Annotated in this window: 38 protein-coding genes and 1 pseudogene; 18 read left to right on the top strand and 21 right to left on the bottom strand. The window is 65.1% G+C overall.

The window, feature by feature from the left end; translation table 11 throughout:
* Positions 1 to 230 precede the first annotated feature (230 nt).
* The 11 genes from A3E77_RS06625 to A3E77_RS06575 all read right to left on the bottom strand — a co-directional run bounded on the left by A3E77_RS06625 (position 231) and on the right by A3E77_RS06575 (position 15,022).
* A complete protein-coding gene (locus A3E77_RS06625) occupies positions 231 to 2,216 on the bottom strand; it encodes a serine hydrolase domain-containing protein (protein ID WP_293644306.1) in 1,986 nt (661 codons plus the stop codon).
* Positions 2,213 to 3,496, bottom strand: coding sequence for a metal-dependent hydrolase family protein (locus A3E77_RS06620; protein ID WP_293644304.1), 1,284 nt, complete (start codon positions 3,494 to 3,496; stop codon positions 2,213 to 2,215). The genes A3E77_RS06625 and A3E77_RS06620 overlap by 4 nt, the downstream gene beginning before the upstream one ends.
* 39 nt (positions 3,497 to 3,535) lie before the next feature.
* A complete protein-coding gene (locus tag A3E77_RS06615) occupies positions 3,536 to 4,546 on the bottom strand; it encodes a dipeptide epimerase (RefSeq protein WP_293644302.1) in 1,011 nt (336 codons plus the stop codon).
* A 19-nt stretch (positions 4,547 to 4,565) separates the two neighbouring features.
* Positions 4,566 to 5,996 (bottom strand): serine hydrolase domain-containing protein, encoded by a 1,431-nt coding sequence (locus tag A3E77_RS06610; protein WP_293644300.1) that lies wholly within the window; start codon positions 5,994 to 5,996, stop codon positions 4,566 to 4,568.
* A 3-nt stretch (positions 5,997 to 5,999) separates the two neighbouring features.
* Entirely contained in the window at positions 6,000 to 7,625 is a 1,626-nt protein-coding gene (locus A3E77_RS06605) for an N-acyl-D-amino-acid deacylase family protein (RefSeq protein WP_293644298.1), read from the bottom strand.
* Positions 7,626 to 7,627: 2 nt separating this feature from the next.
* Positions 7,628 to 8,758, bottom strand: a complete 1,131-nt coding sequence (locus tag A3E77_RS06600) for an alpha/beta fold hydrolase (RefSeq protein ID WP_293644296.1) — start codon at positions 8,756 to 8,758, stop codon at positions 7,628 to 7,630.
* On the bottom strand, positions 8,755 to 9,912 hold the full coding sequence (locus A3E77_RS06595) for a YkvI family membrane protein (RefSeq protein ID WP_293644294.1): 1,158 nt from the start codon (positions 9,910 to 9,912) through the stop codon (positions 8,755 to 8,757). Before A3E77_RS06595 ends, A3E77_RS06600 begins: the two co-directional genes overlap by 4 nt.
* Positions 9,909 to 10,955: a DUF1611 domain-containing protein gene (locus A3E77_RS06590; RefSeq protein WP_293644292.1), complete on the bottom strand. Its 1,047-nt coding sequence runs from the start codon at positions 10,953 to 10,955 to the stop codon at positions 9,909 to 9,911. Before A3E77_RS06590 ends, A3E77_RS06595 begins: the two co-directional genes overlap by 4 nt.
* A 175-nt stretch (positions 10,956 to 11,130) precedes the next feature.
* Positions 11,131 to 12,963 (bottom strand): serine hydrolase domain-containing protein, encoded by a 1,833-nt coding sequence (locus A3E77_RS06585; protein WP_293644290.1) that lies wholly within the window; start codon positions 12,961 to 12,963, stop codon positions 11,131 to 11,133.
* 350 nt (positions 12,964 to 13,313) lie between these two features.
* Positions 13,314 to 14,009 carry a helix-turn-helix domain-containing protein gene (locus tag A3E77_RS06580; RefSeq protein ID WP_293644310.1) on the bottom strand — a complete coding sequence of 232 codons (696 nt, stop codon included), beginning with the start codon at positions 14,007 to 14,009 and terminating at the stop codon, positions 13,314 to 13,316.
* A 95-nt stretch (positions 14,010 to 14,104) separates the two neighbouring features.
* The gene (locus A3E77_RS06575) at positions 14,105 to 15,022 is read right to left on the bottom strand and encodes an SDR family NAD(P)-dependent oxidoreductase (RefSeq protein WP_293644288.1); all 918 of its coding nucleotides are present in this window, start codon (positions 15,020 to 15,022) and stop codon (positions 14,105 to 14,107) included.
* A 171-nt stretch (positions 15,023 to 15,193) separates the two neighbouring features.
* Between A3E77_RS06575 and A3E77_RS06570 the strand changes: the two genes are divergently transcribed.
* The 12 genes from A3E77_RS06570 (at position 15,194) to A3E77_RS06515 (ending at position 27,090) form a co-directional block, all read left to right on the top strand.
* Positions 15,194 to 16,126, top strand: a complete 933-nt coding sequence (locus A3E77_RS06570; protein ID WP_293644286.1) for a lipid kinase — start codon at positions 15,194 to 15,196, stop codon at positions 16,124 to 16,126.
* 191 nt (positions 16,127 to 16,317) lie between these two features.
* Entirely contained in the window at positions 16,318 to 17,337 is a 1,020-nt protein-coding gene (locus A3E77_RS06565) for a VOC family protein (RefSeq protein ID WP_293644284.1), read from the top strand.
* Complete coding sequence (locus A3E77_RS06560) at positions 17,334 to 18,173, top strand: fumarylacetoacetate hydrolase family protein (protein ID WP_293644282.1); 840 nt, start codon at positions 17,334 to 17,336, stop codon at positions 18,171 to 18,173. Before A3E77_RS06565 ends, A3E77_RS06560 begins: the two co-directional genes overlap by 4 nt.
* Positions 18,174 to 18,180: 7 nt before the next feature.
* Complete coding sequence (locus tag A3E77_RS06555) at positions 18,181 to 19,212, top strand: MBL fold metallo-hydrolase (RefSeq protein WP_293644280.1); 1,032 nt, start codon at positions 18,181 to 18,183, stop codon at positions 19,210 to 19,212.
* Positions 19,213 to 19,246: 34 nt separating this feature from the next.
* Complete coding sequence (gene mhpA, locus A3E77_RS06550; protein ID WP_293644278.1) at positions 19,247 to 20,722, top strand: bifunctional 3-(3-hydroxy-phenyl)propionate/3-hydroxycinnamic acid hydroxylase MhpA; 1,476 nt, start codon at positions 19,247 to 19,249, stop codon at positions 20,720 to 20,722.
* A 262-nt stretch (positions 20,723 to 20,984) separates the two neighbouring features.
* Positions 20,985 to 21,581: a TetR/AcrR family transcriptional regulator gene (locus tag A3E77_RS06545; RefSeq protein WP_293644276.1), complete on the top strand. Its 597-nt coding sequence runs from the start codon at positions 20,985 to 20,987 to the stop codon at positions 21,579 to 21,581.
* Complete coding sequence (locus tag A3E77_RS06540; protein ID WP_293644274.1) at positions 21,578 to 23,011, top strand: MATE family efflux transporter; 1,434 nt, start codon at positions 21,578 to 21,580, stop codon at positions 23,009 to 23,011. Before A3E77_RS06545 ends, A3E77_RS06540 begins: the two co-directional genes overlap by 4 nt.
* Positions 22,971 to 23,243, top strand: coding sequence for a pirin family protein (locus A3E77_RS19420; RefSeq protein WP_366652617.1), 273 nt, complete (start codon positions 22,971 to 22,973; stop codon positions 23,241 to 23,243). Before A3E77_RS06540 ends, A3E77_RS19420 begins: the two co-directional genes overlap by 41 nt.
* A gap of 426 nt (positions 23,244 to 23,669) precedes the next feature.
* On the top strand, positions 23,670 to 25,034 hold the full coding sequence (locus A3E77_RS06530; RefSeq protein WP_017502059.1) for a tyrosine-type recombinase/integrase: 1,365 nt from the start codon (positions 23,670 to 23,672) through the stop codon (positions 25,032 to 25,034).
* Positions 25,035 to 25,214: 180 nt separating this feature from the next.
* Positions 25,215 to 26,240, top strand: coding sequence for a cation diffusion facilitator family transporter (locus A3E77_RS06525; protein WP_017502060.1), 1,026 nt, complete (start codon positions 25,215 to 25,217; stop codon positions 26,238 to 26,240).
* Positions 26,241 to 26,302: 62 nt separating this feature from the next.
* Entirely contained in the window at positions 26,303 to 26,665 is a 363-nt protein-coding gene (locus A3E77_RS06520) for a hypothetical protein (protein ID WP_228220262.1), read from the top strand.
* Positions 26,666 to 26,739: 74 nt separating this feature from the next.
* Positions 26,740 to 27,090 (top strand): ArsR/SmtB family transcription factor, encoded by a 351-nt coding sequence (locus tag A3E77_RS06515; protein ID WP_017502062.1) that lies wholly within the window; start codon positions 26,740 to 26,742, stop codon positions 27,088 to 27,090.
* An 83-nt stretch (positions 27,091 to 27,173) separates the two neighbouring features.
* Here A3E77_RS06515 and A3E77_RS06510 read toward each other — a convergent pair whose 3' ends face one another.
* The 3 genes from A3E77_RS06510 to A3E77_RS06500 all read right to left on the bottom strand — a co-directional run bounded on the left by A3E77_RS06510 (position 27,174) and on the right by A3E77_RS06500 (position 30,343).
* On the bottom strand, positions 27,174 to 28,076 hold the full coding sequence (locus A3E77_RS06510; RefSeq protein WP_017502063.1) for a copper resistance protein B: 903 nt from the start codon (positions 28,074 to 28,076) through the stop codon (positions 27,174 to 27,176).
* 119 nt (positions 28,077 to 28,195) lie between these two features.
* On the bottom strand, positions 28,196 to 30,025 hold the full coding sequence (locus A3E77_RS06505) for a copper resistance system multicopper oxidase (protein ID WP_026109362.1): 1,830 nt from the start codon (positions 30,023 to 30,025) through the stop codon (positions 28,196 to 28,198).
* Positions 30,026 to 30,139: 114 nt separating this feature from the next.
* Positions 30,140 to 30,343, bottom strand: a complete 204-nt coding sequence (locus A3E77_RS06500) for a heavy-metal-associated domain-containing protein (RefSeq protein WP_017502065.1) — start codon at positions 30,341 to 30,343, stop codon at positions 30,140 to 30,142.
* Between the two features lie 238 nt (positions 30,344 to 30,581).
* Here A3E77_RS06500 and A3E77_RS06495 point away from each other — a divergent pair, with 238 nt between their 5' ends.
* On the top strand, positions 30,582 to 33,101 hold the full coding sequence (locus A3E77_RS06495) for a heavy metal translocating P-type ATPase (RefSeq protein ID WP_017502066.1): 2,520 nt from the start codon (positions 30,582 to 30,584) through the stop codon (positions 33,099 to 33,101).
* The gene (cueR, locus tag A3E77_RS06490; RefSeq protein ID WP_017502067.1) at positions 33,098 to 33,541 is read left to right on the top strand and encodes a Cu(I)-responsive transcriptional regulator; all 444 of its coding nucleotides are present in this window, start codon (positions 33,098 to 33,100) and stop codon (positions 33,539 to 33,541) included. Before A3E77_RS06495 ends, cueR begins: the two co-directional genes overlap by 4 nt.
* A 194-nt stretch (positions 33,542 to 33,735) precedes the next feature.
* Here cueR and A3E77_RS06485 read toward each other — a convergent pair whose 3' ends face one another.
* The 3 genes from A3E77_RS06485 to A3E77_RS06475 are packed head-to-tail and all read right to left on the bottom strand — an operon-like array spanning position 33,736 to position 39,464.
* On the bottom strand, positions 33,736 to 35,139 hold the full coding sequence (locus tag A3E77_RS06485) for an efflux transporter outer membrane subunit (protein ID WP_017502068.1): 1,404 nt from the start codon (positions 35,137 to 35,139) through the stop codon (positions 33,736 to 33,738).
* Complete coding sequence (locus A3E77_RS06480) at positions 35,126 to 36,289, bottom strand: efflux RND transporter periplasmic adaptor subunit (RefSeq protein WP_017502069.1); 1,164 nt, start codon at positions 36,287 to 36,289, stop codon at positions 35,126 to 35,128. The genes A3E77_RS06485 and A3E77_RS06480 overlap by 14 nt, the downstream gene beginning before the upstream one ends.
* Positions 36,282 to 39,464 carry an efflux RND transporter permease subunit gene (locus A3E77_RS06475; RefSeq protein ID WP_017502070.1) on the bottom strand — a complete coding sequence of 1,061 codons (3,183 nt, stop codon included), beginning with the start codon at positions 39,462 to 39,464 and terminating at the stop codon, positions 36,282 to 36,284. The genes A3E77_RS06480 and A3E77_RS06475 overlap by 8 nt, the downstream gene beginning before the upstream one ends.
* A 402-nt stretch (positions 39,465 to 39,866) precedes the next feature.
* On the opposite strand from A3E77_RS06475, the pseudogene A3E77_RS06470 reads away from it, so the two are divergent.
* The 4 genes and pseudogenes from A3E77_RS06470 to A3E77_RS06455 form a co-directional block, all read left to right on the top strand.
* Positions 39,867 to 40,061: pseudogene (locus A3E77_RS06470) on the top strand (P-type conjugative transfer ATPase TrbB); the annotation flags it as partial.
* A gap of 170 nt (positions 40,062 to 40,231) precedes the next feature.
* Positions 40,232 to 41,413, top strand: coding sequence for an efflux RND transporter periplasmic adaptor subunit (locus A3E77_RS06465; RefSeq protein WP_293644270.1), 1,182 nt, complete (start codon positions 40,232 to 40,234; stop codon positions 41,411 to 41,413).
* A complete protein-coding gene (locus tag A3E77_RS06460; protein WP_017502073.1) occupies positions 41,410 to 42,351 on the top strand; it encodes a LysR family transcriptional regulator in 942 nt (313 codons plus the stop codon). Before A3E77_RS06465 ends, A3E77_RS06460 begins: the two co-directional genes overlap by 4 nt.
* Before the next feature lie 2 nt (positions 42,352 to 42,353).
* Entirely contained in the window at positions 42,354 to 42,662 is a 309-nt protein-coding gene (locus tag A3E77_RS06455) for a hypothetical protein (protein WP_017502074.1), read from the top strand.
* A 17-nt stretch (positions 42,663 to 42,679) separates the two neighbouring features.
* Here A3E77_RS06455 and A3E77_RS06450 read toward each other — a convergent pair whose 3' ends face one another.
* The 4 genes from A3E77_RS06450 to trbF form a co-directional block, all read right to left on the bottom strand.
* Positions 42,680 to 42,901 (bottom strand): DUF2274 domain-containing protein, encoded by a 222-nt coding sequence (locus A3E77_RS06450; protein WP_017502075.1) that lies wholly within the window; start codon positions 42,899 to 42,901, stop codon positions 42,680 to 42,682.
* Positions 42,898 to 44,118: a TraB/TrbI/VirB10 family type IV secretion system protein gene (locus A3E77_RS06445; RefSeq protein ID WP_017502076.1), complete on the bottom strand. Its 1,221-nt coding sequence runs from the start codon at positions 44,116 to 44,118 to the stop codon at positions 42,898 to 42,900. The genes A3E77_RS06450 and A3E77_RS06445 overlap by 4 nt, the downstream gene beginning before the upstream one ends.
* On the bottom strand, positions 44,115 to 45,122 hold the full coding sequence (gene trbG, locus A3E77_RS06440) for a P-type conjugative transfer protein TrbG (RefSeq protein WP_017502077.1): 1,008 nt from the start codon (positions 45,120 to 45,122) through the stop codon (positions 44,115 to 44,117). The genes A3E77_RS06445 and trbG overlap by 4 nt, the downstream gene beginning before the upstream one ends.
* Positions 45,119 to 45,567: conjugal transfer protein TrbF (gene trbF / locus A3E77_RS06435; protein WP_293644268.1), on the bottom strand; the 449-nt coding region annotated here is incomplete at its 5' end. The genes trbG and trbF, both read right to left, overlap by 4 nt.

Genomic DNA, 45,567 nt, shown 5'->3' with positions numbered 1-45,567 from the left:
TTCGCTCGACACGAAAGGGTTAGGATAGGCCGGACCGTCCGTTATCGGTCGACCCCGGCCACCTGCCCGGAAACCCGCTGCGGGCGAGCTGGTCGGGCACCGCGTCGTCACGCTGGCGCGCGCGCGCCCTAGGCCGGGGAACAGCGACTTGGCGGAAGGGGGCAAGCGGCAATGCGAAAGGGCGGCAAGCCGCCACTTTCCGGCCGAAACCCCGATTGCCAGATGCTATATCAGTAATTCACCGTCATCGCGATCAAGCCGAATGTCCACGCGACATATAGCGGCATGATCGTCGCAAGCAGCAGGAGCGATGCCCAGAGGATGCGAAACCAGCCGCGCTTTTCGCGGGTCGCGATCCGCAGGTTCCACGTCGCGAGCGCGGCGCTTCCGACCAGGATGACCAGTCCGCCGATCTGGAGGAACCACAGCCAGGGATCATAGGACGGCAGCGCCTTCAGCGTCGATATGCTGACAATCCAGGCGATGACCAGTGCGAGCACCAACCCGGCGGCGACGCGGACGCCGCGATAGACACGCAGCGCCCGGGGCTGAAGCATCAGCGGCGCCTGAAAGCGACGGCGGATGAGCGCCGCGACGGGCCACTGGAGGACGGTGATCAACAGGATGCCCAGGCTGCCATACATCGCGGGCATGATCCACGCGGCCGATTTCGACACCGGCGCCCGGTCGAAAACCATGAACGGCGAGAGGCCGTCGATGCTCCAGCGCACGACCCGCCCGTCGACGACCTGCGCAGCGAGGCGACCGTGACCATTGGCATTGTGCCACACGAACGGCGATGTCTCGACCCAATTTGCCGGCTTGCCGTTCAGGTCGCGCGCGGCGGGGACGATGAGTTCGCCCTTGGGACCGACGCTGATCTTGACCTGCCCGAGCAACGAGGCGATCGCGTAGAAGTTGGTTTCGGCGCGGCGGCTGTTGAGCCAGTTACCGACGAGCATCTTCGCATGTTCGGCCGACGTCTTCGCATCGACGCGCGTGCTCGGCATTTCGCCACCGGGGAAATAGCGGTCGGCGAAATCCTCGAACAAGGCGCGGCGAACCGGACCGACCGAGCCCTGCTCGCCGGTCGCGTTGAACGACATATAGAGGCCGACATCCTCGTCCAGGAACAGGTGCAGCGCGGTGTGGAACAGCTGCGGGTCACCCAGATGCGCGATCACCTGGCGACCGTTGATGTTGGTTTCAAAGAAACCCAGCTCCATGCGGTTGAGCGGCGGCAGGATGGTCAGCGGCGTGTCGTGCATCATCCGTGCGGTTGCGGGCTTCATCAGCCCGGCGCCTTGATCGAGATGCGCGATCATGAATTTCGCCATGTCGGCGCCGGTCGAGGAGAGGCCGCCAGCGGGCGACGGGCCGACGATTTCAAACTTCGACGGCCCCGCCGAAAGCTGGCGATAGCCCGTCGCCATCCACGGCGCGAAGCGCCCAGGCAGCGGCTGGCGAAAGGTCGATTGCGCCATGCCGAGCGGGCGGAAAATACGCTGTTCGACATAATCGTCGAACGGCATTTTCGTCACGCGTTCGACAATATAACCCGCAAGCGCGGTGCCATAGTTGGAATAGGAGGGCGTCGTCCCCGGCGTATAAATGCGGCTCGGAATGCCGCCCTTCACCAGTTCGCCGAGCGGGATCTGGAATTTCCTGTCCTCGAACATGGTCAGCTTGCCATGTTCCTCGAACCCCGCGGTGTGCGTCATCAGCTGACGCATGGTCGCAGGCTTGCCGTCCTTCAGCGGGATTTTGAAATCGAGGTAGGTGTTGACGTCGGCGTCGAGGTCGATCTTGCCCGCCTCGACCTGCTGCATCACCGCGGTCCAGGTGAACAGCTTCGACACCGAACCGGGGCGGAACATGGTGCGCGCGGGATCGACGGGCGTGCGCTTGGCGGCGTCGGCATAGCCGAAGCCGCGCTGCGTCAGCACCTGTCCATCCTTGACCACGACGACGACCGCGCCGGCCAGGTCACCGCGCCGAAGCGCGAAGGGCATGAAGCCGTCGAGCCAGCGATCGACATCCTGTTTCGTCAGCCCCGCCGCCCCCGGCGCGGGCGTAGCGGGCGTCGACGCTGGCGCGGGTGCCGTCGGAACCGATGCGCGGGTCGGCGCCAGCGGTGCCGCCGGCTTCGACGCCGCGGTGCCCAGCATCATGACCAGCGGCAGCAGCGCCAACAGCTTGAACGAGCGCATCGTCATTCTGCCGCCGCCCGCATCACGACGCCGCGCGCCATGACGAAACCCATGGTTTCCAGCGCCCGCACGTCGTTCAGCGGATCGCCCTTCACCGCCACGATGTCGGCCGATTTCCCGGCGGCGATCGTGCCGATTTCGGTTTCGAGCCCGGCATGCGCTGCCGCCCATACCGTCGCGGACTTGATCGTCTCCAGCGGTGTCAGCCCGGCCTTCACCATCAGCGCAAATTCGCGGGCATTGTCGCCATGCGCCGACACCGCGCTGTCCGTTCCGAACGCGATGCGCACCCCGCCTTGGTGGGCACGGCGCAACGCATCGACCATCAGCGGACCGACGGTGCGCGCCTTGGCGCGCACGGCGGCGGGCATCCATGCCGCTTCTTCGGCCTGCCGCGCGACGGTGTCGCCCGCCAGCAGGGTGGGAACCAGGTAACTGCCCTTCGCCTTGAACAGCCGGATCGATTCGGCGTCCAGATACGTGCCATGCTCGACCGAATCGACCCCGGCGCGCAGCGCGGCGTTGACGCCATCGGTGCCATGGGCGTGTGCCGCGACCTTGCGGCCGAGACGGTGCGCAGTGTCGACGATGGCCGTCAGTTCGGCATCGCTCATCTGCTGGCCGAGCCCCGCCGCGGTGTTCGACATCACGCCGCCGGTCGACGCGGTCTTGATGACGTCGGCGCCCTGCTGCACCGCGAGGCGCACCGCGCGCGCGCAATCGTCGGCCCCCGAACACAGCGTGGGCGATCGGAACAGGTCGATGATTTCCTGACGATAGCCATGGACATCGCCGTGCCCGCCATGCGCCGCGACCCCGCCCGCGGCGATGATCCGCGGCCCGGCGACCTTGCCCGCCGCGGTCGCATCGCGCAGCGCGTTGATCGCCTGCGGATCGGACCCCAGATCGACCACGGTCGTGAACCCCGCGCGCACCGTCCTTTTGGCAAAGACGATCCCGTCGAACGCCTGGTCGACCGCCGATTTGGTCACCGCGTCGAGTCGGCTCGTCGGGCTCGATTCAAAGGTCAGGTGGACATGGCTGTCGATGAAGCCCGGCATGACGAACTGGTCGCGAAGATCGACGACCTTGCCGTCACCGACGAAACCGTCGCGAATGGCGGCGATCTTTCCCGCCTCGACGACGATGGTCTTGTTCGTTTCGACGCGGCCGCTGGCGGGATCGGCCAGCAACCGCCCGGCGTGGATATAGGTCGCGGTCGGCTCTTGTGCTGCGACCGGCTGGATCAGCGCCACCAACGCCAGTGCGGCAAACATCGTCTTCATCGCGTCTCTCCCTGTCCCTTGTTGCGTTCAGCGTTGCGTTCAGCCGAGGTCGCGGCCCCAGATCGCCTCGCCGCACCAGGCATTGCCGTCCACATATTCGATCGAGGGTGTCCGGTCGGATGCGAGGAAGATCGGCCCGTCCAGATCGACGATGTCGCATAGCTGGCCCAGCACGAAGGCGGGCGCCATCGAGAGGCTGGAGCCGACCATATTGCCGACCATCACCCCCAGCCCCCGTTCGCGGGCGTGCCGGGCAATCGCCAGCCCTTCGGTCAGCCCGCCGCATTTATCGAGCTTGATGTTCACGACATCGAACCGGCCGACCAGCCCGTCGACATCGGCCAGCGTCAGGGCGCTTTCGTCCGCCGCGATCGGGATTGGACATTGGTATCCGGTGAGGTCGGCCTCGCGGCCGCGCGCCAGCGGCTGTTCGAGCAATTTGACGTCGGCGGCGACCAGCGCCGCCACCAGCGCATCGAGGTCACCGATCGCAAAGCCCTGGTTGGCATCGACGCCGATCCAGCATTCGGGCCGCGCCGCGCGCACCGCCTGGACCCGCGCAATGTCGAGGTCGAGGTCGCCGGTGAGCTTGAGCTTGAGCGCGCGCGCCTGGGCGTAGCCGCGCGCTCCGTCGGCCATCGCATCGGGATCGTCGGCACCAAGCGTGAAGGTGGTGCGGAGCGGGCGAGGTTCGGCAAGACCGGCAAGTTCCCAGACCGGAACACCGCTCTTCCGGGCTTCGAGTTCCCACAGCGCGCAGTCGAGCGCGTTGCGCGCGCCGCCCGCGGGGAGCAGCCCCTGCAACGCCTCTCGCGTGATGCCCGCCTCGATCGCCCCGCGCACGCCTTCGATGGCCGCGGTCATCGCGGGCACATCGTCGCCCAGATAATAGACCCCCGACGCCTCGCCGCGCCCGCTATGAACGCCGTCCGACAGCGTCACGAGCACCACCGGCGTGTCGGTGAAGACATGCCCCGAGATACGGAACGGCTTGGCAAGCGGAAGCGATTCGATCGCGAGGTCGAGCGACAGGGCAGCAGTGGTCGTCATCAGATTATCCTTTGTCGGTTCACGGCGCCGACGCGGTCGGCGCAAGCGCCGCCGCGATCCGCGACAGATGTTTGTTCCAGTCGAATATATGGCCTTCGGGCGTCCAGCCGAGACGGACGATCACGGCGTCCTGCGACGGGATCGCCGCGACGATCTGGAAACTATGCCCGCGCGCCATCACGGTATCGGCGGGCAGGTCGGGATAAAGCTTGCGCCGCTCGCCCGCCGGTTCGGGGTGGTTCAGCCACAGCTGCGCGCCATAGACGGGGCGCGGCGCGGCGGCGGTCGGCGCGACCGCAAAATCGATCCATTCGCGCGACAATAATTGCTTGCCGCCGATCTTGCCCTTGTTGAGATGGAGCAGCCCGTAGCGCGCCCAGTCGCGGGCGGTGGCATAGGCGTAGGAGCTGCCGACCTGCACCCCCGTGTCGTCGGGTTCGATCAGGGCGCTGGTCATGCCGGCGGGCGCGAACAGTCGCTTCTGTGCAAAGCGCGTCATGCCGTCCAGCGTCCCGCCGGTCGCCTGAAACACGATGCGGGAGAGGATGTTTGTCGTCCCCGACGAATAGCTCCAGTTCGTGCCGGGCGCGTCCTTCAGCGGCTTGGCCGCCGCCATCGCCCCCATGTCCCCCGCCTCGAACAGCATCTTGATCGAGTCATTGCCGGGGACATAGCTTTCGCTGAAAGTCAGCCCGCTCGACATCGTCAATAGTTGCCGCAGCGTGATCTTCGCGCGCGGGTCGCCCGCGCCTTGCCATTCGGGCACCGGCGCGGGTTCGTCGAGTTTCAGGACGCCGTCATCGACCAACAGCCCGACGAGGCTTCCCATGATGCTCTTCGACGCGGACCAGCCGAGCATCTCGGTGCCCTGGTCGAACCCCGGTGCATAGCGTTCGGCGACGATCGCTCCGCCCTGCACCACGACGATCGCGCGTGTGTCGGGATAGCCGTCCTTATTCTGTTCGTCGAAGGCGGCGGCTACTGCCTTGTCGAGCGCGGCGCGGTCGATCCTCGCTTCGGCCGCGGCTTGCAATTTGGGCACCGGAGCATCGCCGACCGGCCAGGGCTTCGCGGGGTTCCGGCGCATCGGCTTGAGCCGCTTCGCCTGCGTATCGAGCGTTTTGGTCGAGACATCGCCGGTCAGCAGCGTGCAGCCCGCAACCGGGCGATAGAGCGCGGTGCGCGTCGCGGCACCCGGCGCCGATGCGGTCACGGTGCGCGCCTTGCGGTCGATCGCCAGCGTCACCGCCGTCATGAACGGCGCGAACGCGCGGATATCGTCGCGCAGCACATCGGCCTCGGCGCGCTCCGCGACGTAGATGCTGGCGCACGCAATCTGCGCCGCCACGGCGGTGCCAAGATCGTCGGGTGTCGAAATCGCCGGGGCGGCGGCAAGGGCCGGTGCCGACGCGGCAAGCGCCAGAACGAGGGTGAAAACGGACCGCGCCATAGCTCAGACCCCGCAGCTGTGGCGCAGCACCGCGCCGGCCTTGGCGCCGGTGTGTTTGCCGCCCGCGATGGTGACGACACCGTTGACGATGACCGTCTCGATCCCCGTCGGCGACGCGGTCGGCTTGTCCCAGTTCGCGACATCGTCGAGCTTGTCCAAGTCGAACACCACGATATCGGCGCGCATCCCGTCGCGGATCAGCCCGCGGTCGGTCAGCCCCATGCGCTGTGCGGGCCAGCCGGTCATCTTGCGCACTGCATCCTCGAGCGTCAGGACCGGGCGGCGCTTCACATATTCGGCGATGATACGCGGGAAAGTGCCGTAGGCGCGGGGGTGCGGCAGGCCGAGCGCATCCATCTCGCCCGCTTTTTCGGACGCCGCAGCGTCGCTGCCGATGCTGACCCACGGCTGTTTGATCGCGGTTTCAATGTCCTGCTCGCTCATCATGAAATAGAGCGCGACCGAGCGGTTCGGCAGCCCTTCCAGCAAGATGTCCCACGCCACATCGGCCGGGTCGCGGTTCAGCGCCTTGCCGATTTCGGCCAAGCTCTTGCCATGATAGGGGCGATATTTGTCGCTGAACCCGTTGGCGAGCCGCACATTGGCAAAGCCGCCCGACGCGTGGACGAGGTTCGACCAGCCGGGCATCGAGCCCGCGGCGACCTCCTTCTTCATCCGCTCGCGCACCTTGGGATCGCGAAGCCGTTCGATGCCCTTCTGGACGCCGTCGGCCCACACCCAGCTGGGTGCGATGATTTCGAGCCCGGTGCCGCCCGCGGTGTAGGGATAAAGGTCCGCTGCAACATCGACGCCGCGCGCGCGGGCCGCGTTGATCGTCGCCACCGCCTGCGGCATCAGCTTGCCCCAGCCGGGCGCAAAAGCGGCTTTCAGGTGGAAAATCTCGACCTTCACCCCGCCCTTTTCGCCAATCTCGATCGCTTCCTCGATCGCCTGAACCAGGCCCTCGCTTTCGTCGCGCATATGCGTGGCATAGAAGCCGTCGCACTGCGCCGCGACCTTCGCCAGCGTGACGAGGTCGGACGTCGTCTGGAAACTGCTCGGCGGATAGATCAGCGCGCTGGTGATACCGAACGCGCCATTCTCCATCGCTATCTTCACTTCGCGGCCCATCGCCTCCAGCTGAGCGGGTGTCGGCGATCCGGCGCCGTCGCCCATCACCTTCACGCGCGCCTGCGTCGCCGAATAATAGGTGCCATAGTTGACCGAGATGCCCTGTTTTTCCAGCTGGTTGAAATGCGCCGGAATTTCGGCCGCCTCGGCTGGCGGCCCGCCTTCGCCGGCGATGACCGTCGTCACGCCCATCAGCAGCTTGTTCTCGGCCGCGCCATTCTTGACGAGGACGCGGCCCGACTGGTCCATCATGTCGATGAAGCCCGGCGCGACATATCGTCCCGTCGCGTCGATTTCCTTGGCGCCGCGCCCCGTCACCCGGCCGATCCGCGCGACCCGGCCGTCCTTGACCGCGACGTCGGCGCTGACCCAGGGGTTACCCGCGCCATCGAGCACGCGGCCGCCGCGGACCACAATGTCATATTCCGGCGCCGGCGTGTTCGCAGCGAGCAGCAGCGGCAGCATCGACATGGCACCCAAAAGGATCTTACGCTTCATCATCATTCTCCCTGCCGGCGCGGGGGCGCCGATGATTTTCGGTCGGCGGCAACGTCGCCATTTGCGCTGCCCTTGGCGTCGGTCCGGACCGCGTCGATCACCTCGCGCACCGCGGCAATCACGACGTCGGGGCGATCGACCTGGATATAATGGGTGGCGTCAGGCACGATCTGTTGCCGCCCGCGCGTTGAAAATGCCGCCTGCTCGGCGTGGAGCGTCTTCCATTCCTGCTTGAAGCGCGCGCCCTCTTCGGCTTTCAGGCCCAATCCTTCCAGCTGCTCGGGCTTCATCGGCGCCATCGCGGTCAGCACGATCAGCGGCCGGTTGCCAAAACTCCGAACCGCGCGCGCCTGATCCATCGTGCGGTCGAAACCATCGAGTTCGGAGGCTGAACCGCGGATCGACGTGCTCGCATAGGCCGCCGACTTGACCAGCGCCGCGCCCAGCCGCTTGGTCGCGGCCGGGGTCCGAAGCTGCGGCTTGTCGCCGCGCGCAATGACGAAACGGACGATGCCGGTCCACGCCAGCGCCTTGGCCGTGTGGATCAGCGTCGACGCCCGCTTGGGGTGAACGTCGATGCGCACAACCTTCCCCAACCGTGCGACCTGGTCGGGGTGCGACGGATCGACCATCGCCAGCCCGGCCACCTGGTCGCCATATTTGCCCACATAAGTGCGCGTGTAGGGGCCGCCGATCGAATGGCCGACGAGGACCAGCGGATCGGATATACCGGCGCCCTTCAAAAGCTTGTGCAGATCCTCGGTCACCGCGGCGGCATCCTGCGGCCCATCCTTGGCGTCGCTCCACATGATGCCCGCCCGGTCGTATGCGCAGGTGCGCGTGATGCTGGCAATCTCGTCATGGACCAGCGTCCAGTCGGTCGTACCGCCGGTGCCGAGGCCCGATTCCAGGATGACCGTCGGCGACCCGGTGCCGCGGCAATCAATGTGCATCTTGCGCCCGCCGATATCGACCAGCTTTCCGGGCGGCGGATAGGACGCCGCGGCGTTCTTGCGCCCCAGCGCCTCGTAAATCGAACCCACGACGACGAGCAGGACCAACAGCGCGAGCAGCCCCAGCAAGATACGCTTCATCCAGCGCCGGAACCGCGCCCATCCAGTCACTTTCGTCACGTCGCATTCCCCTGCACGGCGGGTTGTGGCTGTTGTTTCCGGCTGCGAACGAGCCGGTACAGGCCAATCGTCAGCAAGGGCGCGACATAGACGGCAAGGAACACCCACGACAAAAAGCGGTAGCCATTGGCGATCAACGTCACGAGGCCGAAGCGATCGGCCAGGAACATGCAGCCGATCAGCAGGGCCGCCGCGATGCCAGCCCGCGCGCGCTTGCCGAGCGGGGCATGCCCCCGCGACCGGCGCGCGGCATCGACGCGCTCGTTAATCGCATGGACCGACCCCGCCCCGCTTTCGAGCAAAGCGGCAAAGATCATGAACTGGAACAGCAAGTGGAACAGCGGCATGTCGAGTTGCCGCAGCATGAAATCCGACGGCAGCGTCTCGTCCATGATGCCCGGATAGAAAGCGATCATCGCAACGAAGAAGAGGATCGCCGGCGCCATCGCGAGCGGCCCCGCGATCAACCCCGAAACGACCGCGTCGCGCTGGCTGGTCAGGTGACGGATGACGGGCAGGATCACGACCGCGCCGATGACATTATAGCCGGTATAGGTCAGTCCGCCGAGGAGCCAGCCCTCCGAGGGCGCCGGAATGGCGAAGCGCGCCGCAATCTCTTCGCCGAAACTGCCGAGTGCGAGGACCATGAACAGCGCGTAGACGCCGTAAAGCAGGAAGGAGACATATTTGAACAGGCCCTCGACCGACGCATTGCCAAAGGTCACGAACAGCGCGATCGACGCCGCGAGGACGGCGGTGCCCACGAGCGGCGGCCAGCCGAAAATCGACGCACCGATCTCGCCCGCCGCGGCACCGAACACCGCGAGCACCAGCGTCACGAGGAGGACATAGCCGATCTCGAAGAGAATCCAGCCGCGACCAAGCAGTTCTTCAAAAAAGCTTCGATAATCGAACGCCTGCACCGCGCGCGCGAACGCAAAGGTCGTGGCGCAGATAAGACTCCACAACAGCATCGCAAGCAGCATCGCCGCCAGGCCGCCCCACGGCCCGCTGGGCAGGAAAAATTCCGCAAGCTCGCGCCCCGTGGCATAGCCGCCGCCGATGACAACGGCTTTGAACGCGAACCCCGGCAACAGGAAACGCTGGAACCACGAGGAACCAGCGCCATCTGCCGGGGCGGCCGCCACGCTCATGCGAGGCAGCTGTCCACCAGGCGGGCAAAGGCGTCGCCGCCGCGGATCGGGTCGGCGACCGGCAATCCCAACCGGCGGCTTTCTTCGGCCATCAGCGCGTTCGCCTCGGCCTCGCCCATGTGCGAGGTGTTGAACGAAAGGCCGGCGCAGCGGATCGCGGGATTGGTCCGCGACCCGAGCCGCAGGTTGAGCCCGATCGTGTCCTCGATCCCCGGCACCGCATAACCCGGCGTGCCGAGCATTTCCGTGCGGCCCGGCTGGTGGCAGACCACGATGACATCGGGCTGGCTGCCGTGGAGCAGGCCGAGCGATACCGCCGCATAGGCGGGGTGCATCAACGAACCCTGCCCTTCGATCACATCCCAATGGTCCGCGGCCGCATCGGGGCTGAGCACTTCCGCCGCCCCGGCTTCAAAATCGGATACCACCGCATCCATCGGAATCCCGCCGCCCGCGATCATGATCCCGGTCTGCCCGCTCGCGCGAAAATCGACGTCGACCGCGCGTGCCGCAAAGGCGCGCGCCAGCGCCAGCGCGGTATATTTCTTGCCCAGCGCGCAATCGGTGCCGACGGTGAGCAGCCGCTTGCCCGAACGCTTGCGCCCCGTTCCGACCGGCAGGCCGCTGGGAGGGTGGCGTATGTCGATCAGTTGCCGCCCGAGCCGCGTCGCGGTGGCGGCCAGCGCCGGGACGTCCGCCAGGCGGATGTGCATTCCGCTGACGATATCCAGCCCGGCTTCGAGGGCTTCGACCAGCGCGGGAACCCAGCTTTCGGCAATCACGCCGCCGCTGTTGGCGACCCCGATGAGCAGCGCGCGCGCGCCGCGTTCAACCGCTGCTGCGGGCGTCAGCACCGGCAGTCCCGTGCTGACCGTCGCGGTAGGCAGGGCATATTCGCCGACGCATTTTTCCGGCGCCCAGTCGCGCAAGCCATAAGCCGTCTTGGCGAAGCCCGGCTCCGTCGTATCGCCGAGGAACAGCAGATAAGGCTGCGGCAGATGCAAGGCGCCACCAGCGGTGTCGAGGGAGGTTTGGATGTTCACGTCTCTCACCAATAATCGGGGAAGGGCTGACGGCGCGTTGACGGCGCCGGGAACGACCCTTTTCCTGTTGACCTGTTCGGGACATTATTTTCAGATTTTGATAATTGCAATAGAAATGGAGAATTTTCTTTGAAGCGGGCGCAGGCGGCCGCCTTTCCGGACGACCTGCGCGCCATCAAAAGCGGGTGCCGAAGCCGATCAGGTGAAAGCCGACACCGACCCACAGCAAAACGACCGCCGCGATCAGCATGACGATGCCCCAGAATTTGGCGAAACGGCCGCGGGCTTCGGTCCAGACGTGCCGGATATTCCAGACCGCGCTGGCGAACAGGCCCAGAAACGCAACCGGGGTCACGAGCTGGAGCGCGATCAGCACGCCGTCGAGTTCGCCGTTCAAGGACGAGAAATCGCGCACGAGCCGCGAGACGAACAATATCCATCCGGCGACGACCGCCACGGCAAGCGCGGCGAAACCGCGCGTGAGCCGATAGCTTTTGCGTGCCGCGGGTGAGAGGCCGGACGCGACGCCATAACGCCGCCGCACGAGCGCCGCCGCGGGCCAGGCGATCGCGGTCAGCAGCAGCGCGCCGAGGCTGACCAGGAAGGCGGGGGTCAGCCACGCGGTCGACAGATACCAGGGCACCCGGTCGAACGCGACATAGGGCGATCCCGAATCGAGGCTGAACCGGACGACCCGGCCATTGTCGACCTGGGCGGCGAGGCGCATCTTGCCGCCCAGCTCGCGCCAGACGAACGGTTCGATTTCGACCCATTTCCGGGCTTGTCCGCCCAGCCCCGGCGACAGGCTCAGCACGATCCCACCTTCGGCATCAAGGCTGACTTTCACCTGTCCGGCCAGTTCCATCGCTTTCAGGAAGCTCGATTCCAGGCGGCGGGTCTTGTTATAGGTGCCGACCATCAGCCGCGCATGGTCGCGCGCCGTCCGGGCATCGACGCGCCCGTCGCGCAGCGTAAACGGGAAATAGCGGTCGGCGAAGGCGTCGAACAAATGGCTGCGGATCGGCCCCGACACATTCTGCCTGCCCGCCGCGTTCATCGACATATAGATGCCGACCTTCTCTTCGGGGAAAATCCACAGCTGGCTATGAAAGTTCAGGCTGTCGCCCGCGTGCGAGAGCGCCTTGCGGCCGTTGATATTCTGTTCGTAGAAACCGAGCGCCATGCCGTTGAGCGGCGGGATCAGGCGCAGGATCGTGCGATGCATCTGCGCCGCGGTCGCGGGTTTCATCAACGCCCCGCCATCGGCCAGATGCGCGATCATAAAACGCCCCATGTCGGCACCCGAAGCGGTCATTCCGCCCGACGGCGAAAGGCTGCTCAGCTCGAACGGCCCCGGCTTGCCGGACCCCAGCATATAGCCGCTCGCCATCAGCGGCCGCAGCGAGGCGGGAAGCGGCTGGCGAAAGCTCGATCGCGTCATGCCCGCGGGAGTAAAAATGTGCCGCTCGACATAATCGTCGAACGAAAGCCCCGATACGCGCTCGACGATATAGCCGGCCAGCGATGTGCCGAAGTTGGAATAGGCCGGCGTCGTTCCCGGCGCAAAGATGCGATACGGCACCTGGCGCTTCAGCGCCGCTCCCAGCGACGGGACCTTTGCCGGGTCATAGCTGTTGAGCCCGCGCTGCACCTCCTCAAAGCCTGCGGTGTGCGTCATCAGGTTCCGCATCGTAACCGGCTTGCCGTCGAAGGCCGGAATCCGGAAATCGAGATAGGCGTTCACATCGCGGTCGAGATCGATCTTGCCCTGCTCGACGAGCTGCATCACGGCGGTCCAGGTGACCAGTTTCGACACCGATGCCTGTCGAAAGAGCGTCGTTTCGGGATCGACCGGCCGCCGCGTCGCGACATCGGCAAAACCGAAACCGCGCTGCGTCAGCACCGCGCCATCCTTGACCACCACGACCACCGCACCCGCCGCATCGCCGCGCTTCAGCGCATAGAGCATATAGCCGTCGAGCCATGCGTCGAGGTCAGCTTTCTCCAAGCGGGGTATCGCCGGGATTGCGGCCGGACGCGCCAAGGCATCAGCCGTTATCGGACCCCCGCACAGGACGAACAAGACCGCGCCCAGCCATCCCCACAAACTCCGGCCCCGCATTCGCTCCCCCTTTTTCCCGACGGCGGCCATCTGCCGCTTACAAATTTCTCAATTTGAAATATTTTCAATTTTGAGCATAAACATCCTGTTTGGAAATTTGTCAACGGCGCGCACGGCCATCAATCCCACGCCCGGCGGGAACAGGATGCAGCAGCCGAAGCCGCACAGTTTTCGATCGATGAAAAAGATCCCGGCCGCGTCCGGCGGACCGGCCCGTCTGCGGCGCAGGCGCCGGTTCAGTCCGTCAGCTGTTTTTCGCCCTCAATCGGATGGAGCACCGATTTCAGATCGGCGTCGGTCGCCGAACAGACCGACAAAATGCGGCAGGGGCCGTCGCCGACAGCGACATAGCCATGCCCCATCGACGCGTCGAAATAGACCGAATCGCCCTTCTGGAGCAGCGAGGGTGCGTAGATGTCGCTGTGAAACTCGCACTCGCCTTCCAGAACGAGAACATATTCCTCGCCCGAATGGCGCATCAAATCCCCGAAATCCTCGATCGAGCGCACTTTGATGTCGATGATCATCGGGTTGAGAAGCTTGTTGAGAAGGTCCGCCGACGGATAGGTATAATTATAGGTCGCGGTCTGGATCGACGGCCCCTCGCCCGCGGGGGTGATGCTGCGGCGTCCGGTGGCGGTGTGCGTCGCGGCGGGCAAGGCCGTCGCCGCGGCGAAAAGCCGGGTGATGTCGATTTCGAGTCCCTGGCTCAGGCGCAGCAGCTTTTCATAGCTGAGCGACATCTTGCCTGTTTCAATCTTTGACAAAGTTGAAACAGGGATGCGAGTCCGCTCGCTGACGTCCGCGAGAGTCCAGCCCCGTTCGATCCGCAATTCGCGAAGGAATGTCCCCGGATTGCTGTCCACGGCGGTCCGGCGCTCGCCTCCCGGCGAACGTGACTGGCCCGCTGGCGACGCCTCGGTCCTTTCCATCGTTTTTCTCATCTAGCACATATTTGCGCATTTCGCCCGTCGATCAAGCGCCGATGACGTCAATCCGCGCGATCCCGACCCAGAAAGCGCGCGCTTCAGATCGGGTCATAGGGAAAAACATGCGCCGACACCTCGTCTGCGCGCGCAAAATCGGGGCGGAAGGCCGGAATCAACTCGTCGGCGATGGCTTGCGCCGTCCATCCTTCGATTTTTGCCATCGACCGGATCGGCCGCGGCTTGGAAAACAGCAATATCTCGTTTTTGCGCACACTGAAAATCTGGTTGGTCACATCCTTGGCGCGATCGGACGCAAGATAGGCGACGAGCGGCGCGATCTTGTCCGCCGACATTTCCTGGAGGCGCTTGACGCGCTCCTGCTGCTCGGGCGTTTCGGCGGGGATCGACGAGGTCATCCGGCTCCACGCAAAGGGCGCGATGCAGTTGGACCGCACCCCGACGCGCGCCATGTCGAGCGCGATCGATTGCGACAGGGCGACGACGCCCAGCTTGGCCGCCGCATAATTGGCCTGTCCCAGATTGCCGATCAGCCCGCTGGTCGAGGTGAAATGAATGAAGCTGCCCGACTGCTGTTCCCGAAAATAGGGCGTGGCGGCTTTCGACACGTTGAAAACGCCGGTCAGGTTGACCTCGATGACGCTTTTCCAGTCCTCGTAACTCATCTTGTGCCAGATGGTATCGCGCAGGATGCCCGCGTTGTTGACGACCGCGTCGATGCGGCCGAAGCGCGCCACGGCGTCGTCGATGATGCTCGCGGCCTCTTTGGGATCGGCGACATTGCCGAAATTCGCCGTGGCGCGGCCGCCCGCCGCGACGATGTCGTTGGCGGTCGCCTCGGCCGGGGCGGCGTCGCCACCGTCGCCTGCTTGCGCGACGCCGGGGTCGTTGACGATGACCGCCGCACCCTCCGCCGCACAGTGCAGCGCGAGTTCGCGCCCGATGCCGCGACCCGCGCCGGTAATCGCCACCACCTTGCCGTCCAATATCCTCGCCATACGCTCTCCTCTTCCAGGCCGCGCGTAAGGGCACCGCCGCTCCATTTCAACGGCTCCATCGCCGGCCGCCCGTCCGAACCGGCAGCACACCCCTTCCCGGCCAACCGCAAGCGGCGTATAGGCGATCGTCCCTGGGCCTTGCGCCTTCATTCTTCCGGACAGGATCGCCCCATGTCGTGGCCGACGGGTACGCGCGCACTTCTGCTCCACAATGCCAAAGCCCGGCAGGGCGAAAGCGCATTGCAGCCGGTGCGCGACCGGCTCGCAGCCGGCGGGCTGGCGGTCACCGTCGAGCCGTTTGAGAATCTTCCCGAAATCGCCCGCGACATCGCCCGGCTGCACCGCGAGGCCGATCTGATCGTCGTGTGCGGCGGCGACGGCTCGATCTCGTCCGCGGCACCGGCCGTTATCGAAAGCGGCTTGCCGCTCGGTATCATTCCGGCGGGAACCGCCAACGACCTCGCGCGGACCGTTTCGATTCCCCTCGACTTTGCCGCCGCCGCCGATGTGATTGCGGCCGGACACCGGCGGCGGATCGACGTCGGCATGGTCAACGGCCATGCCTTTTTCAACGTCGCGAGCATCGGCCTCAGCAGCGAACTGGCCCAGAAACTGGACCCGGCGATCAAGAAGCGATTTGGCCGCCTGGGTTATACCGTTGCCGCGCTGCGCATATTGGCGGGCGCCAAGCGATTCCGGGCGCGGATTACCGAAAAGGGCCGCAGCACGACGGTCGGAACCTATCAGATCGCGATCGGCAACGGACGCCTGTATGGCGGCGGCAATGTGGTCGAGGAACAGGCCGCGATCGACGACGGCCATCTCGATCTCTACAGCCTCGAAATGCGGAATTTGTGGAAACTTGCGCTGATGCTGCGCGCGTTCCGGTCGGGAACGCACGGCGCCTGGAAAGAGGTTCGCACCGCCAAATGCGTCGCGTTCGACATCGAGACGCGGCGCCCGATGCCGATCAACACCGACGGCGAGATCGTCACCGCGACCCCGGCCCATTTTCGTGTGCTGCCGCGCGCGATAACGGTGCTGGTGCCCGCCGCCGAAGCCGAGATCGAGGCAGCGCGCCCCTTCCCGCTCTATCACCGCTGACCCTGCGCGCGCGATGAGGTCGCGGCGTCGCGGCACCTTGCGCCGCGCGTTCCTGCCCTTGCCGCGCGCCGACTGACAGCGTCCCGCCATCTTTCGGATCGGCCGCGCTGCGCCATCATCCATACTTGACTAATCGGTCAGTTTTGATTTATCTGACCAAATAGTCATAAACAGGCGGGCGGGGGTAGATCATGCCATTGATCAAGGTCGAAGACATGGCGCATGTGCGCTTTGCGGCGCCCGACCTTGCCGCGATGCGCGCATTTCTCGAAGATTTCGGGATGACCGTTTTCGAGGAGGGCGGCCGCCTCTATGGCAAGGGCAGCGATGGTCGCCCCTTCGTCCACGTCACCGAGCGCGGCGACGCGCGGTTTCTGGCGATCGGACTGCGGGCCGAAACGATCGCCGATCTCGACCGGCTGGCGGCGGCGGAAGGCGTGCCGGTCGAAGACCTGGATGCCCCCGGCGGAGGCCGCATCGTGCGGCTGACCGATCCCGACGGTTATAGCGTCGAAATCGTCGCCGGGCAGGCGAAGGGTCGGGCAGCGCCCGTTTTTCCGGATCCGCCGCGCAACACCGCCGCCGCGAAACCCCGCTTTCGCAATAGCGTGCGGCTCGATGCCGCCCCGGCGCATGTCCGCCGTATCGGCCATGCGGTGCTGAGGGTGAGCGATTTTCGCGCATCGGAAGCCTGGTACAAGGATCGTTTCGGTTTCCTGACGTCCGACGAGGTCGAGGCCGCAAAGGATGTGCCGCTCGGCGCCTTCATGCGCTGCGACCGCGGCGACAAGCCCGCCGATCATCACACGCTGTTCCTGGCGCAGTTGCCGGGCGAACCCGGCCTGCTGCACGCCGCGTTCGAGGTCGCCAATTTCGACGATCTGATGCTGGGCCACCAATATTTGAAGGCAAGGAAACGCCAGCCGGCGTGGGGGGTCGGTCGTCACATCATGGGCAGCCAGATCTTCGACTATTGGAAGGACCCGTTCGGCAATGAACTCGAACATTGGACCGACGGCGACCTGTTTACTGCGGACGATCCGCCGCAAAAGCTGCCGATGAGCGCCCTGCTCGCGGTGCAATGGGGCAGCCCGCATCCGATGCTCGCCGGCAAAAGACCGCCGCCGCCCGCCCTGATCGCCTTCATCACCGCCTTGCAATTGCGCCTCAAGCGGCTGTTCCGCCGCCGGGCAAAAGGAATCTCTGCATGAAACTCGCCACTTATACCGCCAATGGGCAAACCCGCACCGGCATCGTCGTCGGGGACCGGGTGATCGATACCGGCATCGATGGCACGATGATCGACCTGATCCGCGACTGGGAGAGGCTGAAACCGGGACTGGAGGCAAAGGCAGCCGCGGGCGGCGGCGTGCCGCTGTCGTCGGTCAAGCTGGAAGCGCCGGTGCAGCGGCCGGGGAAGATCTTCGCCATCGGGCTCAACTACGCCGACCATATTGCCGAATCGCAGATGGCGACGCCCGAACGGCAGGTCTGGTTCACCAAGGCACAGACCAGCGTCAATGGCCCCCATGATCCGATCGAGATCGCCAGGGGCACGATGACCGCCGACTATGAGGTCGAACTTGTCGCCATTATCGGCAAGGGCGGCAAACATATCGCGGCATCGGACGCGCCCGCCGCGATCTTCGGCTATTGCGTGGGCAACGACGTGACCGAACGCATGTGGCAGCACGCGGTGCCGCAATGGTCGCTCGGCAAAAGCTTTGACACGCATGCGCCGATGGGGCCGTGGATCGTCACCGCCGACGAAGTGGGTGACCCCCACGCGCTGGGATTGCGCTGTTTCGTCAATGGCGAAAAGCGGCAGGATTCGGACACCAGCCACCTGGTCTTCGACATCTGGCAACAGGTCGAACATCTGTCGGTCGGCATGACGCTGGAGCCGGGCGACATCCTGTTCACCGGAACGCCGGGGGGCATCGGCGCCGCGATGGACCCGCGTCGGTTCCTGAAGGCAGGCGACGTCGTGCGCTGCGAAATCGACGGCATCGGCGCGATCGAGGCCACCATGGTCGCCGAAGGCTGAGGCGCCGATGGTCCGCAAAACCCTGTACGCGGCGCTGGCGCTCGTCATCGGCCTCGCATTGATCGGCTACCTCGGCCGCGATCGCCTGATCGACGCGTCGATCCGCGGCAAGCTCCAAGAACAGCCCGACATGGCCTTTGTCGCGAACGACGGACGCATCCGCGTGCTGCTATGTGGCACCGGCTCCCCCGAAGTCAGCGCCGCAAAGGCGCAGGCTTGCACGCTGGTGTCGGCGGGCGGGCGGATGTTCCTGTTCGACGTCGGCGATGGCGCGGTGCGGTCGCTCGAACAATCGCATGTTCCGCTGAACAGGCTGGAACGGGTCTTTATCACCCATTTCCATTCGGACCATTTCAACGATCTCGGCACGCTGATCAACGCCGGCTGGATTTGGGGACGAACGACGCCGCTTGAGGTCGAAGGGCCGGTCGGGATGCGCGCCGTGCTCGACGGGTTCGCGCAAAGCTATGCGCTCGACGAAGGCTATCGCAGCGCCAACATGCCGCATCTGGCCGAACGGCGCGGCGTCGCGTTCGGCAAGCCGTTGGAAGTGGCATTTACCGACGGCCAGCGCAGGGTCCGGGTCTATGACAAGGACGGCGTCACCATCGACGCCGCGCTCGTCGCGCACGACCCGGTCGCGCCGGCCCTCGGCTATGTCTTTCGATATCGCGGCAAGAAAATCTTCGTCAGCGGCGATACCGAAGTCAGCCCGGTCAACATGGATGCGATGCGCGGGGCCGACCTCGCCGTCCACGAATCCTATGCCGCGCATATGGTGCGGCGCGCCGTTCCGCAGATGAAGGCGCTGGGGATGCAGTTCGAGGCCGAAGTCGCGACGCGCACCATGCCCTATCACGCCGACAATATCGCGCTCGCGAAGCAGGCACAGGCGGCAGGCGTCAAGCATCTGCTGCTTACCCACCTGATCCCCTATCCCGACAATTTTGTCGTGCGGCGCCTCTATGTCGAGGGGATGGCCGATTACTATAAGGGCAAGCTGACCGTCGGGCAGGACGGGATGGTGATCATCCTGTGACGACCGCGGTGCGATGCGTCGGGGGAAGCGCGCGATGAGCGGGTTCGACTGCGACGTGCTGATCGTCGGCGGCGGCCCGACCGGGGTCACGCTCGCGATCCTGCTGGCAAGGCGCGGGGTGCGCGTTCTCGTCGCCGAGAAGGAGGCGGCCATCTACCCCCTCCCCCGCGCCGCGCACATCGACCATGAAGGCATGCGTATCCTGCAAGAGGCGGGGGCGGCCGACGCGGTGTTTGCGACCAGTCGCCGCGTCGCGCGCTACGACTTCCTGAACGCAAAGGGCGCGGTGCTGCTAAGCTTCGGCAGGTCCGACCAGATCGGCGCCGGCGGGTGGCCGGCCGCCAACATGATCCACCAGCCGTCGGTCGAGGCGGCGCTGCGCCAGTCGCTGGCCGGATTGGACCCCGCGGCGCTGAAGGGCCGGTGGACCCTCCAATCCTTTGCCGAGGACGACGATGGCCTGCGCGCGCAGATCGCGACGCCGGATGGCGAACGCACGGTCCGGACGCGCTATCTCGTCGGCGCCGACGGCGCCCGTTCGCCGGTTCGCGAGGCGTCGGGAATCGCCTTTGAGGATCTGGCGTTCGAGGAACCCTGGCTGGTCGTCGATGTGCTGGTCGACGATCATTCGCGGTTGCCCGCAGCCAATATGCAGATCTGCAACCCCGATCGGCCGACGACCTGCGTTCTGATGGGCGAAGGGCGGCACCGCTGGGAATTCATGATCAAGCCCGGCGAGACCGCCGAACAGGTCAGCGACGATCGCTTCGTCGAAAAGTTGCTCGCGCCCTGGAACGTCACCGGGGCAGTGCGGATCGAACGCAAGGCGGTCTATACCTTCCGTGCCCGCGTCGCCGACCGCTGGCGCAGGGGCCGCATCCTGCTGGCGGGCGACGCCGCGCACCAGACCCCGCCCTTTGCCGGACAAGGGATGTGTTCGGGATTGCGCGACGCCGCCAATCTCGGCTGGAAACTGGCGGCGGTGGTGAAAGGGCAGGCCACCGATGCGCTGCTCGACAGTTACCAGCCCGAACGGGCGCCGCACCTGCGCGCCACGATCCGGATGGCGATCATGATGGGGCGGATGGTCTGCACCACCAGCAAATGGGCCGCCTTCCGACGCGACCTGACCTTCAAACTGGCGCGCCTGCTTCGCAAACTGCCGGAAGGGCCGTCTGCCTATCCGCCGATTTCGACCGGCACGATCCTGACAGGCAGCCCAGCGGCGGGCAGCTATTTCCCGCAGCCGGTGGCCGCCGATGGCGCCCGCCTCGACGACGTGCTCGGCGCCGACCATTGGTTGATTTCGCGTGCCGACCTCGACGCGCCTCGTCTTGCCTCCTTCGCGGCAACCCTGTCCCTCTGGTTCGATAAACATCGCGCAGAAGCGGTGCTCGTCCGGCCCGACCGCTATGTGTTCGGAACGGGATCGCCGCAAATGCTGCGATCGGCGTGGGCCGGTTTCGTCGATAAGGACATCGACAGCAGCCCATTGGCGACGGGAGATTAGTCCGGGCCGCGCGAAAGTGCGCGGCCCGGTGGAAAGCGTTCAATCCATTGTCGTTTTGAAGCTCGGCGGGAATACGCAGGGCCCACATCCAGGTTCCCCAACGCGCATCTTATGTCCACGCGACGAAGGCCTGGCGGTGTCGGCCGGGGGGTTTTCTTCGATCGGCAGGTCATGGGCCATGCACGCGATCGGATGACGCAATTCGGGCGATGCTTGCCCGCGCGGCTGATTATATGATAGTCATCATATAAAGGGGTCAGCGATGCGATATGCCGATAGTCACAAGGCCGGATCAAGAAGCCGCATTCTGAAGGCTGCGGCCCAGCAGCTTCGCGCCAGGGGACTCCACAAGGTGTCGGTTGCGGATGTGATGTCCGACGCTGGACTGACGCACGGCGCCTTTTACGCGCATTTCGGTTCCAAGGATGCGCTGGTTGCGGGAGCGGTGCCGGAGATGTTCGGCGATGCCGGCGACCGCGCCGGCGGAATTGCGGAACTATCGGTGCACGCGGGGGAGGATCTTCGCGCGGCCTTGCGGACTTTCCTGGAAAGCTATCTTTCTGCATCGCATCGCGACAGGCCCGATCGCGGCTGTCCCTTGCCGACCTTGGCGGCCGATATAAGCCGGGCCGACGCGCGCATCCGGGACAATTTCATTGTCGGCCTCAACCGGATGACAGGGCGGATCGCAGACGCATTGTCGCGCCTGCCCCGCACATATCCCGATACCGATGCCAGAATTCTGGTCGCGCAAATCGTCGGCGCCGTCAGCTTGGCACGGGCACTCGGCCCAGGCGCCCCATCCGATGCCATCCTGCGCGATTGCCTCGACGCGAGCATCGAAAGGCTGGGGCTGTGAGCGCCGATGGCGGGGTCATCCACATGGGCAGCGGAGCCGCGCCCGCCGAAGCGGGCATAACCGCTTCTGATCGCGCGCGACCTGCTTCGTCGCCCGACATAAAGGGGGAAATGCTGCTTTCGGGCGCGATACTTCCCACCTTGCTGCGCCTGACCCTGCCGAACCTCATCGCGCTTTGTTCGGCCACGGTCGTTTCCATCGCCGAAACCATTTATGTCGGTTCGCTCGGCGTGGCCGCGCTGGGCGGCATCGCGCTCGCCTTCCCCATCTTCATGTTGATGCAGATGCTTTCCGCCGGAGCGATGGGCGGCACCGTGTCGGGCGCGGTGAGCCGCGCGCTCGGTGCAGGAGACCGCGATCGGGCGCAGGCGCTCGCGCTCTGCTCGCTCGTCATCGCGGCCATATTCGGAATCATATTCACCGCCGCGGTGCTGGCTTTTGGCCCCGCCATATACCGCATTTTGGGCGGATCGGGCGCGGTGCTCGATCAGGCACTCGCCTTCTCCAACGTCGCCGCCTGGGCCATCGTCGGAATCTGGCTGACCAACACCCTCGCGTCCATCGCACGCGGTTCCGGAAACATGGTCGTCCCTGCGGGAACGCTGCTGGCTGCGGGGCTTTGCCAAGTCGTTGTGGGCGGGGTTCTGGGACTGGGCTTGGGACCATTGCCTCGGTTCGGCATCGCGGGCGTGGCCGCGGGCCAGCTCGTGGCGTTCTCCTTCGCCGGCGCTTTCCTCCTGTGGCACCTGAGATCGGGCCAAGCCCGTCTTCCCTTACGCGTCGCAAGCGGACTCTTGTCGATCGAGCGATTCCTCGACATTCTGCGCATCGGCGCGGTTGCGATGCTGTCGCCGCTGCTATCGGTCGCCGCAATCCTGGTCCTCACCGGGCTCGTCGCGCGCTTTGGGCCGCAAGCGCTTGCCGGCTATGGCATTGGGGTACGGCTGGAATTCCTCCTGATCCCGATTGCCTTTTCGGTCGGAGTCGCATCGGTGCCGATGGTCGGGACGGCTATCGGAGCCGCCAACCTTCATCGCGCGCGAAAGATCGCGTGGACCGCGGGCGGCGTGGCGGCGACCGCGCTGGGCCTGCTGGGCATGATCGCCGGCTCCTTCCCCTGGCTCTGGGTCGACTTGTTCACCAGCGTGCCCGTCGTGCGAGACACGGCTTATGCATATTTGCAGATCGCGGCGTTCGGCTTTGCTTTTTTCGGCCTCGGACTTTGCCTCTACTTCGCGTCGCAGGGCGCGGGCCGCGTCGGCGGCGCGATCATCGCCCAAGCGCTGCGCCTGGCCGTCATTATCATCGGCGGCGCGATTCTGGTCGAACGATCGGCTCCTCTATCGGGCGTCTTCGCGCTTTCGGCCGGAGCCATGGTCTTGATGGGCCTTGCAACCGCGCTGTTCGTCCGGCTTAGCCGGTGGGGATGAATGCAGCGGGGCTGCGGGACGAATTGGCGAAGGGTCAATCGCCCGGCTCGACGACCGCAAGGCGATCAAACGCGACCCGAAGCCCGGCTATTGGGTCCAGGTCGTCGGCGGCATCATCGCCCGCAACCGGACCGAAATGCGCGAAGGCGATGGCGCCGCGATCACCCTCGAAAATACGCTTTTCATCGACGCCGACACCGAAGCCGAAATCCGGCTCATCGACTTGCCGTAACGGGCCGTTGCAGACCTTTGGCCGCGCCCGGAATATGGCCGTCGCCCTGGGAACAGGGGGTTTTGCTGGCTTCGATTCGGGCCGCGGGTGGACGAATTGCGCGCGCAACAACATGGCTTCACGAACGCGATGCCTACCCGGCAAAATGCTCGCTTCCGAACCCATATCTGGATTCAAATCAAGTGATTGAAATGCAAGGAGAAATGGCGCACCCGAAGGGATTCGAACCCCTGGCCTCTGCCTTCGGAGCTAGAACCACAACGCTACGACAGGCTTACCAATCCAACGCTAGAGTACGATAACACGCTGTTTATACAGCATTTTATTGATCGTAAGGGTTCTCTGTGCTACGCCAACGACACCCACAGTTTTCGATACGGTGGTGAGATTTTGGTGAGTTTTTGAGCCCGCACTAGCGAGGTACTTATGTCGAAACTTACGAAAACCGTCGTGGACAAGTCCGAACCACGCGACCGTCAATACACCGTTTGGTGCGGCGAGCTGAAGGGCTTTGGCGTCTTCGTCCTGCCCTCCGGCACCCGGACCTACTTCGTCGATTATCGAAACGCCAACAATGTGCGGCGGCGGATGAAGCTGGGCCGGCACGGACAGATCACCGCCGAGCAAGCGCGCACGCTGGCCATTCAAGCCCTGGCCGAAGTCTCCAAGGGGAACGATCCCCTCGAAAACCGGAACAGCGCGCGCAAGGCGATCTCGGTAAAGGAGCTTTGCGAGCTGTATATCGCGGAACTCGAAGCCGGCCGCATCCTCGGCAAGGGCGGGCGGCCGAAGAAGGCCAGCACCAAGATCACCGACCTCGGCCGGATCAACCGCCACATCATCCCACTCCTGGGCAAGAAGCGCGTCACCCACGTCACCAAGGCCGACGTGACGACCATGATGAAGGACATCATGGCGGGCAAGACGCGCGGGATCGAGAAGACGGAGAAACTGCGCGGTAAGTCGATCGTACGGGGCGGCATCGGCGTCGCTAGCCGCACCGTCGGTCTCCTGGGTGGCATCTTCACCTATGCACGGGATGACCTGGGCATCATCGAGGTCAATCCGGCGCATGGCATCCGCAAGCCCAAGGACGCCGTGCGCCAGCGCCGTCTGAACGAGGACGAGTATCGCGCCCTCGGGCGCATCCTTGCCAATGCCGCCGAGGATGAACGCTACACGCGCACCGTGGAGATGATCCGTCAGATCGCCATGTCGGGTTGCCGGCGCAGTGAGGTCATCAAGCTGCGCAAAACGGAACTCGACACCGTGGGGAGTTGCTTCCGGTTCGAGGATACGAAGGAAGGTCAGTCCGTGCGGCCGATGGGCTTGCCGGTGCTGGAGTATTTCGACGAGCGGGACATGAGCGGCGACAGCCCCTATGTGTTTCCCGGCGAGCGGAACCTGGCCAAGCCGTTCGGCAGCTTCCCTCGGCATTGGGAAAAGATCTTCGCCGGGACGGAGCTGGCGGACATCACCGCTCATGTACTGCGCCACAGCTTCGCCAGCCTGGCGAACGACCTTGGTTTCACCGAGATCACCATCGCGGCGCTTCTCGGCCATGCCACCGGCTCTATCACCAGCCGTTATGTGCATACGCTCGATGCAGCCCTCGTCATGGCGGCCGATACGGTGTCCGGCTACATCCATGCGCTGCTCAATGGTGCTGAGCTGACACATACACATTATGCGCTTGATCGGGGCTCGCGTAAGGCTGCGTTGGTTCGGTTTCTGACGCCCCATCAAGACTCAACAGCACAAGCTGAAACGTCACAACGGCTGGCCGCCTGACAATTGCACACGATGGTATGGGATGCAGGCCGCTCCTAGACCGATGCGGCTTTCATCCCCAAAACTGTCTAAAGAACAAGAGGTCGGCCGGGTCATTATCCATCGGCACATAGGCATATTGACATACATTATATGAACACATATTGATGTGTTTAATGTATATGTCATGAAAGCTCGATAATGGCCCACTCGCACGCCGACCATGGTCATGGCCACGATCACGACCACGATCATTCGCACACGCCGACCATCACCAGCGACAATGAGCGCAAGGTGCTGCTGTCGTTCGGCCTGATCTTCACCTTCATGGCGGTCGAGGTCGTGGGCGGTCTGCTTTCAGGGTCGCTGGCGCTGCTGGCGGACGCCGGCCATATGATGACCGACGCGGCGGCGCTGGCGCTCGCCTATGCCGCCTTCCGTTTCGGCCAGCGCGCGGCTGATTCCAAACGCACCTTCGGCTATCTGCGTTTCGAGGTGATCGCCGGCTTCGTCAACGCCGTCACCCTGTTCGCGATCGTCGGCTGGATCGTCTATGAAGCCTGGCAGCGCTTTCAGGAGCCGCAGCCGATCCTTGCCGGCCCGATGTTCGGGGTCGCGATCGCGGGGCTGCTGGTCAATATCCTCGTCTTCTGGATTCTGACGCGCGGCGACAGCGAGCATGTCAACATCAAGGGCGCGGCGCTCCACGTCATGGGCGACCTGCTCGGCTCGGTCGGCGCCGTGGGCGCGGCGATCGTGATCTACCTGACGGGCTGGACGCCGATCGACCCCATCCTGTCGGTGGTCGTCTCCCTGCTGGTACTGCGTAGCGCATGGAAACTGGCGGGCAAGTCGCTGCACATCCTGCTCGAAGGCGCGCCCGACGGCGCGGCGCCGGAGAAGATCGAGCGCCATATTCTGGAGCATGTGCCGGGCGTGGCTGCGGTCGGCCATATCCATGTCTGGTCGATCACGTCGGGCCGCACGCTGGCGACGATGCACGTCCGACCGGCGAACGACACCGAGGCCCGCGTAGTGGTGCGTGCAGTGGAACGCGAGTTGGAGAGCCATTTCGAGATCGAGCACGCCACTGTAGCGGTGGATTGGAACGAGGAAGGCGAGACGTGCAGCCTCGCTCCCGGCAGCAAGCGGGATGAGGGACGCGGACCTGGGCACGACCATCCCAGCCACAGCCACGGCGGCGTGAAACACGCTTGCTCCCACTGATAGGCGGACGTTGGTGCAGCCTATCTGAAATGCTCTGTCAGACTGCCTCCCGGTGCCTGAAGGTGGCTCTTGGCAATGAACGGGAACCAAACGCCCGCAGGAACATCGCTGTTCTCACTGCCGCGCAAGCCTTGGGCGGCGCCAGCCCGCCGATCGTGATGTCGCTCGGCGGGCTGGTCGGTCAGCAACTCTCGCCCGATCCCGCCTGGGTTACCTTCCCCGTCAGCCTGTTCGGACTCGGCCTTCGCGACCACAGCGGCTGTTTCCTTTCTTGCCGGCACGATCTTGCACAGCTCGGGTTGGATGGCGATCAATTGGCTGATTTTCCCGGTAATCGCGACGAGCCTCATTCCGCTGCTGCTCCGGCAAGCCGGTTCCACAAGTGCAAGGGGATGATCGAGGAAAACCGGCAATTGGTTGGCTAGCGGGTGGTCAAGGCTGGCCCTAGAAGGATCATAAATCTACACATCGTCATATATTCACGTATAAGAGGCTCCTGATGTCCGACACCACCAACTCTGACGATCATGGCAATCCTAAGCATTCTCAGGGACTGTCGAGCCACGACGTAACGATCCTGGCCGAAACTTTCCGCTTGCTGGGCGATCCCTCCCGCCTGCGTATTCTGCTCTATTGCCTGCAAACGCCGCGATCGGTGGGCGACATCGCCGAAAGCCTCGATCTGTCGCAAACGCTGGTCAGCCACCATCTGCGCCTCCTGCGCGGCGCGCGCCTCGTCCGTAGCGAGCGACACGGCAAGCAGATATTCTATGAAGTGGCGGATGCCCATGTGAGCACCATGCTCATCGACATGGCCAGCCATATGGATGAGGATCACGACGACGAATGATCGCGCCCAGTAATATTTGTTCACAGAAAGACAGGAGGACCGGCGCACCTCGATCAGGCCCGCCGGTCCGATAACCATATCCCTCAGAACCAGGACCGGATTCCGATCAGGAAATTCCACCCACCTCTGCTTTCAGCGCGGGCGCGGCGAAAATCCGCCGTGTCGCCAAAGGCGCGTTCATATTTCACGCCGATATAGGGCGCGAACTCCGGCACGAACTGGTAGCGCAGACGCAACCCCAACTCGGCGGTGGACAGCCCGGAACCGATGCCCAGCTCGGGAACGTCCTGCGCGGAGAAGTTCAGTTCGGCGGTTGGCTGGAGGATCAGCTTCTGGGTCAGGCGCTGGTCATATTCCGCTTCGATTCGCGCGGTGACGTCACCCTTGTCGGACAGGAACAGCGCACTGTCGATCTCGAACCAGTAAGGGGCAAGGCCCTGAACGCCGATGACAGCGTAGGTGCGGTCCGGTCCGGACCGAAAATCGTGGCGTATGCCGGCCTGGAGGTTCCACCACGGATCGAGCGCGTGGCTCCAGAGCGCCTGCGCCTCGACACTTTCCGGGCTGTCGTCGAAGTGGCTTTCGCCTTCGGTCTTGAGCCAGAGCTTGTCGATATCGCCGCCATACCAGCCCTGCACGTCCCAGGCATAGCCGTCCTTGCCCTTGCCGATCACGGCTTCGAGCTGATCGATCAGGATATTGTGGCTTTTGATATCGCCATGTTCGCGGCGCACGATTTCGCGCGCCGGAGCCATGGCCGCCGCGCCGAATATGGCATCGGCGGCGTGATCGGGGCCGCCCATGGCCGCCGCCGATGGCCCGCGCACCGGCGGGTCGGGAATGCCCGGTTCATGGCCTGCATGGGCCTGGTGCGCTTCCATCGGCGCGGCTGAAGGCATGGCGTGGCCGGCATGAGGATCGGGCGCTGCGGAGGGTTCCGGCGGCATGTCGTGCCCCGCATGGGGATTGCCTTCGGCACCGTCCATACGATGCCCCGCATGGGAATCGGCCGGGTCCTGCTGTGAGGCGCCAGCATGACTCCGGTGATCGTGTTGCGCTCAAGCGGGAGTCGCGACGGCGAGGAGAGCGATGCCCACGAGCCGCATCATGCCGCGTCTCCGTCGAGCGGACGGACGGTGACGACGCGAAACATCCCGGCGTGCATGTGGAGCAGCAGATGGCAGTGAAACGCCCAGTCGCCGGGCGCATCGGCGGTCAGGTCGAAGCTGACCTTGCCGCCCGGCAGCACATTGACGGTGTGCTTGCGCGGATAGCTGCCGGTATGACCGTTCACCAGTTCGAAGAAATGGCCGTGCAGGTGGATGGGATGGGTCATCATCGTGTCGTTGATGAGGGTAACGCGGGCGCGTTCATTGCGCTCGAAGCGGATCGGTTCCACGCCCTCGCTGAACTTCTCGCCATCGAACGACCACATGAACCGTTCCATGTTGCCGGTGAGGTGGACCTCGACCGTGCGCTGCGGCGGGCGCGTGTCGGGATTGGGCGTCAAGGACATCAGATCGCGATAGGTCAGCACCTTATGGCCGACATCTTCGAGGCCCAGCCCCGGATCGCCGGTGCGATCGACCGGCGCCATGGCGATGGCGTCCACGCCCACACCGACCTTGACGCTGTCGGGAACCAAAGACTTGTCACGCATGTTCATGCCGCCCATCGAATGGGAACCGCCATGATCCATGCCGCTGTGATCCATCCCGCCATGGTCTGCTGTCACCGCGTCTGCCCCGGCCGCCATCGCGCCATGGCCCATGGCACTATGGTCCATTCCCGCCATTGATCCGTGGTCCATGCCGCCCATGCCCATGTCCTTCATGGTGAGCGTGGGACGCGGGCGCAGCGGCGGAATCGGCGCCGTCATCCCCATACGGGATGCGAGCGTGGCGCTCGCCATGCCGGAACGATCGATCGATTCCGCCACCAGCGTGAACGCCTTGTCCTCGGCGGGTTCGATGATGGCGTCATAAGTTTCGGCATTGCCGATCTGGAACTCGTCGACCGTTACGGGTCGGACATTCTGGCCATCGGCGCTGACCACCGTCATCGGCAGGCCGGGGATACGGATATTGAAGATCGTCATGGTGGCGGCATTGATGAAGCGCAGCCGCACCCGCTCGCCGGGACGGAACAGGCCGGTCCAGTTCTCCTGCGGGCCATGACCGTTGATGAGATAGGTGTAGGTGACGGCCGTCACGTCGGAAATGTCGGTGGGGTCCATCCGCATCTGCGCCCACATGGCGCGGTCCGATGCCGACATTTCCTCCTCGGGGCCGCCCTTCATCATGCCGAACAATGTCTGTTTCTGGCGATTGAAGTAGCCGCCTTCCGCCTTGAGCTTGGTGATGAGAGCGTGCGGATGCAGGAACGTCCAGTCGCTCAGCACGATCACATGCTCGCGATCATAAGCGATCGGATCGGGCTCGGCGGGATCGATCACGATCGGACCATAATGGCCCTGTTGTTCCTGAAGGCCGCTATGGCTGTGATACCAATAGGTGCCGCTTTGCAGCAACGGAAAGTCATAGACGAAGGTCGAACGCGGCTTGATCCCCGGAAAGCTGAGGCCGGGCACGCCGTCCATCTGGAATGGCACGAGCAGCCCGTGCCAGTGGATCGAGCTGTCCTCGTCGAGCGTGTTCTCGACGTGCAACCGCACATTCTGCCCCTCGCGCAGCCGGATCAGCGGCGCGGGCAATACACCATTCATAGTCACGGCGTGACCGGTCCGCCCGCCTACGGTGAAAGGCGTATTGGCAATCCTGAGGTGAATATCCTCGCCCGAGAGTGTGGGCAGGGTCGGTACAAGCCCGGTCGAGCCGGTTCTGGCCCAGGCGGGAACAAGCCCCGTGATGCCGAGTCCGGCTATGCCGATGGCTCCCGCTCGTAAAAACGACCTGCGCTCAATGAATGGTGTCATGTCTCTATGTCCTGCAGGTGCCCGATTTTCGGAAACGGGAACAAGGGCCGGAAATGCCGGACGGACGACAGCCGTCATCCGCCCGGTCGGACCTGGTGGTATGGCTACGCCTCCCTATGCCACTTCAATAGCGCGCGCGGGATAGCCGTCCTCGGCGAGCGCGACTTCGATAGCTTGCGCGCTAGCCACGGTATCGACCGTGACCTTCTTGTCCGCGATACTCACCTCGACCTTCGCATTGGCGTCGATCGCGGTGATCGCTTGCGCGATGTGCTTGATGCATGAACCGCAGCTCATGTTTTCGACGTGGAATTGCATGGGAAATCTCCATTGTTCCTGACAACGGATCACAAGCTAATCTTTCCCATCGTTGGAGGGTCAAGGCCGTTTTTCGCGGTCGCTATCGGAAAGGAGATCACGGCCCTACCGTTGAGCCATGTGCTTGCGAGGGCGGCTTGCTCTCATCAGGTCAGGATATATTTTGCCCTTGACCTTCCCATCATTGGAACCTGCATCTTGCGACAAATTCCAATCGTGAAGTGTGGAGTATCGAGCCATGATAGCCGCAGAAACCCTGAGAGATTCGGACGAATCCATCGATTCGGCGATCAGCTTGCCGATTGAGGGCATGACCTGCGCGTCCTGTGTGGCCCGCATCGAACGGTCGCTGAGCAAGGTCGAGGGCGTACAGTCCGTCAGCGTCAATCTGGCGACCGAACGCGCCGACATTCGAGCAAACGCCGACATTCGAGCAAACGCCGCCGTCGACCGAAAGGCGCTGGTGCGGGCCGTCGAGGCCGCCGGCTACAGCGTGCCATCTGTCGCCGGCATCGAACTGGCGGTGGAGGGAATGACCTGCGCATCCTGCGTCGGTCGCGTGGAGCGGGCGCTCAAAGCTGTCCCCGGCGTCACCGAGGCGATAGTCAACCTAGCGACCGAACGCGCGAGCGTGCGCGGCGCGGCCGATGTTGAGGCGCTCATCGCAGCGATCGCGGGCGCGGGCTATACAGCGCGCCCAATTGAGGCCAGCGTTTCTGGCGACGAGGAAGCGGCCGAGCGGAAGGACGCCGAGCGCCGGGCGCTGAAGCGCGATCTCACCCTTGCGACCGTACTGGCGCTGCCGGTGTTCCTGCTCGAAATGGGCAGCCACGTCATTCCCGGCGTCCATGGCTTGATCGACCGCACGATCGGCATGCAGGCAAGCTGGTATCTCCAGTTCGTCCTGACGACGCTGGTGCTCGCCTTCCCCGGCATCCGTTTCTACAAGGCGGGCCTGCCCGCGCTGGCGCGGCTGGCGCCGGACATGAACTCGCTGGTTGCCGTCGGCACGCTGGCCGCCTACGGCTATTCGCTGGTCGCGACTTTCGCGCCCGGTCTGCTGCCCGCCGGGACGGTCAACGTCTATTATGAAGCGGCGGCGGTCATCGTTGCGCTGATCCTGTTGGGCCGTTACCTCGAAGCCCGTGCAAAGGGCCGCACCTCCGAAGCGATCAAGCGGCTGGTGGGATTGCAGGCCAAGACCGCCCGCGTGCGCCGCGACAGCGCGGTGTTCGAGGTTTCCATTAGCGAGGTCATCACCGGCGACATTATCGAAGTGCGTCCCGGCGAGCGCATCCCCGTCGATGGCGAAGTGACCGAGGGCGAGAGCTATGTCGACGAGTCGATGATCACCGGCGAACCCATCCCGGTCGCCAAGGCTGAGGGCGCCACGCTGGTCGGCGGCACCGTCAATCAGCAGGGCGCGCTGGCGTTCCGCGCCACCGCCGTTGGCGGCGCGACGATGCTGGCGCAGATCATCCGCATGGTCGAGCAGGCGCAGGGATCGAAGCTGCCGATTCAGGCGCTGGTCGACAAGGTGACGATGTGGTTCGTCCCCGCCGTGTTCGGTGTGGCGGCGCTGACTTTCGCAGCCTGGCTGTGGTTCGGCCCGTCGCCCGCACTGACCTTTGCACTGGTGAATGCGGTCGCCGTGCTCATCATCGCCTGCCCCTGCGCTATGGGGCTGGCGACGCCGACCGCCATCATGGTCGGCACCGGGCGCGGAGCGGAACTGGGTATCTTGTTCCGCAAGGGCGAGGCGCTGCAACTGCTGAAGGACGCCAGGGTTGTCGCGGTCGACAAGACCGGCACGCTGACCGAAGGTCGTCCCGCGCTCACCGACCTGCAAGTGACGGACGGCTTCGACCGGGCGGCGGTGCTGGGTCTGGTCGCCGCTGTCGAGGACAAGTCGGAGCATCCGATCGCCCGCGCAATCGTCGACGCGGCCAAGGCGGAAGGTATTGCGCTGCCCGCGATTACCGACTTCGACTCTATCACCGGCTTCGGTGTCAAGGCGGTGGCGGGTGGCGAGCTGGTCCAGATCGGTGCCGATCGCTACATGCGCGAGCTTGGGCTGGACGTGGCCGCCTTTGCGGAGACAGCACAGCGGTTGGGGCAGGAAGGCAAGTCGCCGCTCTATGCCGCCATTGGCGGGCGGCTTGCCGCGATCATCGCGGTGGCCGATCCGATCAAGGCGACCACGCCGGCAGCCATCGCGGCGCTGCACGCGCTCGGCCTCAAGGTTGCGATGCTGACCGGCGACAACCGCATGACGGCCGAGGCTATCGCCCGCCAGCTCGGTATCGACGAAGTGGTCGCCGAAGTCCTGCCCGAAGGGAAGGTGGAGGCGATAGCCCGGCTCAAGGCCGAGCATGGCCGCGTCGCCTTCGTCGGGGATGGCATCAACGATGCGCCCGCGCTGGCGGCTGCCGATATCGGCCTAGCGGTCGGCACCGGCACGGATATCGCGATCGAGGCGGCCGATGTCGTGCTGATGTCGGGCCATCTGAACGGTGTGGCGACGGCCATCGCCCTGTCGCGCGCGACGATTGGCAATATCCGCCAGAACCTGTTCTGGGCGTTCGCCTACAACACGGCGCTGATCCCGGTCGCGGCAGGCGTGCTCTATCCGAGCCTGGGCATCCTGTTCTCGCCGGTGTTCGCGGCGGGTGCTATGGCGATGTCGAGCATCTTCGTCTTGGGTAATTCGTTGCGCCTGCGCGGTTTTCAGCCACGCGAGACAGGAGGAACGGCATGAACATCGGACAAGCCTCCAAGGCGTCGGGCGTCTCCGCCAAGATGATCCGCTATTACGAGCAGACCGGCCTCATTCCGAAAGCCGATCGCAAGGACTCCGGCTATCGCGATTACTCGCCATCGGATGTTCATATGCTGCGGTTCATCCGGCGGGCGCGTGATCTCGGTTTCTCGGTCGCGGAGATCAACGATCTTCTGAGCCTCTGGCGGGACAAGGCCCGCCAGAGCGCCGATGTGAAGCGGATCGCGCAGGCCCATATCGCCCAGCTTCAGGAGCGGATCGAAAATCTGAACCAGATGGCCGCGACGCTCGGAACGCTGGTGGATTGCTGCGCGGGCGATGATCGGCCTGACTGCCCGATCCTTGCCGATCTGGAGGAACCCGGCGCCGCGCCAGCATCCGTGCCGGCGGCAACGGGCCGCCTTCGGCACCGACCGTAAACGAATCAGATATTCGACACCGCTCCACGATGCGGCGCCGCTCCCGCTAAGCCGTGGTCAACAAGTCCGACAACAAGCGGACGCGTTGATCCCGAGTGGTGCGGTCGCCTTCAGAAAAACGCTGACGCCATAACCTATGGCGACCACCCCGCCGATTTGCAGTAGGTCTCGTCGTGAAGGGCGGCGCTTCTCCGTCATGTGTCGTCCGGGGTCGCGCCTCCCAGCGCCCGGATCAAGGCGATTGCCGTTCGGGCGCGATCATATTCGACCGTGATGCTGGCGCGTTGCGCGGCGAGCGCGGCGGTTTGGGCCGTCGTCACCTCCAGATAGTCGGCCGCGCCGTCGCGATAGCGATCAAGCGCCAGGCTCTCAGCCCGCGCCGCCGCTTGGGCGGCTATGCGCTGCTCGCGATCCTGACCCGTCAAGGCATCCATGCGAGACAGGGCATCCTCCACCTCCCGGAACGCATCCAGCACGGTCTGGCGGTAGCCCGCGGCGAGTTCTTCATAGTCCGTCCGGCTGATGGCCAGCCGCGCTCGCCGTCCGCCACCGTCGAACAGATTGAAGATCGTGGTGATCGGCCCGAGCGCCCAGAAACCAGTATCCGCGCTGACGATCGGCGCCTCGACCGCCTGATACCCCGCGCCGAGCCCGAGGCTGATGCGCGGATAGAAGGCGGCCCGCGCGACGCCGATCCGCGCATTGGCGGCGACCAGGCGGCGCTGCGCCTCGGCGATGTCGGGACGGCGCTGAAGAAGTTCGGAGGGCAGGGACGGCGGCAGGTCAGGCAGCGCAAGGCTTCGTTGCGCGGGATCGATGGCGAAAACAGAGGCGCTCTCGCCAACCAGCGCCGCGATCCGGTTCTCGATCCCCGCGCGCTGCGCCCGTAGCGCCTCCAGACGGGCGCGGGCATCGGCGAGCTGGGCCGTCGATCGGCTACGGTCCACGCCAGAGGCAATGCCGCCTTCGTGGCGGGTGCGGATCAAATCATCGGCGCGCGCATAGGCGGCCACGGTCCTGGTCAGCAGGACCTGCTCGGCATCGACGGCGCGAAGTTGGACATAGAGATCGGCGACCGAAGCCTGAAGGCTGAGCCGCGCCGAGCGCAAGGCGGCCTCCTGCGCTTCGGCATCCGCCGTAGCGGCGCGCACGCTGTTGCGGACCCGGCCCCAAAGGTCCAACTCATAATCGAGACCAACACCGAAGAGGATCTGGTTCGCGATTACGGGCTCGCCAGCTCCGATCGATCGTCCGGCTGAAAGCCGCTCGCGCGAAGCCCCGCCGGTCAGATCGACATTCGGCAACTGGTTGGAGCGGTCGAGCCGTGCCGCCGCCAACGCCCGGTCGTAACGGGCAAGCGCGGCCGCGAGCGTCGGGGTCCGCTCGTCCAGCCGCGCCATCAGCTCGTCGAGCACCGGGTCCGCGAATCCGCGCCACCACTCGCCACGGTCTAGATGATCGCCGGGCGCGGCCGTCGTCCATCCTTCCACATGGCGGAAGCTTGCCGGGGTCTCGATTGCCGGCGTTTGCATCGGCGGCAGGGTGGCGCAGCCGCCGAGGCCGATCGCGGCGACGAATGCTATCCTAGCGCTGCGCATTCGGAGCCGCCGGTTGCCGTGCGGGAACTACCCGGACCTTGTCGCCGGTGGCCAGCGCGTCGGGAGGGGTCTGAACGATGCGGTCGGTTGGACGTAGCCCCGAGATAATCTCGATGGTCGCGCCCTGGTCGCGACCCACCGCAACCTCCCGAAGCGCGACCTGACCCTGGCCATCGACCACGGCGACCCGCGCGCCGTCGGAACCGAGGATCAGGGCGCTCGCCGGCACCTGGACCGTTTCGGCGCCGCCAGGCACGGACACCCGCACCTCCGCGTAGCTGCCGGGTCTCAGGCGTCGAGCGCCGTTATCGACCAGAAATTCCACCAGCATTGCGCCGGATTGGCGGTCCACCGCCTCGGAGAGACGGGACAGTGTGGCCTCGAACACCTCGCCCGGTCTGTCAGGCACGGTGAACATCGCTTGCGTGCCGCGCACCAGCCTTCCCGAAAAAGCTTGCGGTACGCGCACATAGAGGCGCAGGCGGCTGACGTCGGCAACGGTGAACAAGGGTTCCACCCCCGGCGCGCCCGTCTGGACCAAGGCGCCGAGCTGGGCCGAGCGGCTGGTGACGACGCCATCGAACGGCGCCGTCAGCCGCGTAAATCCGGTCAGCGCCCTCAGCCGGCCGACGTCCGCCTGAGCGGCCCGTGCGCGCGCATCGGCAGCGGCAAACTGCCCCTGCCGCTCATCGGCTTCCTGCCGGGACACGGCGTCCTTTTCGAGCAGATTGTTCCAGCGCGCCGCCGTGGTTTCGGCCAGCCCGCGATCAGCGGCCGCGGTCTGATAGGCCGCCTGGGCCTGCGCGAGCTGCTGGTCGATCTCGGGCGCATCGAGGATGGCGAGCGTTTGCCCGCGCCGCACCCGGTCCCCGATGTCCGCGCGCCATTCGCGCACATAGCCGCTCACCCGCGCGTTGATCGCGGCGCGATTATAGGGATCGAGACTGCCCGGCAGCACGATCTCGCCTCCCTCGGACACGCGGGGCTGAACCAGGCTGACGGTGGGCAGCGCGTTCTCGGCCGCGATGGCTGCCTGTTCGCTTTCGGCCATGCCGCGCGAAACGAGGCCGCCTCCGACCAGTGCGGCAATCACGAGACCGGCCGCGCCGAGATAAAGGCCGGCGCGCTTCTTTGGGGTTGGATCAGACATGCTGGAGTTCAAGCTCCCTTGCGGGTGAGGAAGGCGCGCCCTTGCGATGGGCGATGCTGAACAGCGCCGGCACGAGCAGCAGTGTCGCCACGGTTGCGAAGATCAAGCCGCCGATCACCGCGCGGCCGAGCGGAGCGTTCTGCTCGGCGCCCTCGCCGATACCGAGCGCGATGGGGGTCATGCCGATGATGATCGCGAGCGCGGTCATCAGCACGGGGCGGAAACGGACCACCGCCGCCTCGATCGCGGCGCGGGTGGCGTCGCCGGTCTCGGCTAGGCGTTCGCGTGCGAAGCTGACCACCAGGATGGAGTTGGCGGTGGCGACGCCCATGCACATGATCGCGCCGGTGAGCGCGGGCACGGAGATGGTCGTGCCGGTCACGAACAGCATCCAGACGATGCCGGCGAAGGCGGCCGGCAGCGCGCCGATGATGACCAGCGGGTCGATCCAGCTCTGGAAGGTCACGACGATCACGAGGTAGATGAGGATAATCGCGCCGATCAGCCCGAAAGCGAGACCGGAGAAGGCGTGGTTCATCGTCTCATATTGTCCCGCCAGCGTGACGGTTACGCCGGCCGGGCGCTCGGCATCCATCTCGGCAATGATGCGATGAATGTCGCCGGCCACGGCGCCCAGGTCGCGAGCCTGCGGCGTGGCATAGATGTTGATGACCGGCTGGATGTCTGCTCGGCTCGCTACGTTGATGGTCGTATTGCGAGTCACGGCGCCAAGACCGCCCAGCGTCTGGGCCTCCCCGGCGCCCGTCGCCGAAACCGGCAGCGCTTCCAGCGCAGCGATCGTGTCGACCTCCAGTTCGGGGACTTGCGCCACGACAGGATAGGACACCCCGTTTTCGGGATTGAGCCAGTAAACCGGCGCAGACTGCTGCGTGCCGGCTAGGGCGGTCGCGACGCTGGTGGTTACGTCACGCTGGTTGAGCCCGTATTGCGCGATCCGCGAGCGATCGATGTCGATGTTGAGCTGCGGCGCGCGCGAGGATTGCTGGAGTCGGGCGTCGGCGAGGCCGGGCACGGTCCGAACGCGTTTGAGGATCGCTTGCGCATAAGCTTCGTTCGCCGCGAGATTCCGGCCGCGCACCTGGATATCGATCGGCGCTGGCGAGCCGAAGTTCAGGATTTGGCTGGTGATGTCGGCAGGCAGGAAGGAGAAATCAACGCCCGGAAAGCTCACGGGCAGCTCGCGCCGCAAAGTGGCGACATGCGTGTCCGTCGCGGTTCGGTTCCGCCCGAGCGAGATGAGGATATCGCCCTCGTTCAGTCCCACCGTCCCCGTATTGTTGTAGATGACGTTGAGCAGCGCGGAGGACATTCCGACATTGGCGACGACCGATTCAACCTGCTCGGCGGGGATCAATTCGCGCACCCGCGTCTGCACCCGCGAGATCAGCGCCGTGCTGTCCTCGATGCGCGTGCCTGCCGGCGCGCGCACATGCAGGGTGATTTGCCCAGCATCCACAGTGGGAAAGAAGTCGCGGCCAAGTGTGGGAATGAGCAGCAGCGACGCCACCATCGCGCCGAGGAACGCCGGGATGAAGATGCGCCGTGCGGACATCACGCGGGAAAGCACCCGCCCGAAGCGGTCCTTCTGCCTGTCGAACCCGGTCGAAAAGCGATGCTGGAACCGGACGAGTGGATTGCGCGAGCGGGCGCGCTCGGCCTCTTCGCCCTCCCGATGCGGGCGTAGCAGATACATCGCCATCGTCGGGATGAGCGTGCGCGACAGGATGAACGAGGCGATCATCGAGAAGATCACCGCCAGTGCCAGCGGCACGAACAGATAGCCTGCGACGCCCGGCAGGAAGAACATCGGCACGAAGACGATGCAGATGCACGTCACGATCACGAAGGCGGGCGTCACGATCTGCGCCGCGCCGTCCATGATCGAGCGTAGAACCGGCTTCCCTTTCTCAAGGTGCCAGTTGATGTTCTCGATCGTGACCATCGCGTCGTCGACCAATATGCCGATGGCCAGAGCCAAGCCGCTCAGCGTCATGATGTTGATCGTCTGGCCGGTCGCGCTCAGCGCCAACAACGCGGCGAGGATCGCCAAGGGTATCGTGGTCACGATGATGATCGTCGATCGCCACGATCCCAGAAACAGCAGGATCATCAGCGAGGTCAGCACGGCGGCCAACACACCCTCATAGGCCACGGTGGAGACGGCCGCCTTCACCAGCACCGACTGGTCGCCGATAAGCTGGACGCGCAGCGTTTCCGGGAGGCCCTCGGTGATCTGTGGGATACGCTCGCGAACCGTATTGACGATATCGATGGTTGAGGCCGCACCGCTCTTGAGCACGGTCATCAGGACTGACCGCTGGCCTTCGACTTGGACGATGTTCATTTGCGGCGGCGCGCCGTCGCGGACTTGGGCGATGTCGCGCATGGTGATCGTCGCGCCGTCGACCACGCGAACTGGCAGATTGTTCAACTGCTCGACCGAGCCCGGCGCATTGTTGAGCCTGACGGTGTATTGCAGGCCGCCGACCTTGGCGAAGCCCGCCGGGATGATTTGGGTTTGCGCGGCAATCGCCGCCGCGACGTCGCCGGCGGACAGGCCGCGAGCGCGCAGCGCCTCAGGGTCGATGTCGATCTGTATCTGACGCTGCTTGCCGCCGAATGGGAAGGGCATGGCGACGCCCGGCACGGTGATGAGCTGCGGGCGGATTTGATTGACGCCGAGATCGTAGAGCTGCTGTTCGCTCAGCCCTTCGCCGGAGAGGGCGAGCTGGACGATCGGCACGGTCGAGGCGTCATAGTTGACGATGAACGGCGGAGAGATGCCCGGCGGAAGCTGACGCAAAATGGCCTGCGAGATCGACGTGACCTGCGCGGTCGCGGTGCGAATGTCCGCGCCTGGCTGGAAGTAAATCCGCACGACGCCAACGCCGTTCATCGACTGGCTCTCGATCCGGTCGATGTCGTTGACGGTCGTGGTCAGCACGCGTTCGAACGGATTGATGATCCGTCCGGCCATGTCCTCGGGCGACAGCCCATTATAGGTCCAGGCGGTCGCGATCACCGGCACGCCGATGCGCGGGAAGATGTCGACCGGCATCCTCAGAACGGACAGGATGCCGAGGCCAAAGATCAGCACGGCCATCACGATGAAGGTCAGCGGTCGCGTTAGCGCGACCCGCACGAGCGCCATCATCGTGGCTGGTTCCGAAACATAGGTGACTTGCTAGGCATCGCACGTCCTCCCGCGAGATCGCGAAAATGGGCATGCTCCCGTCTTGCGTGATCGTGATCGTGGTGGCTGTGGGAATGGGGCATGTCGATCTCAAACGGAGCCATAAGATGTGCACATGAATATGTGTTCATTTGTTTGATGTCAACTCGATGCAGTCAAGCACCACCATGAGCTGGCCGTGGCGATGACGAGCAAATGGCAGCGTCATTTTTGCGCTCGGAGAAGCCGATGACGGCGTCGGCGGTTGAGGGACGGCTTCAGGAATCCGGGAATTCCTGACTTTCCGCATTGATTCGTTTGTTGCCGCAGACCGATGCTTCTTCCAACGTTTGGAAGGTCAAGGGATGAATCACTTCGGGCTCACGTCGGACCTACGCCGCCGGTACGTTGCTCGATGACTATGTGCAGTCGGGCACCATGGCCGCCGACCAAGCGGCGCTTCTAGCCGAAGTCGCCAAGGGTCCCGACCGCGTCGTCATCATTGAGGACACGCGCGAGCTTCAATGCGCCGCGCCTAATCTCGTCGCGATGCGCACCAAGGATGGCATTGCGACGCTCGACGCGCCATGCCGGCGTGCCCCTTCGACCTATCGCCTATCCTTTCATATTTATCTATATTCATATGAATGATTGTTGAAAATAATCCTTGACCTTGCCAACGCTGGAAGCCGCAAAGCGAACAGGAATCGATCAGACGCCGCGGAACGGATGAACAAGGCGCGGCACAGTTGAAAGGCAATATCATGCCGACAAAAAGCGCACTTCTCCTGGCTTCCATAGCCTTGGCTATTGGCGGCCTTACGTCAGCTTGTAGCAAATCGGGCGGCGATCAGGGCGCACAAGCGGCGGCAGCGCCGCAAGTGCCAGTAGCGCAAGTTGTCGTGCGCGAGCTTGCCCCCTCGGCCGAGTTCAACGGTTCGCTATCGGCGCCCCAGAGCGTCGAGTTGCGGCCCCGCGTCAGCGGCGCAATCGTCTCCGTCCATGTCCCCGAAGGCGTGCTCGTCAGGAAGGGGCAGCTTCTGTTCCGCATTGATCCGCGACCATTCCAGGTCGCGCTCGATCAGGCGCAGGCGCAGCTTCGTCAGGCGCAAGCCTCCGCAACGCTCGCCGAAAGCAATTTCACCCGCTCGGAACAACTCGTCGCGACCGGCGCAATCTCGCGCAAGACTTATGACGACGCGCTGGCGCAGCGGAACGCCGCACGCGCACAGGTGCAGGCCGGTAGCGCGGCCGTAGCCGCCGCACGGCTCGACCTTTCCTTTACGCAGGTCACGGCGCCGGTCGGCGGCCGGGTCGATCGCGTGCCCTCGGACCTTCTGGCGCGCCGACCCGACATCCGCGCGGTCGAACATACGCTGCGCGCCGCCAACGCGAATATCGGCGCTGCCCGCTCAGCGTTCTTCCCGACGATCAGTCTGACCGGCTGGGCGGGAACGGCGAGCGCGAGCCTCGACGATCTGTTCTCATCGGGGTCGGGCGCATGGAGCTTCATGCCGCGCATCACCCTGCCGCTTCCAATCTTCGGCGGCAGCGCGCTGAGAGCCAACCTCGATCGCGCGGACGTGCAGAAACGGATCGAAATCGCCAACTATGAGAAGGCGATCCAATCCGCCTTCCGCGACGTGGCTGACGGGCTCGCCGGCAAAGGAACCTTGGACGCCCAAATCCGATCGGAAACGCAGCGGGTCGATGCCAGCCGCAATGCCTACAGGCTCGCGGAACAGCGGCTCAACTCAGGCGAGGATGACAACCTCGCCCTGCTCGACGCGCAGCGCACGCTTTACGGGTCACAGCAAGCCTTGGTCCGCTCCAAGCTGGTGCGGCTCAGTAATCTCATCAATCTCTACAAGGCGCTGGGTGGCGGCTGGACGGAGTTCACGACACCGCCTGATGATCCGTTAGCCCGGTGATTGAGCTGCGCCAGCTCCGCTACCTGATTGCGGCGGCCGAGGCCGGTAGCTTCAGTCGCGCGGCGCGCAGCATAAATATCAAGCAAGCAACGCTCAGCCGACACGTCCTCGAAATCGAGAAGCGGCTAGGCATGGCGCTGTTCGACCGCAAGACCCGCGGTGCCACTCTGACTCCGAATGGCAGAACCTATCTGCGAACGGCACAGCGCATCGTGAAGGAGTTCGAGGAACTGAACAACTGGGTCCGCGCCACGAACAACGGCCACGTCGGCAAGCTGGCCGTAGGCTTCTATACGTCCTTCTCCGCCGGCAACTTGCGGGCAACGCTCAGCGAGTTCGGCGAACGCCACCCCGAGGTCAAAGTATCCGGCTTTGAACGCGATCGGGATATGCTGTTGGCCGGGATCGAGAATGGCCTGCTCGATATCGCGATCATGATTGGGGAGGCCTCCTATCGGGGTCTGATGAGCCGTTCTTTCTGGAGTGAGCGCATATTTGTAGCAATGCCGGCAGGCCATCCACTCACCCAATGCGAACGCATCCATTGGCCCGACCTGACCGGCGAACACTTTTTGCTGACCGAACGAGATCCCGGCCCAGAGACCCGAAACATCCTCATGGGCAAACTTGGGGTCCCCGGTTGCATGCCAGAGATCGACATGCAGGATATCGGACGCGAGACAATGTTGAGCGCCATTGCGCTCGGTGGGCGTCTCTCGATTGTCGCCGAATCCGCCTTGGGTATCCAAGTGCCAGGCGTAACGTTCAGCGAAATCCACGACAGTCATGGACATATGCGGATCGGCTTCTCGGGCTATTGGCGTGAAGACAATGACAACCCCGTCTTGCTGCGCTTCCTTGATCTCGTGGCCGGTCGCTATTCGCTGCCGCCCATTCTGATGCCGCAGCCATCACATCACCAACCGGAAAAGAAATAGCCATGACACGAAGCAAGACACTCTTCATCGTGCTGGTCGCGCTGGTCATCGGATTCGGCGTGGGCTTCGTGCTGCGCCCGGTGATCATGCCCGTCGAGCGTGCGCCGGCCCTCGCGAGTCCGGCCCCCGCCGCACCGGAGCCGGCCGAACCGCGCGGGACGCAGTATTTCGCGGCGCATCTCGATGAAGCACGGGAGATCGTGGGGCAATGCGCGGAAGGCTCGGTGCGGGGCAGCGAGTGCGCCAATGCCGAGCAGGCCGTGATCGAGGCGGAAGGCCGCGACCGCTTCAAGAAGTTCATGGGCAACTGACGGCAGGCGGCGCGCTCTCACTTCCCCTGCGCGCGGTGCCGGCGAAAGGCGCGGTCGGTTTCCATGAACCGGGCGAGCATCGGCGCGACCAGCTTGTCGGGCGGGACCGGCGCTCCCCCGGTCTCGGCTGCGAGCGCGGCGGCATAGGCGACGAGATCGCGATGCACGGCGGCGGGCAGCTCCACGGAGAGCTTGACCGGCCGATCGTCGGCCAGCGGCCCCAACTTCAATTTCGTCATCGTGTCGCTCCGATCGGTTCAAGCACCAGGTCGCGCGTGATGACCACGCGCAACGGATGCCCCGGCCGGATGGTGAGCGTCGGCTGCACATTGAGCTGCCGACGCACGATCTGCTGGCCGGTCTGGTTGATGGTGTCCTGCGAGCCGCGACGCAGTGCGCGAGTAAGTTCGTCCTCGCTATCCGCGCCCAATTCGGCGCCGACGCCGAGCAGTGTCGAAACGGCGGCGGCTTTCAGCAGATTGCCCCAATGCTGGTTTACGCGATCCTGTAGGCCAGCATATCCGGCCGCATCAGCGCCGGGCTGGCGCTCGAGAACGATCGAGCGGCCGTCCGGCAATATCAGCCGATCCCATGCCAGCAGCACGCGCGCCTGCCCGGCGGCGATCTCGCTGTCATATTCGCCGATCAGCCGCGTGCCCTGCGGGATGAGCAGGATGCGGCCCGTAGGGCTGTCATAGACGTTTGCCGTTACCTGGGCGGTGATCTGGCCGGGAAGGTCCGAACGGATGCCGGTGATGAGCGCGGCAGGGATGATGCTGCCGGCCTGCACGATGTTGGGCGAGGCCGGCGCCACGAGGCGTTCGACGCTGACCGTCCGCTGATTAGACGCCTGCGCCAAGAAGGCTCGCTTGGCGGCCTGGTCGCCCTGCGCCGTCTCGGCAGGTTGCGGTGAGGCAGGAGCACCAGGCGCTGCCGTCGCGAGGTTCGGCAAAGACGGCATCGCAGCGGCCCCGGCGCTGCTGCCACCCAAGAACACGCCGCTCATGCGGGCGGCGTCGCGCTCCTGCTGCGCGCGCTGGCGGGCGGCTTCCTCAGCCTGCGCGCGCGGATCGGGCTGGGCGCCGACCGGCGGGACCTGGACATTCTCCCCGCGCTGCTGGGCCGAGACGATCGGGCCGCCGAGGTCGCCGGGAAGCGGCGGGCCGAGTTTCGGCGCTTGGCTATAGTCGCGCGGTCCCGACGTGATGGTCTCGGACGTGGCGCGGCTGTCGGTGTTGTAAAGCTCCTTGGCCTCCTTCTCGCCGGCCGGCTTGAGCGCATAGATCAGTGAGCCGCCGATCCCGAGGCCGGCGACGACGCCGAGGGCGGCCAGCGCCTTGCGCGACAGGCGCATGACGCGCGGCGGGTTGCCGCGAAGCTGGAAGGCTTGCGGATCGGGGCGCGGCGCTTGCGGTGCGGCCGCCTCGGGCGGGGAATTGTCGGCGGGATCGGTCACGGCCGCCCCCTGCGCCCATTGTCGCGCACGATGCGGACGCGCTGCTCGCCGCGCCGGTCGCCCAGGCGCAGCTCGGCGGCGGCGAACAGCCGGTCCACCACCATGTAGCGGCCCTGCACGCGGTAATTAACTAACTCGGCATCGCCGGCCGCGCCGGTCACGAACAGCGGCGGCATCTCGCCCTGCGAGATCCCGGCCGGAAACTCGATGAACACTTGGGCTGCATCATCGAAGGCGCGAACCGGCTTCCACGGCACGCGGTCGCCCTCGATCCGGTAGCGGAAGTTGAGCGCCGCGAGGTCGAGGCCGGTCGCGACGGGGGCAGCGGCGGCATTGGCGCCGCGCAGCGCGATGAGCTGGTCCTGCGGATAGGTCCATGAGACCGAGGCCATGTATGTCGATGCGGTCGCGCGCAATTCGATGTGATAGGTGCGCCGGTCGGTATTGATGACGAGGTTCGTGGAAATGTCGGGGCGTGTTGGCTTCGCCAGGATATGCACGCGCGCCGTCGCGCCGCTGCCGCTCACCGTGTCGCCGATGATCCAGCGCACGGTGTCGCCGGCCGCGACCGGCCCGGGCCCCACGAGCTGCTCGCCTTCCTGAAGCGCGATGTCCGTCACCTGGCCGGGCGCGGCATAGACCTGATAGAGCGCGCCGTCCGTCCAGGGATATTGCTGGATGGCGTTGAGGAAACCGTCGCGCACCGGCTGCACGCGGGCGGCCGCGTTGGCGGCCCCGACACGGCGGCGCGGATCGGCGGGCTCGGAAGTCGCTGCCCCGGCCGCGACCGGCTTCAATTGGCCGGGGAGCGGCAGGGGTTCGGGGATCGTCACCACCTCGACGGCGCGGAGCGGTTCCGCGGCCGGCGTCGCCGCGATCTCGCGCGGCGGATCATCATAGCGAATCGCGGGCGGCTTCGCCGATGTGGTGGCGCAGCCGGCGAGCGCGGTGGCGGAGACAAGCAGGACCGCCGAGGCGGAACGGCGAAATGGCGTGTGCGTCATTGCGACAGCTCCCTTGACCAATTCAAAGCGTTGACGAAGACGCCGAGCGGATTCTTGCGCAGGGCGTCGGGGGTGCGCGGCGGCTGCACGACGATGGTGAGGATCGCCGACCAGCGTTCGGTGGCGGCAAGGCTGCCGTCCTGATAGCGGCGCTCGGTCCAGGCGACGCGGAAGCTGTCGGGCGATGCCCGGATCACGCTCGACACGTCCACCGCGACCTGCACCCGGCCGACATTGGCGAAGGGGTCGTTGGCGCGGGCGTAGTCGTTGAGCGCCACCGCGCCCCGATCGGTCGTGAAGTCGTAGGCGCGCAGCCAGTTCTGGCGGACGATCACCGGATCGGCCGGGATCGCCCTGACCTGCTCGATGAAGCGGGCGAGATGGAACGCAATTTGCGGATCGGTCGGGCGATAGCCCGCCTCGGCGGGGGCGACGGCCTGGGCCT

This window comes from Sphingopyxis sp. RIFCSPHIGHO2_12_FULL_65_19 (assembly GCF_001830555.1).
In the GTDB taxonomy this organism is placed as follows: Bacteria; Pseudomonadota; Alphaproteobacteria; order Sphingomonadales; family Sphingomonadaceae; genus Sphingopyxis.
Note: the sequence above shows the minus strand (reverse complement) of the source record. Positions and strands in the feature narration are given on the sequence as shown.

Bases quoted from the DNA above. Each gene is read 5' to 3' on its own strand.
- A3E77_RS06625 (WP_293644306.1), bottom strand. From the start codon at position 2,216: ATGACGATGCGCTCGTTCAAGCTGTTGGCGCTGCTGCCGCTGGTCATG.
- A3E77_RS06620 (WP_293644304.1), bottom strand. From the start codon at position 3,496: ATGAAGACGATGTTTGCCGCACTGGCGTTGGTGGCGCTGATCCAGCCG.
- A3E77_RS06615 (WP_293644302.1), bottom strand. From the start codon at position 4,546: ATGACGACCACTGCTGCCCTGTCGCTCGACCTCGCGATCGAATCGCTT.
- A3E77_RS06610 (WP_293644300.1), bottom strand. From the start codon at position 5,996: ATGGCGCGGTCCGTTTTCACCCTCGTTCTGGCGCTTGCCGCGTCGGCA.
- A3E77_RS06605 (WP_293644298.1), bottom strand. From the start codon at position 7,625: ATGAAGCGTAAGATCCTTTTGGGTGCCATGTCGATGCTGCCGCTGCTG.
- A3E77_RS06595 (WP_293644294.1), bottom strand. From the start codon at position 9,912: ATGAGCGTGGCGGCCGCCCCGGCAGATGGCGCTGGTTCCTCGTGGTTC.
- A3E77_RS06580 (WP_293644310.1), bottom strand. From the start codon at position 14,009: ATGGAAAGGACCGAGGCGTCGCCAGCGGGCCAGTCACGTTCGCCGGGA.
- A3E77_RS06575 (WP_293644288.1), bottom strand. From the start codon at position 15,022: ATGGCGAGGATATTGGACGGCAAGGTGGTGGCGATTACCGGCGCGGGT.
- A3E77_RS06570 (WP_293644286.1), top strand. From the start codon at position 15,194: ATGTCGTGGCCGACGGGTACGCGCGCACTTCTGCTCCACAATGCCAAA.
- A3E77_RS06565 (WP_293644284.1), top strand. From the start codon at position 16,318: ATGCCATTGATCAAGGTCGAAGACATGGCGCATGTGCGCTTTGCGGCG.
- A3E77_RS06560 (WP_293644282.1), top strand. From the start codon at position 17,334: ATGAAACTCGCCACTTATACCGCCAATGGGCAAACCCGCACCGGCATC.
- A3E77_RS06555 (WP_293644280.1), top strand. From the start codon at position 18,181: ATGGTCCGCAAAACCCTGTACGCGGCGCTGGCGCTCGTCATCGGCCTC.
- mhpA (WP_293644278.1), top strand. From the start codon at position 19,247: ATGAGCGGGTTCGACTGCGACGTGCTGATCGTCGGCGGCGGCCCGACC.
- A3E77_RS06545 (WP_293644276.1), top strand. From the start codon at position 20,985: ATGCGATATGCCGATAGTCACAAGGCCGGATCAAGAAGCCGCATTCTG.
- A3E77_RS06530 (WP_017502059.1), top strand. From the start codon at position 23,670: ATGTCGAAACTTACGAAAACCGTCGTGGACAAGTCCGAACCACGCGAC.
- A3E77_RS06525 (WP_017502060.1), top strand. From the start codon at position 25,215: ATGGCCCACTCGCACGCCGACCATGGTCATGGCCACGATCACGACCAC.
- A3E77_RS06515 (WP_017502062.1), top strand. From the start codon at position 26,740: ATGTCCGACACCACCAACTCTGACGATCATGGCAATCCTAAGCATTCT.
- A3E77_RS06510 (WP_017502063.1), bottom strand. From the start codon at position 28,076: ATGGACGGTGCCGAAGGCAATCCCCATGCGGGGCACGACATGCCGCCG.
- A3E77_RS06505 (WP_026109362.1), bottom strand. From the start codon at position 30,025: ATGACACCATTCATTGAGCGCAGGTCGTTTTTACGAGCGGGAGCCATC.
- A3E77_RS06500 (WP_017502065.1), bottom strand. From the start codon at position 30,343: ATGCAATTCCACGTCGAAAACATGAGCTGCGGTTCATGCATCAAGCAC.
- A3E77_RS06495 (WP_017502066.1), top strand. From the start codon at position 30,582: ATGATAGCCGCAGAAACCCTGAGAGATTCGGACGAATCCATCGATTCG.
- cueR (WP_017502067.1), top strand. From the start codon at position 33,098: ATGAACATCGGACAAGCCTCCAAGGCGTCGGGCGTCTCCGCCAAGATG.
- A3E77_RS06485 (WP_017502068.1), bottom strand. From the start codon at position 35,139: ATGCGCAGCGCTAGGATAGCATTCGTCGCCGCGATCGGCCTCGGCGGC.
- A3E77_RS06480 (WP_017502069.1), bottom strand. From the start codon at position 36,289: ATGTCTGATCCAACCCCAAAGAAGCGCGCCGGCCTTTATCTCGGCGCG.
- A3E77_RS06475 (WP_017502070.1), bottom strand. From the start codon at position 39,464: ATGATGGCGCTCGTGCGGGTCGCGCTAACGCGACCGCTGACCTTCATC.
- A3E77_RS06455 (WP_017502074.1), top strand. From the start codon at position 42,354: ATGACACGAAGCAAGACACTCTTCATCGTGCTGGTCGCGCTGGTCATC.
- A3E77_RS06450 (WP_017502075.1), bottom strand. From the start codon at position 42,901: ATGACGAAATTGAAGTTGGGGCCGCTGGCCGACGATCGGCCGGTCAAG.
- trbG (WP_017502077.1), bottom strand. From the start codon at position 45,122: ATGACGCACACGCCATTTCGCCGTTCCGCCTCGGCGGTCCTGCTTGTC.